Source organism: Streptomyces sp. NPDC053426 (assembly GCF_055585405.1).
The window spans coordinates 1-56,322 of record NZ_JBVJKE010000014.1; the positions used below are offsets into that span (position 1 = coordinate 1).

Here is a 56,322-nt window from a genome sequence, read left to right on the forward strand (position 1 = left end):
CAGCGGCAGCGGGTCGCTGCTGGTGACCAGCTCCCGCAGCGGGTGCCGGGCCAGCACCGCGTCCACCTCCGGCGTCAACGCCGCCGCCAGCCGGGTGGCACAGGGCAGGGAGTCGTCCCGCAGGGTCTCGGCCGCGGCGAGGACCACGGCCTGTCCGTCGTCCCGCGGAACCCCGGCGGCCGCGCGCTCGTGGAGGTCGGCGCCCTCCTCCAGCACCAGCCCGGTGTCGATGCCCGCCGGGACCTTGATGCCGGCGGTCCTGCGCCAGGTGGTGACCGGATCGCCCCACGCCTCGACGCGGTAGGTCCACCGGCCCGGGCCGTCCGCGACGACCTCCGCGCCCCACCGGTCACTGCCCGGCGCCAGCTCCCGCATCGGCGTGAACGGCCCCGGCCGCCCCTCGGGATCCTTCAGCACCACGTTGGCGGCCACCGCGTCGTGGCCCTCCCGGAAGAGCGTGGCCGTGACCTCGAACGTCTCGCCCACGACGGCCTTGGCCGGCCGCCTGCCGCAGTCCACGGACGGCCGGACGTCCCGTACCGGGACACGGCCGATGGTCCGGGTCGTCTTCATGGGTCTGTGCACCTCCGCAGTGCTCGACGCCCGGGCGGACGCCCGGGCGTGGGACCAAACAGCGGCGGGAAGGTCACTGCCTTCCCGCCGGGGAGCGCCGCCCGACGGCCGGCGGTCCCCGCCGGACCGCGGCCGCCGGACGGGGCGTGTCGTTCTGTTCCTGCAGATAGGTGACGAGGGTGGTGCGCAGATACCGTTCGGCGGCGTCCGCCGCCTCCCGCGCGCAGCGCTTGCCCATCAGCACACAGAGGGTGTAGCCGGCGTCCTCGAAGGTGGCCCGGACCGTGTGATCGGTCGGGGCCGCCAGCATCACGCGTTCCCAGGCCCGGTACCGACGCAACTGCCGGGCAACTTCGGCTTTGGCGGGTAGCAGCATGGCGCCGTTCACCTTTCCGGGGCTCGATTCGAGGTGCGTTGTCCCGACGGTCGGGCGGCGGCCGTGCGCGCAGCTGCACGGACCCGTAACGGCGATCGAGGTCTTCACACATGGTGCACGGGTGATGACGCAACGTCTTGTTGGCTTTTCAACCACCTGGGGTGGCGTGCCGCGGCCGCCTCCGCCCGGACGTCGCCCCAGGAGTCACGGATGTGCGCTCGTGTTGCACGAACGGACCAACCCCCTCACCCTGAAAAGTGACTCAGAAGCGATACCCGCTCACGTTCCGTGTTCGGGGGCTCGCCCCGCGGGGGCGAGGACGGACGAGAGCTTCGCGTGAGGAGCCAACGACCATGAAGACCGCAGTGCCCTGCTACTACCACCTCGACGTGGAAGTCAGCCCCGAGAGGGTGGGACAGGTCAGCCGCATACTGGCCGCTCACCTCCGGTTCTGGGACCTGGAGAATCTGATGGAGCCCGTCTGCGGCGGCGCCGAGATGCTGCTGCGGGCCATCGACGAGCACGCCACCGACAAGAACACGTCGATCGAGATGTGGTGGAACGGCCAGCACCTCATCACGGCCATCGGTGACAACAACCGCGCCCTGCGCCCCGACCAGGAACTGCGCGGCTGTCTCGAGCACATCGCGGCGAGCAGCGACGGCTGGGGCTGCTGCGCCACCGAGAACGGCAGCAAGGTCATCTGGTTCTCGCAGCGCGCCCGCGCCGGCGAACGCGTCCCCCTCGTGCCGACCGGGCCCGACCCGCGCGAGAGCGAGGGCCTGGACCTCCCCCGCGAGGTGAGCGTCGCCACGCTCACCGGCCGGGTACGAACGCCGGGCGGCCTCCTGGAGGAGGTCCGGTGACCCGGCGACAGAACCGGAAAGGGGCGCCCGCCTGGAGCGGGCGCCCCTACCCGCTGGGTGCGTCCTACGACGGCGAGGGCACCAACTTCGCGCTCTTCAGCGAGGTCGCCGAACGCGTCGACCTGGTCCTGGTCGACGACGACGGCCGGCACACCACCACACGGCTCACCGAGGTCGACGGCTTCGTCTGGCACGGCTACCTCCCCGGCGTCGGCCCCGGACAGCGCTACGGCTACCGGGTGCACGGACCCTGGGCCCCGGCGGCCGGCGACCGCTGCAACCCGGCGAAACTCCTCCTCGACCCCTACGCCACCGCGGTGGACGGCCAGATCGACAACCACCCCTCGCTGTACGAGCGCGCCCCGCAGGGCCCCGACCCCGCCGACAGCGCCGGACACACCATGCTCGGCGTGGTGACCGACCCGGCCTTCGACTGGGGCGACGACACCCGGCCCGGCCGCCCCTACTCCGACACCGTGATCTACGAGGCCCACGTCAAGGGCCTCACCCGCACCCATCCCGACGTCCCCGCAGAACTCCGGGGCACCTACGCCGGACTGGCGCACCCCGCGGTGGTCGAGCACCTCACCTCGCTCGGCGTCACCGCCGTCGAGCTGATGCCGGTCCACCAGTTCGTCCAGGACGGTGTGCTGCAGAGCCGCGGCCTGGTCAACTACTGGGGCTACAACACCATCGGCTTCTTCGCCCCGCACAACGCCTACGCCGCCCACGGCACCCGCGGCCGGCAGGTCACCGAGTTCAAGGAGATGGTGAAGACCCTGCACGCGGCCGGACTCGAAGTCCTCCTCGACGTGGTCTACAACCACACCGCCGAGGGCAACGAGAAGGGCCCCACGCTCTCCTTCCGGGGCATCGACAACTCCTCGTACTACCGCCTGGTGGACGGCGACTGGCGCCACTACTACGACACCACCGGCACCGGCAACAGCCTGCTGATGCGCCACCCCTACGTCCTCCAGCTGATCATGGACTCGCTCAGGTACTGGGTCACCGAGATGCACGTCGACGGCTTCCGCTTCGACCTCGCCGCCACCCTGGCCCGGCAGTTCCACGAGGTCGACCGGCTGTCGGCGTTCTTCGACCTCATCCAGCAGGACCCCGTGATCAGCCGCGTCAAACTGATCGCCGAACCCTGGGACGTGGGCGAGGGCGGCTACCAGGTGGGCAACTTCCCCCCGCTGTGGTCGGAGTGGAACGGCCTGTACCGGGACGCCGTACGGGACTTCTGGCGCGGGGAGGAACACACCCTCGGCGAGTTCGCCTCCCGGCTGACCGGCTCCTCCGACCTGTACGCGCACCACCGGCGCCGCCCCCGCGCCAGCGTCAACTTCGTCACCGCGCACGACGGCTTCACCCTGCGCGACCTCGTCTCGTACAACGACAAGCACAACCACGCCAACGGCGAGGGCGACCGGGACGGCGAGAGCGCCAACCGGTCCTGGAACTGCGGCGCCGAGGGCGCCACCCGCGACCCGGCCGTGCTCGAACTGCGCGCCCGCCAGCAGCGCAACTTCCTCGCCACCCTGCTGCTCTCCCAGGGCATCCCGATGCTCTCCCACGGCGACGAACTGGGCCGCACCCAGCGCGGCAACAACAACGCCTACTGCCAGGACAACGAGATCAGCTGGATCGACTGGCGGCTCACCGGCGAACAGCGCGACCTGCTGGACTTCACCCGCAGGCTCATCTCGCTGCGCCTCGCCCACCCCGTGCTGCGCCGCCGCCGCTTCTTCCGGGGCGAGACCGTGCGCCACGCCGACCAGCCGCTGCCCGACCTGGTGTGGCTGCTGCCCGACGCGCGGGAGATGACCGACGACGACTGGCGGCGCTCCGACGCCCACTCGGTCGGGGTGTTCCTCAACGGCGACGCCATCGCCGAACCCGGCCCGCGCGGCCGGCGCCTGGTCGACGACTCCTTCCTGCTGCTGCTCAACAGCCACTGGGAGCCCGTCGGATTCCGCCTGCCACCCGTCTCCTACGGCGAGCGCTGGACGGCCCTGGTCGACACCGCCGACCCGGAGGGCACCCCCGACGAGGCGGAGCACAAGGCCGGCACCACCCTCACCGTGGGCCCCCGCAGCCTGGTCCTGCTGTCCCGCCCGTCCCGCACGTCGGAGTGACCGGCGGGTTCTGCGGGGCTCAGCGCTCGCGGCGTGACGTCACCGTGAACTGGGCGCCCTCGTTGTCGCGGAGCACGGCCTCGTCGGCGCCCAGCGAGAGCACGCTGCCGCCGTGCCGCTCCGCGGCGCGGGCACAGGCGGCCACGTCCTTCACGGCGAAGTGCACCTGCCAGTGCGGCCGGACCGTCGGGTCGGGAGCGGACTCCGCCGCCCCCGACTCGATCCGCGCCACCACGTTCCCCTCGCTGCGCAGCACCACTTCCTCACCTTCGTAGCGCACCTCGACGCAGCCCGGTTCGTCGGACGCCCAGCCGAAGACCCCGCCGTAGAAGATCGCGGCGTCGAAGGCGTCGCGGGTGTGCAGCCGGACGAACGCGAGCTGCGCGCGGCGCCAGGTGGGCCAGTCGGTGAACAGTTCGCCCTCCCAGACCCCGAACGTCGCCCCGTCCCGGTCGGCCAGCAGCGCCGCGCGTCCGGGCGGCAGGGAGATCGGGCCGACCGCCGCGGTGCCGCCGCGCTCCTGCACCCGTGCCGCGGCCTCGTCGGCGCTGCGCACCGCGAAGTACGGCGTCCACGCCACCGCCATCTGCCACATGCCGGCGACGCCGGCGATCCCGGCCACCGGCCGGCCCTCGGACAGGGCGATGCGGAACCGGTCGCCGAGGCGCACCGGACGCCACTCCCAGCCCAGCACGGCCCCGTAGAACTCCTCGGTCGTCTTCATGTCGCGGCTGGTCAGGCTCACCCAGCAGGGCGCCCCGAACACGGAGTGCGTCGAGAAGACGTCCGTTGCGCCGGCGGGGGAGGGCATGTCGTGGTTCATAACAGTCGCGTCCTGATCTCGTCGGCCCGGCAGCCACCCGGATGGCACCAGTGTCCGCCGGGTACCCCTCCGGGCGCCTGCCGAGTACCCCGGCGGCGGCACCGAAACGGCGGCCCCGCCGCCCCGGACCACCCCGGTGGCGCAGGGCGGCCGCAGTGGCGACGATGGATGGATCGGACACTGGGTGAAGGCACTCAAGCACTATGCGAAGGCACCACGAGAGCGGCACACCGGACCCGGAGGTGACCATGCCCACGGACGGGGGCGCCGACCGCATCCTCCAGCTCGAGGAAGAGGTCCAGCAGCTGAAGGACGCGGTCGTCTCGCACGCGGTGGTGGACCAGGCGATCGGCATGATGGTCGCGCTCGGGCGGGTCTCGCCCGACCAGGGCTGGACCGTGCTGAAGGAGGTCTCCCAGCGCACGAACATCAAACTCCGCAACGTGGCCGACCTGATCCTCGTCTGGGGACGCACCGGGCTCCTGCCGGCGGAGGTGCGGACGGTGCTGGAGGAGGTCCTGGACCGGCTCGGCCCCACCCAGATCCCGGGCGCGCCGCCGGACGGCTGACGCACCCCGCGGGGCCCGCCCCGCTCAGCCGGCCTCGGCCTCGGCGAACAGCTCCTCGCGCAGATGGGCGAAGCAGCCGCTGAGCAGCCGGGAGACGTGCATCTGCGAGATGCCGAGCTGCTCGGCGATGTCGCTCTGCGTCATCCCCCGGAAGAACCGCAGATAGAGGATGAGCCGCTCGCGCTCCGGCAGCGCCTCCAGACAGGGCCGCACCGCCACCCGGTCGACGACCGTGTCGTAGGCCGGATCGGGGCCGCCGATCGCGTCGCCCAGGGCGTAGCCGTCGGTGCCCGGCAGCTCCGCCTCCAGCGACAGCGCGGAGAAGCACTCCAGGGCCTCCATCCCGGTGCGCACCTCGCTCTCGGTCAGCAGGGTGTGCGCGGCGATCTCGGCGACCGTGGGGGAGCGGCCCGGAGCGGTCTGCGCCAGCTCCTTCGCCGCGTGCCGCACACGGTTGCGCAGATCCTGGACCCGGCGCGGCACGTGCAGCGTCCACATGTGGTCGCGGAAGTGGCGCTTGATCTCGCCGGTGATCGTCGGCACGGCGTACGCCTCGAAGGCGTTGCCGCGCGCCGGGTCGTAGTGGTCCACCGCCTTCACCAGACCGAGGGCCGCCACCTGGTACAGGTCCTCCAGGGTCTCACCGCGGCCCCGGAAACGGACGGCGATGCGCTCGGCCATGGGCAGCCAGGCCGTGACCAGCGCGTCGCGCAGGATCCTGCGCTCGGGCCCTTCGGGCAGCCGGGCCAGGCGCGCGAAGTCCCCCGCCGTGTCGGGGGCGTCGTCGTGGGGGTGCTGCTTCCTGGGACTGACGGTACGCATCGCGCGCACCTCCCTGAGCGGGGTGCCGGATGGACAGACCCCGTGGGAAGCGGCGGCTCGGACCACGACAGGCCCGCGGCCGGCGAAGCGGTTCCCACGGACGTGCCTCCTGTCCGAAGCACTGAGAATTCCCTTCCCCGTGATCCGTCGTTCCAAAACGCCTTCCGGAATTCGGCGGAGAAAATCACAGGAAAGCGCACGGTGTGAAATCGAGTGAATTCACGGCGTGAAATTCCCCGCCGCGGAGCGGGTGGCTTCGGGCCGGCCCGTCCCCGCCGTCGCGGACCGCCCGGACGGCGCGCCGGTGATCACGGCGTCGGACGTGATGTGCGGCACGCCCCCGCCGGCCGCCGGCCGGCCGGCCGGGGGATTCCTCCAGCGCAGCGCTTGATCACCGATCAGATCGGGCGAACCGCCTGACCACAGCGCATTCCGCTCATTTGACAGTGCGCCGAGGCCACAGATAGGAAGCACCGGACAGAAGTCGAGAGGTGCACTGTGTACGAGCCGAACGTGGTCGGGGACTGGCAGGAGTACGACGAGCATGCCGGTCTGCGGGTCCGCGTCCACCGTCTGGAAACCGGCGAACCGCCGAGGGGACGGGACGACGCCGCCGAGGGGCTGACGTACTTCAGTGTCCGCGTGACCGTCGAGAATCGCGGCGACCGGCCTTTCTCCGTTCACGTCGAGGACGGCCAGATCGACGTACGGACCGGCCCCGACGGCGAGAGCGCGTTCATCGACTGGCGCAATTCGCAGTTCATCGAGGGATTCGACGTCTACCCGCTGCGCCGCGCCACCGCCGTCCTCTACGCGGCCGGTCCCGAGGCGGCCCTGAGCCAGGTCGACGTCCAGGTCCAGCTGCGCGTCGACGAGGAGTGGGCCGGGCGCCGGCTGTGGACGGGCGGCATCGGCGTGCAGGAGGGGCCCGCGGGGGCGCCCGCGGGCGCGTGCCGGGACAGCCTCGCCCAGCAGGTGAGCGTCTTCCTGCAGGAACAGGCGGAGGAAGGCACCGCCTGAGCGTCGCGTCAGTGCGGGATGCCGTCGATGATCTCGCGGGCTCCCTGACGCAGCAGCGCCACGGCGACCGAGGTGCCGAGCGTGGCCGGGTCGAGCCGTCCCGCCCACTCGTGCGCGTTCAGCCGGGTCTTGCCGTCCGGGGTGAAGACGCACGCCCGCAGGGACAGTTCGCCGCCGCGGTCCCCCCGTGCGTAGCCGGCGATCGGGCTGTTGCAGTGCCCCTGCAGCACGTGCAGGAACATGCGTTCGGCGGCGGCCTCGCGATGGGTGTCCGGGTGGCCGAGGGCGCCGACCGCGTCGATCAGACCGGTGTCGCCCTCACGGCACTGCAGCGCGAGGATGCCCGCGCCGATGGGCGGCATCATGGCCTCGGGGGAGAGCACCTCGCTGATCACGTCGGCGCGGCCGATGCGCTCCAGGCCGGAGACCGCGAGCAGCAGGGCGTCCACCTCCCCTGCGGCGAGCTTCGCCAGCCGCCGGTTGGCGTTGCCGCGCAGCGGCACGCACCGCAGCTGCGGGTGGGTGGCGGCCAGTTGGGCGACCCGGCGCACCGAGGAGGTGCCGATCCGGGTGCCGGGCGCGAGCTCGTCCAGGGAGAGGCCGTCCGGGTGCACGAGGGCGTCGCGGATGTCGTCCCGCTCCAGGAACGCGGCGAACACCGTGCCCGCCGGGAGCGGCCGGTCGGCGGGCACGTCCTTGACGCAGTGCACGGCGAGGTCCGCCTCACCGGCGAGCAGCGCGGCGTCCACCTCCTTGGTGAACGCGCCCTTGCCCTCCACCGCCGACAGGTCCCCGAGCCACTTGTCCCCGGTCGTCTTCACCGGTACGACCTCGGTGCGCACACCGGGACGGGCGGCGGCCAGCTCGGCCCGGACGCGCTCCACCTGGGCGAGCGCCATGGGCGAGTCGCGGGAGACGATACGGATCAGTTCGGGGGCGGACATGCCGACACCATAGACCCTCATGGACCCTCGGAGGGGCCGGCCCGTGCCGGGACGCCGAACGGCGCCCCGGCGTCAACGGGCCGTGTACGGTCAGGCGTTCGGGTCGAAGGGGATGCCGGAGGGCTTGGCCGCGGCGAGGTGGGAGGCGAAGCTGCCGTCCTTCAGGCCGAAGTGGGCGCTGCCGAAGTCGTACGAGCTGAGCTTGGAGCGCAGCCCCGCCGGGTAGCCGTTCCAGCCGACCAGTGCCGGGTACTGCCAGTCGCCCTTGTGGTTCTCCGGCGGCTCGTCGCCCGGCCCCGCGAGGCGGAAGCAGTGGGTGCCGATGCCGTCCTTGTGGTACACGATCTTCGGATGCGTGCCGTCGAAGCGGACCGCCGAGCGCGCGTGGACCGTGAAGGACCCGTGGTTGGACGTGGACACGTACTGCACGGTGTCGTTCTGCACCCAGACCACGACGTGTTCCCAGTCGTGCCGGTGCCCCCCGAGGCTGACGCCCGGCAGGGCCTGGTCCTTCTCGAAGTACAGGGCGTAGACGACGGCGCACCAGCCGTTGTTGCACGTGGAGCGGGAGTAGCCGTTGGTGTTCTCCAGGTCCGAGGCGTCACGGCAGTCGCCGTTGAGGGCGCCGGTCGGTTTGAGGCCGGTGTTGACGGAGCCGTCCTGGCCGATCGCCGCTGTCGGGTAGCAGCCGTCGGTGTCGTAGTCGTAGGCGGGCTGGTACGTCCGCTCCAGGACGTCCGCGTCGGCCGGCAGGGCGGGAGGGGGCGCGGCGAAGGCGGTGGCGGGGAAGGCGATGACGAGCGCGGCCGCGCCGGCGAGGCCGGTCAGCCATCTCCTGCGGTGCGTTCGGGACGTGCTCGACGGCACTGCGTCCTCCTCATGGTCCGGGCGCAGCCAACGGCTGTGGGGGAATGGGGAGTTCAGCATCCCGGCTGGACGTATACATGCCAAGAGGACGCAGGCGTACCGCTGGTGAAGCGCGGCCCAACACTCGCCGCGCCGGGTCCGGGATCACCCGGGACGCCGGCCGGGCCGGCGGCCGTGCGGGGGCGGGCGATTGATTGAGTTACGCAATGAGATGGTAAAGTGCGGTGCATGTCCACACCCGACGTCCCCGCCCCCGAGGAAGTGGCCGAGATCGAGCGCGCGCTCCACCGCCTCACCTACCTGAGTACGCGCGCACGTCAGCACGAGCGGCTGATGGCCCTGGCGGGTGTGCCGCTGGACCGGGCCGCCGTCGCGCTGCTGCGGCAGATGGCGGACGCCGAGCCGATGCGGCCGGGGGAGCTGGCCGCCCGGCTGGGTGTGGAGGCCTCGCACGTCACCCGCACGGTGCAGCAGTTGCAGAAGTCCGGCCACGTCACCCGCGTCCCGGACCCCGACGACCGCCGCGCCCAGCGCATCGAGCTCACCGGGGCCGGCCGGGAGGCCATCGCCCGGATCCGGGAGACGGGGGTCCGCGGCATGCAGGCGGCCCTGGCCGACTGGTCGCCCGGCGACCTGCGGCAGCTCGCCACCCTCTTCCACCGCATGGTCGACGACTTCCTCGCCCACGCCGCCGCCGAGGAGCCGGAACACGCCCGCAGCGCCTGACGGCGGTGCCGGGGCCGCGGGTCCCGAGGCCGGCACCTCACCGTACTTACCGTCGGGTAATATCCCGCGGCAGGTCATCAGAGGAGGAACCGTGTCCCGGTCCGAACGCTCGCCCCTGCTGCTCGCCGGCCTGCTGGCCGCCGCGGGCGCCGCCCACTTCGCCGCCCCGCGCCGGTTCGACCGCATCGTGCCGCGCTCCCTGCCCGGCTCGCCCCGGACCTGGACCCACGCCAGCGGCGCCGTCGAACTCGCGCTGGCCGCGGGCCTGGCGCTGCCCCGCACCCGCAAGGCCGCCGCGCTGACCGCGGCGGCCTTCTTCGTCGGCGTGTTCCCCGCCAACGTCAAGATGGCCGTCGACTGGCGGCACCGCCCCGCCCCGCAGAGGGCCGCGGCCCTCGGCCGGCTGCCCCTGCAGGTGCCGCTGGTGCTGTGGGCGCGCGGCGTCGCCAAGGGCGCGGAGGGCAGGTCGTGAGCGGACGGGTGGAGAAGGGCGACACGGCCCCGGACTTCGCCCTCCCGGACGAGACCGGCACCGTCCGCCGGCTCTCGGAGCTGCTCGCCGAGGGGCCGGTGGTGCTGTTCTTCTACCCGGCCGCGCTCAGCCCCGGCTGCACCGCGCAGGCCTGCCGCTTCCGCGACCTCGCGGCCGAGTTCGCCGCGGTGGGCGCACGGCCGGTGGGCATCAGCTCGGACCCCGTCCAACGGCAGGCGGAGTTCGCCGGACGGCACTCCCTCGGCATGCCCCTGCTGTCCGACACCGACGGCACGGTCCGCGAGCGGTTCGGCGTGAAGCGGGGCATCGCCCTGGCGCCGACGAAACGGGCCACCTTCGTCATCGGCCCCGACCGCACCGTCCTGGAGGTCGTGCGCAGCGAACTGCGGATGAACACCCACGCGGACCGGGCGCTCGCCGCGCTCCGCCCATAGGACGCACGGGCGGACCGCCGCGGTTGATACGGGCCCGCAACGGGATGATCCTGGACGAATGGATGAGGCCTCCGCCGCGATGGTCGTCGATGCCCGCGGCATCGTGACGGGGTGGAGCGAGGGCGCCCGGCGGCTGACCGGACACCCGGCCGAGGAGGCCGTGGGACGGGCCGTACGGGCGCTGCTCGCCGAGGACACGCCGCCCCGCGCCCCCTTGCGGTCGGGCCCGGTCACACTGCGTCACCGCGACGGCCACCCCGTACCGGCCCGGCTCACGGTCCGGCCCCTGCAGGGGGCGCGGGGCGCCCCGGCCGGACACCTGATCACCGCCGAACCGCCCGACGCGGCGGAGACCTCCCTGGCCGAGCGGGCCTTCCAGCAGGCGTCCCTGGCGATGTCCGTCTTCGACACCGAGCAGCGCTACCTGCGGCTCAACGACGTCGCCTGCCGGATGATGGGCAGGCCCGAGACGGACCTGGTCGGACTGCCGTACCTGGACAGTGTGGAGGACGCCGAGTACAGCCGCGGCTTCCACCGGCATCTGCGCGAGGTCACCGAGACGGGCGAACCCCTGCATTATCAGAGCTTCACCCGCGCGCCCTCCTGCGCCCGGTCGCACGCCTGGAACGTCGAGATGTGGCCGGTCCGCGACTCCTCCGGCGAAGTGGTCGGCGGCGCCCTCGCGGCGTTCGACAGCACCGAGCAGCACCGGGCCCGACGGCGGCTGGCGCTGCTGAACGAGGCCGCGACCGCCATCGGCACCACCCTGGACGTCGTCCGCACCGCCGAGGAACTCGTGGCCATCCTGGTGCCGGCGGTCGCCGACTTCGCCACCGTCGACCTGCACGACTGGGTCCTCGGCGCCGACGAACCCCCGGCCCGGCCGGACACCGGGGTCGTACTGCGCCGGGTGGCGCACGGCTCCGCCGCCGAGGGCGCCCCCGAGACGGCGGTGCGCCTCGGCCAGACGGACGTCTACCCGCCCTGCTCACCGCCCGCGCGGGCGCTGCGGGAGAGCAGGGCGGTGCTCGCCCGCGCCGGCGAGCCGGACTTCGATCAGTGGATGGCCGGGCGCGGCGTCCCCGCCCCGGCCGACCGCATCCACTCGCTGCTGGCCGTGCCGCTGCGCGCCCGCGGCACCACCCTCGGCGTCGCGGTGGCCGTCCGCAACGTCCACCCCGAGGGGTACGCCGACGACGACGCCACGCTCGCCGAGGAACTCGCCAGCCGCGCCGCCGTCTGCGTCGACAACGCCCGCCGCTTCGCCCGCGAACGCACCACCGCGCTGACCCTCCAGCACAGCCTGCTGCCGAAAGGGCTGCCCGGACAGGCCGCCGTCGAGGTCGCCCACCGCTATCTGCCCACCGCGTCGGCGGCCGGCATCGGCGGCGACTGGTTCGACGTCATCCCGCTGGCCGGCAGCCGGGTCGCCCTGGTCGTGGGTGACGTCGTCGGCCACGGCATCCCCTCCACGGCCACCATGGGCCGGCTGTGCACCGCGGTACGCACCCTCGCCGACGTGGACCTCCCGCCCGACGAACTCCTCACCCACCTCGACGACCTGGTCACCCATCTCGCCGCCGACGACCGCGAGGACGTCGCCGAGCTGGGCTCCACCTGTCTGTACGCCGTCTACGACCCCGTCACCCGCCGCCTGACCGTGGCCGCCGCCGGGCACCCCGCGCCCGCCCTCGTGCTGCCCGACGGGACGGCCCGGCTCATCCCTGTGAACGCCGGCCCCCCGCTGGGCGTCGGAGGGCTGCCGTTCGAGGCGACGGAGCTCCAGCTGCCCGAGGGCTCCGTCGTCGCGTTCTACACCGACGGCCTGATCGAGGGCCGCGACCGCGACATCGACCGCGCCACCGACGAGCTGCGCCGCGCCCTGGCGGTGCCCGCCGACTCGCTGGAGTCCCTGTGCGACGGCGTGCTGAAGGACGTACTGCCGCAGGAGCCCGGCGACGACGTGGTGCTGCTCCTGGCCCGCACCCGGGCCCTGGGCGCCGATCAGGTCGTCACGAGGGACGTGCCGCCGGACCCCGAGGAGGTGGCCGCCGCCCGGCAGTGGGCCGGTGAACGGCTGGCCGCGTGGGGGCTGGACGAGATCGCCTTCGTCACCGAGCTCGTCGTCAGCGAACTGGTCACCAACGCCATCCGGTACGGCGTGCCCCCCATCCAGCTGCGGCTGATCCGCGACCGCACCCTCATCTGCGAGGTCGCCGACGCCAGCTCCACCTCACCGCATCTGCGCCGCGCCCACGCCTATGACGAGGGCGGACGCGGACTGCTGCTGGTGGCCCAGCTCACCCAGCGCTGGGGCAGCCGCCAGACGGACGGCGGCAAGACGATCTGGGCGGAGCAGTCGCTGCCGCAGCCGTGATCCGCCGCGCGGTCCCCGCCGAACCCCGCGGCGACCCGGACGAAGGCCGGCCGGCGCGCGCCGACCGCGCTCGCCGCTGACCGGAGGCGCCGCGGCCCCCGGCACCCCCTCCGGCCCCGCCCGGACGAGGAGCCACGCCTCCCCGCGCCGCGGAAGCGGGCGGCGAGGGCGTTCTCGCCGTGCGGCCGGAACGTGGCGTGCCCGAGCGGCCCGTGCGTGCCGTGGTCCCGGACGAGGGCCGTGCCCCCGCCGCACCCGCCGCGCCGCCTCACGCCCTCGGACTCCTCGTGCCCCGGCGGACGGCCCCGCGTGGGCACGGCGAGCAGCTCGGTCCTTCCCCCGTGCGCACCCGCCGCCCGCGCGGGCGGCGGGTGCCCGGTCAGAACTCCTCGTGCGCCTCCGGGTCCCCGCCGATCCTCCGGTGGGCGCGGTCGGCGATCGTCCGCATCTGGGCGGCGTCCAGTTCGAAGCCGAAGACGTCGAGGTTCGCGCGCTGCCGCTCGGGGCCGGACGACTTGGGGACGGGGAGCGCGCCCAGCTGGACGTGCCAGCGCAGCACCGCCTGGGCCGGGGTGACCCCGTGCGCCTCGGCGACGGCGGCCACGGCCAGGTCGTCCAGGAGCGTCGAGCCACGGCCGAGCGGGCTCCAGCTCTCGGTCAGCACGCCCTTGTCGGCGTGGTACGCGCGCAGTTCCTCCTGCGGGAAGAAGGGGTGCAGCTCGATCTGGTTGACCGAGGGCAGCACCCCGGTCTCCTTCTCCAGCCGCTCGATGTGGGCGGGCGTGAAGTTGGAGACGCCGATGGACCGGACGAGCCCGTCCTCCCGCAGTTTGACCATGGCCTTCCAGGAGTCGACGTACTTGTCGACGCGGGGGAGCGGCCAGTGGATCAGGTACAGGTCGACGTACTCCAGGCCGAGCCGGGCGCGGGACTCCTCGAAGGAGGCGAGGGTCTCCTCGTAGCCGTGGTGCCGGCCCGGGAGCTTCGTCGTCACGACGACCTCCTCGCGCGGGACGCCGGCCCGGGCCACGGCGCGGCCGACACCGGTCTCGTTGCGGTAGTTGGCCGCCGTGTCGACGAGGCGGTAGCCCATCCGCAGGGCCTCGGTCACCGCCCGCTCCGCCTCGGCGTCGTCCATCGGCCAGGTGCCCAGGCCCAGGGCGGGGATCGTGGTTCCGTCGTTGAGAGTGTGGCTCGGGATGCTGCTCACCAGGGTGCCTTCCCGTTGACAGTGTCGTCCTCCCAGCGTCGGGGACGAGGGGGTCAATGATCAACCGGACGGGTAGGGAGACCGGTGGGGACGACCGACGGAGTGGGGAGCGCATGACGACGCACAGGGACGGCACGGGGGAGGGCACGGCGGTGGAGGTGCGTCCGGTGGCCGGGCACATCGGGGCCGAGATCACCGGTGTCGACCTCGCCGGTGACCTCGACGACGCCGTGACCGCCGCCATCAGGGCGGCGGTGCTGCGCTGGAAGGTGGTGTTCTTCCGCGGCCAGCGCCTCGACCACGCCGGGCATGTGGCGCTGGCCCGCCGGTTCGGCGAACCGGTCGTGCTGCCCCGGCGCGGCAAGGCATCGCCGGCGGACTTCCCCGAGATCGAGACCACCGCCGACCGGCTGGAGCTCGGCGGACGCTTCGGCATGGAGCACGACGAGTGGCTGAGGCGCCGCCGCCACACCCTGCTGCGCGGCTGGCACTGCGACCACGGCGCCCGCGTCGACCCGCCGGCCGCGACGATCCTGCGCGCCGAGACCGTCCCGCCCTACGGCGGCGACACCACCTGGTCGAACCTGGCCGCGGCGTACGCCGGACTCTCCGCCCCGGTGCGGGAGTTCGCCGACCGGCTGCGCGCCGAGCACCGGCTGGGGGTCGGCTATCAGCCCCGCCCCGGCGACGACGCCTATCTGCGCCATCTGCTGGAGAACCAGACCGCCTCCGAGCACCCGCTGGTGCGCGTCCACCCGGAGACCGGGGAGCGGGTGCTGTTCGTCAACGGCTACTACGTCGAGCAGATCACCGGCCTGTCCCGCCCCGAGAGCGCGGCCGTCCTCCAGATGCTCCTGGAGCAGGCCACCCGGCCCGAGTACACCGTGCGGCTGCGCTGGGAGCCGGGCAGCGTGGCCTTCTGGGACAACCGGGCCACCATCCACCTGGCCCCGGGGGACACCGCCCACCTCGACCACCCGCGGATCATGCACCGGGTGATGCTCGCCGGTGACGTACCCGTCGGCGTGGACGGCCGGCCCTCGCGAGCCCTCACCGGTACCGCCCCCGGCCGCTGGTAGCTCACCCGAGGGGGATGGTCACCTCGTCCTCGACCGGCGGGGCGATCTCCTGCGCGCGGTGGCCGGTGGCCGCGTGACAGCGCAGCCGGATCGCCTCCGGGCTCACGTCCAGCCGCAGGAAGCACTTGAAGAACGGCGGGCTGTAGGTGGCCGAACCCGGTGAGAACAGCGACGTGTAGGCCTTGCGCACGGGCAGCCGCAGCCGCTTGCCCCGGTCGGGCCGGCGGCCGGTGCCGAGCAGCCCGGCGACCAGCCGCATCCGGCGGGTGACCCGGACAGGCGCGCCGGGCGCACGGGTGGGGCCGATGCCGAGGCGCTCGGCGATCACGGCCATCGCCTCGGCGTCGGTGAGGGCGAAGAACCGGCGCAGCCGCAGCCGGCGCCCGTAGAGCCCGCTGTAGAAGGCGAGGGAGTCGCCGCGCAGCGGATAGCAGCGGAAGTCCCGCTCGGTGACACCGGCGACGTCCACCCGGGGGATGGTGTGGGTGGCGTGGGTGAACGCCCCGCCGCCGCCCGCCACCACGTACTGCAGGGTGCGGCCGTCGTCCAGCCGCACCGGGTAGCGCTGGTAGTTGTGGATGTCGCCGCCTATCGCGGCCACGTAGTGGTGGCCGGGGTCGCGGACGACGTCGTCGACGGTGCCGCCGCCCTCGATCGGGCACGGGTGGTGCTCGCCGTCCACGTACAGGGGCGAGCCCGTGACGAGGATCTTCGGGCGCGGTCCCCAGGAGACCTCCCGCAGCCACGCGCCCTGTTCGGCGTCGACCGTGCCCAGCAGTCCCGTGTCGATGCCGACGATCCGCACCGGTCCGGCGTCGATCGCCCAGTACGGCCCCGGCTGCACCGCCCGCTGGGTGGGCGCGGACCGCATCCCGCGCGCCTCGTCCAGGCGCCCGCCGTCCCCGGCGCGCGGCCGGTGCCACAGCAGGGAGCGCAGCCGGGCCCGGCTGAACGGGCGCGGCGCGGGTCCCGGAGGCGGCGGCGGGGCGTCGTCGCAGAAGACGCGCATGAAGCCGCCGAGGTCCTCGTACCAGTCGTGGTTGCCCGGTATCGCGTATATCGGGGCCTGGTAGTCCCGGTACGGGCGGAAGAACTTGGTGCCGTAGTCGTCGGCGCTGCCCACCGGGTAGATCACATCGCTGGCGAGCACGGCGAAGGCGGTGTCCCGGCCCTCCTGGAGCAGTCCGGGCACCACCGCGTACTGGGGCTCGTCGCCCTCACCCGTGTCGCCGATCACCAGGAACGAGAACCGGTCCGGATCGTCACGCCGGATCACCTTGTCGGCGGGGGCGCCGGCCGCCTCCCGCTGGGCCACCCAGCGGCTGCGGGTGTCTCCCGTGGGGTCGCCGAACCAGGAGGCCAGGACCCCGTTGCGGGCGGCCCACAGCATGCGCGGGTCGAGCCAGGAGATCTTCTCGACCTCGTTCGGCATCAGCCGCCGGTACGCACCGCGTTCAGCGGTGCCCCAGCCGGCGCCCTCGGCGGTAACACGTGAAGAGTCGGACACCGGTGCACCGTAACAACGGTGCGGTGGACGGACGGAGAGCGGGGGGCGGTGAACCATCGCCGTACGGCACCGAGTTGGGGGCGGTGGTCAGAAGGTGCGCGCCAACAGGCCGAGCAGCGCCGCCCAGTGACGCTCGTCCGCCTCCTCGTCGTACGCCGCCGTGTCGGACTGGGTGTAGCCGTGCGGCGCCCCGGCGTACACCTCGCAGCGGTGCCGGACACCGGCATCCGTCAGCGCCCGCTCCAGCCGCTCGATCTGCTCCTCGGGCAGCGAGTGGTCCTGGTCGGCGTGGCCGAAGTACACCTCGGCGGTGATCCGGCCGGCCACCAGGTGCGGACTGTCCGGCGCGTTCGTCGCCAGCCGGCCGCCGTGGAACCCGGCCGCGGCGGCCACCCGGTCCGGGTAGGTGCCGGCGGTGCGCAGGGACAGCGCCGCGCCCATGCAGTAACCGGTCACCGCCACCGGACCGCCGGCCACCGCCGGACAGCCGGCGAGCCACCGCAGATACGCGCCGGCGTCCCGCATCGCCCGCTCGGGCGTGAGCCGCCGCATCACCGGCATGAGGCGCCGCAGCAGCCGGCCCCGCGACGCGTCGTCGATGAACTCGGGCAGCTCGGCCACCGGCGCGGGCCCGCTCCGGTAGAACACATGGGGCACCAGGACGGTGTACCCGGCCCCCGCCAGCCGGTCGGCCATCGCCCGCAGCCGCGGACGCGGCCCGAAGGCGTCCGTGTAGAACAGGACCGCGGGCCGCGGCCCCCCGTCGGCGGGATGCGTCAGATACGCGTCCGCGGTGCCGTCCCCGGTGCGGATGCCGACGGACGTTCCCTGTACGGCGGTCATGACCGCGCTTCCTCCCGAAGGGTGTGGATCACGCCCGTCGCGGCACGCCGGCCGGGCGCGGCGGACGGCACGGCGCCCTCACTCGAACCGGGTGACGTCGCCGGCGCCCCGCCGTACGATCTCCGCCTCGCCGCCCGAGAAGTCGATCACCGTGGTCGGCTCGGTGCCGCAGTCGCCGGAGTCGAGCACCGCGTCCACCTGGTGGTCGAGCAGGTCCTTGATCTCCCAGCCCTGGGTCATCGGCTCGTCCTCGCCGGGCAGCAGCAGGGTGCTGGACAGCAGGGGCTCACCGAGCTCCGCCAGCAGGGCCTGGGTGACGACGTGGTCCGGGATGCGCACGCCGACCGTCTTCTTCTTGGGGTGCAGCAGCATCCGCGGCACCTCCTTCGTCGCGGGCAGGATGAACGTGTAGCTGCCCGGGGTCGACGCCTTCACCGCGCGGAACACGTCGTTGTCGATCCGTACGAACTGGCCGAGCTGCGCGAAGTCCCGGCACATCAGGGTGAAGTGGTGCCGGTCGTCCAGCTTGCGGATCGTACGGATCCGGTCGATGCCCGAGCGGCTGCCCAGACGGCAGCCGAGTGCGTAGCAGGAGTCCGTGGGGTACGCGACGAGGGCGTCGGAGCGGATGCTCTCGGCGACCTGCGCGATGGTGCGCGGCTGGGGATTGTCGGGGTGCACGTCGAAGTACTTCGCCATTCACCGAGCTTATGCCGCCCACGCGCCAGGACCCCGCACGCCGCCCTCACGGCCGGTGCGCCGACGCGCCGGGATGAGGCGCGTGCACGGGTGGGGTAACGTCCCTGACCTGGGCCGGGGACGACGAACGGACGAGGGGAAGGCCGAGGTGGCAGGCCGTAAAGACGGAATCCGGCGGACGCCGGAAGCGGCCGGGGAGGATCCGGCGTGGGCGCGGGAGCTGCTCGAACACCTGCGTCCGGCCGGGCGGGACGCCCGCAGGGTCGTCGCCTGGCTGGCCGCCACCGCGCACGCGGAGGTGTCCCTCCAGGACGCCGCCGGGGCGTTGCTCGCCGGGACCGGGCTGCCGCTGGACGAGTCCCTCGTCGCCGACCTCGGCTCAGGCCGGATCGCCTCCGCCGCCTGGGAGGGGGAGGGCCGCCATGTGCGCCTGGTGAGGATCGGGCACCCCTCGGGGACCTGTGTGCTGGCCGTCTCCCGCGAGGCCCCCTTCGACCGGCACACCTCCGACGTCGTCACGCACACCGCCCAGGTGATCGAACTCCTGCTGACCGCCCACGAGACCGACGCCGCCGGACACCGGCTGCGGCGGGCCACCGCCGATCTGCGCCTCGCGATCCTGCAGCTGCTGATGGTCGAGGACACCGTCGCCGCCCGCCGGGTCGCCGCCGGACTCTGGCCAGGCCTGCTCGACGCCGACACCGCCTGCGTCTACGTCGTCGAGTCCGCGCCCGCCCTGCGCGACCGGCTCGCCGCGGAGTGCCTGGACACCACGCGGGAGGAGGCGCTGGTCGTGCGCTGCCCGGCGATGGACGGGCACGTGATCGTCGTCAGCCCCCGCGAGGCCACCGCCGGCGAGCTGCGGTCCCTGGTCGAACGGCACCCGGACACCTTCCTCGGCGGCAGTGTGTGGCAGAGCCTCGCCCGTACCGCCACCGCGTACGGGCAGGCCGTCAGCGCCCTGGCGGTGGCGCGCTTCCGCGCCGACAAGACGGCCGTGTACGCCGAACGCACCCACCCGGAGCGGCTGATGGACCCCGCCGCGCTGCGCGGCTGGGCGGCCCGGGTGCTGCGCCCGCTCGACGCGCTGCCGCACCACACCCGCGCCGAACTCCTCGCCACCACCCGCCTCGGCCTGGAGTTCACCGCCGTCAACACCGCCAAGATCCTCGGCGTCAGCCGCAACACCGTACGGGCCCGCATGGAACGCGTCGAGACCATGCTCGGCGCGGACTTCGACGACATCACCGCCCGCGCCGTGGTGCACCTGGCGCTGCACACCCAGATCAACCTCCTGGACGGGCAGGCGGCCGGCGACCCCGCGGCGCACTCCCCGGGCCTCGCCGACCTGCTGGCCGGTCCCGCCGTCGGCGGCTGGGCGCGGGAGCTGCTGGGACGGCTGGAGGGGGACACCCGGAACGTGCGCCGCACCCTGCGCACCTGGATCGCCGCCGGCGGCAACGCCGAGCGGGCCGCGCAGAGTCTGGGCGTGCACGCCCAGACCGTGCGCGAGCACGTGCGCAGCGCCGAACCGGTCCTGGAACGCCAGCTGCTGGCCACCGGGACCGACCTGTACGAGGTCGTCCTGGCCCATCTGGCGGCGGGTGACCTGGAACAGCCGGTCCTCACGGACGGGTGAACCGGGCTTTTCGGACTCAGTTGTGCACGGATGAGCCCTCCGGCGGCCACAACGGGCACCGGTGCGGTACACAGGCCCGCCCCGCTGCGCATAGTTTCGGCAACACGGCGGAGGCACGACCGGAACGGGGGACCGGTCGCGCCCCCGCCCCTTCGTCGTTGTGTGCCTCCGGCGCGGACGGGTACCCGGCCGCCGCTGTGGAGGCCCGCCCCCGGCATCGCGTACCGAGGCGGACGGGCCCGTAACGAGCACCGCGACGAGGAGGCCCGGATGACCAGCGAGACGGAGACCGGCGGCGTCACCGGCACGCAGGACAAGGACTACAACCTGATCTGGTACGTCGAGGCGTGCCTGAGCAACGCACTGCGCCTGGAGAGCTACATCCAGGACGCCGAACGCGCCAAGGACACCGAGGTCGCCGACCTGTTCCGCAAGGCCCAGGCGGACAGCCGCAAGGGAGCGGAACTCGGCAAGGGGCTGCTGCGCGCACGCCTGAACGGCGGCTGAGCGCGCCGCTTCACCGGGCCCGGCCACCGCGCACGACCACGGCGGCCGGGCCCGCGCCGTCCCGGGGCACCGCTTCCCCGCCCGTTCCTCACCCGGCCTGGCGCAACCGGCCGCCTCCCGAGTCGCCGACCGTGGTGACGCGGGGCAGCATGGCCCTCGTACGGACGGCATCGGAGGGACGTCGAGCAGCGCAAGGAGCCCACGATCATGACGGACGTTTCGAGCCGGGGCCCCGCTCCGGGCGACGACCGCAAGGTACTCACCAACCGGCAGGGCCATCCGGTCTACGACAACCAGAACCAGCGCACCGTCGGCTCCCGCGGCCCGGCCACGCTGGAGAACTACCAGTTCCTGGAGAAGATCAGCCACTTCGACCGGGAACGCATCCCCGAGCGCGTGGTGCACGCCCGCGGCGTCACCGCGTACGGCTACTTCGAGGCGTACGGGAAGTGGGGCGACGAGCCGGTCTCCCGCTACACCCGCGCCAAGCTCTTCCAGGAGGAGGGCAAGCGCACCGACCTGGCCGTCCGCTTCTCCACCGTCATCGGCGGCCGGGACTCCTCCGAGGCCGCCCGCGACCCCCGCGGCTTCGCGGTGAAGTTCTACACCGAGGACGGCAACTGGGACCTCGTCGGCAACAACCTGGGCGTCTTCTTCATCCGGGACGCCATCAAGTTCCCGGACGTCATCCACGCCCTCAAGCCCGACCCGGTCACCTTCGAGCAGCAGCCGCGCCGCATCTTCGACTTCATGTCGCAGACGCCCGAGTCCATGCACATGCTGGTCAACCTGTTCAGCCCGCGCGGCATCCCGGCGGACTACCGCCACATGCAGGGCTTCGGCGTGAACACCTACAAGTGGGTCGACGCCGAGGGCAACACCAAGCTGGTCAAGTACCACTGGATGCCCAAGCAGGGCGTGCGCAGCATGACCGCCGAGGACGCGGCGAACGTCCAGGCCGAGGGACTCGGCCACGCCACCAAGGACCTCTACGAGGCGGTGGAGCGCGGCGAGTACCCGGAGTGGGAACTGCTGGTCCAGATGATGGACGACCACGACCACCCGGAACTGGACTTCGACCCGCTGGACGACACCAAGACCTGGCCCGAGCAGGACTTCCCGCCGAAGCCGGTGGGCCGCATGGTGCTGAACCGGATGCCGGGGAACTTCTTCGCCGAGAACGAGCAGATCTCCTTCGGCACCGGCGTGCTCGTCGACGGGCTGGACTTCTCCGACGACAAGATGCTCGTCGGCCGGACCTTCTCCTACAGCGACACCCAGCGCCACCGGGTCGGCCCGAACTACCTCCAGCTCCCGGTCAACCAGGCCAAGCACGCGGACGTGCGCACCAACCAGCGCGACGGGCAGATGACGTACTTCGTCGACGGCGCCGGCGAGAACCCGATCGTGAACTACGAGCCGTCGATCACCGGCGGTCTGCGCGAGGGCGAGTATCCGACGCACGACGACCAGGGCCCGGAGATCCGGGGCCGGCTCACCCGCAAGCGCATCGAGCGCACCAATGACTACCTCCAGGCGGGCCAGCGGTACTGCCTGATGGAGGAGTGGGAGCGCGACGACCTGGTGAAGAACTTCATCGACCTGATCTCCCAGTGCGACCGGCCGGTCCAGGAACGCATGGTGTGGCACTTCCTGCTGGTCGAGAACGACCTCGGCCGCAGGGTCGGCGAGGGCCTCGGCATCATGCCGGAGGACGTCGCCCATCTGGAGCCCCTGGCGAGCCAGGACCTCACCGACGAGGACCGCAAGCGGCTGGCCAGTCTCGGCGACAACCCGCCCCGTGACGTGGAGGGACTCACCATGACCCACTGCGTCCCCGACGAACGGCACGTGGTGACCCGTTAGGGACGGGCCGCAGACCGCGCCACCGCGAGCACCTGCACGGCGTAACCGCGCCCGAACAGCACGGCGTGCACCAGCAGCGGGAACAGCTGGTGCACGCCGACGCGCGTCCGCCACCCGTCGGCGAGCGGCGCCACCTCCCGGTAGCCGTCCAGCACCGCGTCCAGACGGGGGCAGCCGAACAGGGCGAGCATCGCGAGATCGGTCTCCCGGTGCCCGCCGTGGGCGGCCGGGTCGATCAGACGGACGTGCCCGTCGGAGCCCCAGAGCACATTGCCGTTCCACAGGTCACCGTGCAGCCGCGCGGGCGGCTCGGCGGGCCCGGCCGGTTCCGGCAGCCGCTCACAGACCCGCTCGACGACGCCCGCCTCACCGGCGGTGACGGTGCCGTCGTCGACCGCCCGGCGCAGATACGGCAGGACCCGGCGCCCTGCGTACCAGCCGGGCCAGTCGTCGCCGGTGACGTTGCGCATCGGGGCGAGCCCGATGAACGCCTCCGCCGGGCGGCGGCGCCCCGAAGGCCGGCGCGCCGGCGGCGTGCAGCGCGGCCGGCTCCCGGCCGAACCGCGGTGCCGCCTCCTGCCCGGGCGGGCCCTGCGCCACCCGGTCGACGACCAGCCGGCGTGCGTCGTGGCCGTGCACCACCCCGGCCTCGGCCAGCCGGCGCAGCCCCGCCGCCTCGGCGCGGACGGCCTCCGCTCCGTCGGCGCTCTTGACGACCATCACCCGGCCGTCGTCGAGGGAGACCTCGGCCAGTGAGCCGGACAGCGTACGCACACCGGTCACCGCCCGCCCCGTGAACCGGGTCGCCACGGCCCCGGGCCCGTCACCGTCCCCGAGGGCCGGACCGGGAGGGAAGCTCATGGACGGACTCCTCACGTACGGGTGCGCGGGCGAGCGGCCGTGCCCAGGGCGGGGGTTCCCCGCGCGCCCGCGTCCGCCGCCGGCCGGTCACGCGGGACGGTGAAATCCCGGCCGCCGCGGATCGAAGGAAACCGCGCCGGGGGACCACTCGGAGCATGACGAGTACATCGTTCCAGCGCACCCTCACCCTGCCCGCCACGCTGTGCGAACAGGCCGCGCACCATCTGGAGCAGGCCGCCCGGCGGACCGTGGACGGCGCCGGAATCCCGCTGAAGGCGTTCCGCGCGGCCGCCGACAGCGACTACACCCTCCCGGTGTCCGTGGTGGAACAGGCGGCGGGCTGCCTGCTGGTCCTGGCCACGGAGACCGCCCAGACCGTACGGCCCTCGGCCCTGCGCACCACCATCGGCGTCGCCCTGTGCCTGCGCGACGCCGTCCAGGCCGTCCACCGGCCCGCGCTCACCACCCGCTTCTGGTGAGGGCGCGCCGCATGGTCCCCGCCCGGCGGGGAACCCGGCGCACCCCCCACCACCCACACCTCCAGGAGAAGGCATGAGTCTGTTGCGCGTCCTCGGCCGGCCGATGCTGGCGTCGATGTTCGTCGCGGGCGGGCTGGATTCCGTCCGCAACCCCCAGAACGTCGCCCCGATCGCGGAGTCCGTCGTCCAGCCCGTCACCGACCGCGTCGCGGTGCTGCCGGACCGCACCGAGGACGCCGTGCGCCTCAGCGGTGCCGTCCAGGTCGTGGGCGGACTGCTGCTGGCCACCGGACGCCTGTCCCGCCCGGCGGCGCTCGCCGTCGCCGTCACGCTCGTGCCCACGACGCTGGCCGCCCACCGCTTCTGGGAGGAGGAGGACCCCGGTCAGCGCATGCAGCAGCGCATCCACTTCCTGAAGAACCTGTCGATGCTCGGCGGTCTGCTGATCGCCGCCGACGACACCGGCGCCGCCCCCTCGCTGCTCTGGCGGAGCCGGCACGCCGCCCACGACCTGCGCCGCGACGCCCACCTCGTACGCCGGTCCGTCCGGGCCGGGGCCGGCCCCGCCGCGGCGGCCGGCCGGGTCCGGGCCAAGCTGTCCTGCTGACGTGACGCACGAACCGCGTTAGCTCCCCGGAGCCGGGGGGACTCGTCGGCGGGTGGACCCGGCCGGGTGCCACCACGAACCGGAGGTGAGAAGGACATGGGACACGGAGGCGACGTCATCGACGAACTGGTGACCGATCACCGGGAAGTCGAGGAGCTCTTCGGCAAGATCGAGGCACTGCCGCCCGGCCACAAGGACCGCAAGACGTACGCCGACCAGGCCACCATCGAGCTGGTCCGGCACTCGGTCGCCGAGGAGGCGTACCTCTATCCGGCCGTGCGCGAGCACGTGGAGAACGGGGACGCGCTGGCCGACCGCGAGCTCCAGGACCACGCCACGGCCGAGCAGACCATGAAGGACCTGGAGGGCTGCGACGCCGGCGACCCCGAGTTCGACCGGCTCATCGGCGCGCTGATGAGCGAGATCCGCGAGCACATCGCCGACGAGGAGCAGAACCTGTTCCCGATGCTGCGCGCCTCCTGCTCCCCGGAGGCACTCGACCGGCTCGGCGACAAGGTCCGGCAGGCGAAGAAGACCGCCCCGACCCGGCCGCACCCGTCCGCCCCGGACAAGCCCCCGGCGAACAAGCTGCTGGCACCGGGCGCCGGCATGGTGGACCGGGTCCGGGACGCGCTGAGCGGACGCGGCAAGCTCGGCTGACACCGGAGGCGCACGCGAGGACGCGGAGGGAGGGGCCCGTCACACAGGTGACGGGCCCCTCCCTTTGCGTCCCCACCCCCTGTGATCAACCACACTCACGTCCCAAGTCCCCCGCGTGAAGACACATTTGACACCCGCGTCCCCCTGATCACCGGCTGCTCGGAACCGACTCGGCGGTCCCTTCTGTCACGATGGGCCGCGCCCTTCCGGGTGACGGGAGCCGCCGAGCAGCGCAGCCGGCGTTCCGCTTCCCGCGCCCCTTCCGCTGAGTCCTCCGACTCGTCCTCCCGAGTAGCGCGCCTGTGTCTTCCTCGCTCCCCCCTGCCCAGCCCGAGTCCCGCTCGCCCTGGCGCTCCCTGCGGCACCGCAGCATGCGCTGGTGGTCCGTCGCGAACTTCGTGTCCAACGCCGGTACGTGGATGCAGCTCACGGTGCAGAACCTGCTGGTCCTCCAGATCACCGGGTCCGCCGCCGCCACGGGCCTGTCCATGTCCGTGCAGGCCGCACCGGCCCTGCTCATGAGTGTCCTCGGCGGCGCGGCGGTCGACCGCTGGCCGCGGAAGCTGACGGCCGCCGTCAGCCAGGCCCTGCTGGCCGTCATCGCCTTCACCACGGCCACCCTGGTGGCACTGGACCGGCTCGACATGACGTCCCTGATGGTGCTGGCCGCCGTCACCGGCGTGATCGCCACCGTCGACAACCCGGCGTGCGCCCTGCTGGGCAACGACCTCGTCCCCGCCGAGGACGTGCCCTCCGCCATCGGCGTGGGCGCGCTGGTGTTCAACGCGGGCCGGCTCGCGGGCGCCGCGCTCGCCGGAGTGACGGTCGGGTTCCTCGGCACCGCCGCCGCCTACTTCGCCAACGGGTTCTCCTTCCTGTTCGTGACCGCGGTCATCCCCTTCCTGCGCCCGGCGGCGGGGGCGGTCCGGCACGTCGTCGAGAAGGGCGGGAAGGACGAGCGCCCGCAGAGCGCCATGACCGTCCGCGAGGGGATCGCCTTCTTCGCCCGCCGGCCGCGGCTGCTCGCGCTCGCCGGGGTGACCGGCATCAGCGCGGTCTTCGGCCGCAACTACGGGCTCACCCTCGCCGTCCTGGTCACCGGGCCGCTCGCGGGCGGCGCCGGGGCGTTCGGCACGGTGTCCACCGTCCTCGCGGTCGGCGGCATCCTCGGCGCGGTGCTCGGCGCGCGGCTGCGCCGGCCGTCCGTGCGGCTGGTCGGCGCCCTCGCGGCGACGGGCGCGCTGCTGCAGGTGGTGGCCGGGATGTCACCGTCGCTGGCCGTGCTGCTGGTGCTGGTGCTGCCCATGGCCGTCGTCGAGTCCGTCTCCGACACCGCCGGAACGGCCGTCCTGCAGACCGACCCGCCCGCCCATCTGCGCGGACGCGTCCTCGGCGTCTGGGGCAGCATCGGCACGGTGTGGAGCCTGGGCGGCCCGCCCGCCCTGGGCCTCCTCATGGAACTGGCCGGCCCCCGCGGCGCCCTGATCACCGGCGGCCTGATCATCGCCGGCTCGATAGCGGCAGGCCACCTCCTCCACACCCGCCGCGCCCAGGCCCCGGTCGCTCTCCGCCCCGAGGCCCTGCAAACAGCGGCGTGACCACCAGCCCCTCCGGGGGTGCCCCCTTTGGGGGGAGTTTGAGGAGCGGGGGTCCGGGGGCAGCGCCCCCGGGGACGGGACGGGAAGGGGCGGCGGGGGCGAAAACCTCCCCGCCCCACCCCCCGCTCACCCGTCCGACGCCCGAAGGGCCACCTCCGCCGCCCGCGCCGCCCGCCGGGCGAGCAACGTCGTGGACCGCCCGTCCAGATACGGCAGCACCACCGCCTGCCCGCCCCAGGCCCGCAACACCCCCGCCTCCGGCAACTCCTGCACGGAGTAGTCCCCGCCCTTCACCCACACATCGGGCCGCAACCGCTCCAGCACCACCTCGGGCGTGTCCTCCTCGAACACCACCACCGCGTCCACGCTCCCCAGCGCCGCCAGCACCCTCGCCCGGTCCGCCGCCGGCGTCAGCGGCCGCCCCGCCCCCTTCCGCCGGGTGACCGAAGCGTCGGAGTTCAGGCACACGATCAGACAGTCCCCGACCCGCCGCGCGCTCTCCAGCAGCCCGACGTGCCCCGCGTGCACCAGATCGAAGCAGCCCCCCGTGGCGACCACCGTCCCCCCGCGCGCCCGCACCCCCTCCGCCAGCTCGAACGCGTCGGCGGCGGCGGACCCGTGTGCGGGACCGGGCACGACCGGCGCGTGCCACAGGTCCGGATTCCCCGCCCCGCCCGCCGCGACGAACGCCGCCGCCTCGGCGACCGCCCGCTGCAGCGCCTCCTCCGGCAGCAGCCCGTCGGCCAGCGCCGCGACGGTCGTCGCCGCGAAGCAGTCACCCGCGCCGCACGGATCCCCGTCCGCCCGGAAGGGCGCCGGGATCAGCATCGGCGTACCCCCGCCCGGCCGGGTCAGCAGCACCCCGCGCTCGCCGAGCGTCACCGCGACGCCCGCCGCCCGCCAGCGCTCCGCCAGCTCCGCCCCGCGCTCGGCGAAGGCACCCAGCGACGCCCCCGGCACCCCCGGCGAACCGGCGCACAGCGCGACCGCCTCCGCCGCGTTGGGCGTGACCAGGCGCGCCCCCGGTACCGGCGGGTCGCCCTTGGGATGCGGGTCCCACACCAGCGGCGTGTGCCGGGCCGCGTCCTCCAGCTGCGGACGCACGGCCCCCGCGGTGTGCCGTCCGTAGTCCGCGACGAGGACGGCGTGCGCGCCCGCGAGCGCCTCGCGCACCGCGTCGTCCGGCTCGCCCGGGGTCCCGCCGCCCCGGTCGATGCGCACCACGGGCCGCCCGCCCGCCAGCACCCGCGTCTTCACCGGCAGCGTGCCGTGCAGCGGCAGCTCCAACAGCCGGATCCGTCCGCTGAGCTCCCGGCGCACGGCCTCGCTGGCCGGGTCGTCGCCGAGCGCGGTCACCAGCACCACGTCCCGGCCGCCGCGGGCCGCGAGCGCGGCGGCCAGCCCGGCCCCGCCGGGATGCCGGCGGTCACCGGTGACGTCGACGACCGGGGCGGGCGCGTCCGGGGCCAGCCGGGTCGCGACCCCCTCGATGTCCTCGTCGAGCAGGACGTCCCCCACCACCACCAGCGGCTTCGGACCGGTCATGACATCCTCCCGGGGACGGCCGCCGCACCGCGCGCGAGGGGCGCGGCCACGGCGGCGTCGAAACACTCGCAGAGCAGGTGTACGGCGACCAGATGCGTCTCCTGGACGGTCGCGGTGCTGCCCGCCGCCACGCACAGCGTTTCGTCCGCGGCCTCCGCCAGCGGGTTCGGGCCGGGCCCGGTGAGCGCCCAGACCCGCAGCCCGGCCCGCCGGGCCGTCACCGCCGCCGCGATCAGATTGGCGCTGCGCCCCGACGTGGACAGCAGCATCAGCACGTCGCCGGGCCGCCCGTGGGCGGTCACCTGGCGGGCGTAGACGTGGTCGAAGCCGTAGTCGTTGCCGATGGCGGTGACGCTGGAGGTCTCCGCGTGCAGGGCGAGCGCCGAGTAGGCGCGCCGCTCCCGCCGGTAGCGGCCGACCAGCTCGGCGGTCAGGTGCTGGGCCTGGGCGGCGCTGCCGCCGTTGCCGGCGGCCAGCAGCCGTCCGCCGTCGGTGAGCACGGCGGCGAGGCGTCCGCCCCAGTCGGCGATCCGGGGCAGGCCGCTTCGGCGGAAGCCGTCGAGGGCCTCCTGGAGCGACCGGCAGTGCGCGTGGGCGGCTTCGAGGGCGGAGTCTTCGGTCATGGCGTCCCGGGCGCGCCGCCTCGGGGGGACGGCGGCGGCACCCGCACCTCCTTCCAACGTCGGGCGTCGGCCCTTCAGCCGGTTCCGGTCGCGGCGGGCTCGGCGTCGAGGACCTCGCAGTACGCCGCCTCGGTGGCCGCGGCGACCCGCGCCCAGCCGTAGCGGCTGAGCACCCGGCGACGGCCGGCCACCCCGCACGCCTTCCGGGCCGCCGGATCGGCGAGCAGGCCGGCCACGGCCCCGGCCAGTGCCTCGGGGTCGCCGGGCGGCACCAGCCGGCCGGTGCCCGGATCGGCGACCGTGTCGAGCTGGCCGCCGACCGCGGTGGCCACCACCGGACGGCCGCAGGCCATGGCCTCCAGCGGGACGATCCCGAAGGGCTCGTAGTCGGCGGGGCACAGCACCACGTCGGCGGAGCGCAGCAGCGCCGGCACCCGACCGGCGTCCACCCCGCCGGTGAACCGGACCCGGTCGGCGACCCCGGCGTCCCGCGCGACGCCGCGCAGCCGCCGCACCTCCGGGTCGTCGCCGAGGAGTTCCGGCGGGGGCCCGCCGACCACCAGCAGCTCCGTGCCGGGCAGCCGGGCCAGCGCGGCCACCGACACCGCGGCGCCCTTGCGCGGCACCAGCCGCCCGAGCTGCACCAGCCGGTACCGGAACGGGCCGCGCGGCGCGACCGGGCCCACCGGCGTGAACCGGTCCGTGTCGACGCCGCACGGCACGACCCCGATCCGGTACGCCGGCACACCCATCCGGACCAGCTCGGCGACCTCGTCCCGGCAGGTGGCGACGATCCGGTCGCAGCCCAGCCCCACCTCGGTCTCGCGGCCGATCCGCTCCGGCGGACTGGTGTCGGCGGCCCGCTGGTGCCGGCGCTTCACCGTGCCCAGCGCGTGATAGGTGTGCAGCAGCGGCAGCCCCAGCTCCCGGGCCGCCCCCAGCGAGGCCAGTCCCGACATCCAGTAGTGCGAGTGCACGACGTCCGGGGTGCGAGCCCGCCACTCCCGGGCGAGTCGGCGCCCGAACTCGTCCATGTACGGCAGCAGCCGGTCCTTGGGGACGGGCTGAGCGGGGCCCGCCGGGACGTGGTGCACCTCGACGCCCTCACGCAGCGTCACCCGGTCGGGCAGACCGGGCGCGTCCCGGCGGGTGTGCACGGTGACGCGGTGGCCGCGGTCGGCGAGTGCCCCGGCCAGGGCGGCGACATGGACGTTCTGCCCGCCGGCGTCCACCCCGCCGAGGGTGGCGAGCGGGCTCGCGTGCTCCGAGACCAGGGCGATGGACAGCACGCCCGGGGCGAGCGGGCCGGAAGCGGGGGTCATGGGCGCACCTCCGTGATCGGTCGCGGCACAGCAGGCCGCGGCGGAATGTTCACCGGCACCCCGGCCCACCACCACGGCCGGACGCCGACTGCCCCGGCCGCGGCCTTCCACCGGACCGGACGGTCTCCCCCTCGTGGTCGTGCGGCCTGGGCGCGAAGGCCCGCCACGGCGGAGGCCGCGCGTCCCGTCGGCCCGGACGCGGTCCCGGGGGAGCCGGTGGTGCGGCCGCGGGGGGCCACGGACGGAGGGGGCGCGACCGGGGGCGGCCGGCGGGACGGGCGGGTCACGACAGGAGCCGTTCGCCGGCCGGCGGGGAGTGCGCGGGCGCGGGGGGACCGGCCCGGTGCGGGCGGGACCGCGCCGTGCGGTGCAGGACGTGGCCGCGCAGCCAGTGCCAGGTCGCGGCGGGCGGGACGAGCACGCTGGTGAGGGCCATCGTGACGATCTCGTCGCGGGTGCGCGGACCCGGCAGGATCCGGGCGAGGGCGAACTCGGCGGTCCCCGCCAGCCACCCGGTGGCACACGCCACCGCCGTACGCGGCCGGCCGGACAGCAGACAGCCCGCCGCCGTCAGGCCCGCCGCGGTCAGCGCCAGATGCGCGGGCAGCCGGCCCCGCGGTGCCTGTGCCCGCCGCCACCAGCCGCGCCCGTGCAGCCTGGTCATCAGCACGTCGTCGGCGTTGCCCGCCTGGAGCCGTACGGAGATCCAGCGCCCGGCCGGCCGGACCGGGTGGGCGGTGGTGCGGCGGCCCTCGGACAGGGTCCAGCCGGCGTCGAGCACCCGCAGCGCCAGGTCCGCGTCCTCCCGGAAGGCCCTGCGGAACCGTTCGTCGAACCCGCCGACGGCCTCCAGCGCCCGGCGCCGGTACGCCATGTCGGCGGTGATCCAGCGGGCCCGGGCCAGCCCGGCGGTGCCCCGCTCCCAGTCGGTGGGCGGCCGGTCCGGCGGCAGCGGCACCTCGATCCGGGCGGCGATCCCGGCGGTCGCGACGCTCGCCCCGGCGAGGTCGAGCGCCAGGTCGTCGGCCCAGGTGGGGCCGGGCACCACGTCGTCGTCGAGGAAGACGACCCACGGCGCGTCCCCGGCGGCCCGCCACCCGGTGTTGCGGGCGGCGGCCGGGCCCCGCGCCCCGCCGGGTACGACGAGGGTGCGCGAGCGCAGCGCCGGCGGGACGGCGGCGGTCAGCGGCGCGCCGGCCGGATCCGGGCGGTCGTCGACCACCACGACCCGCGCCGGGCCGGGCCCGTCCGCCTCGGCCAGTGCCCGCAGACACCGGCCGAGGCAGGGCCGGCCGAGCGTCGGCACCACCACTGCGTACTCCCCGCCCGGGGCGGCCGGCCCGGTCACCGGGAACCCTCGCCGTCAGCGCCGGAGCGGAACAGATCGCCGCGCCGGATCGCGTACGGGCCGATGGCCAGGAGGTCGACGGGGGAGGAGCCGAAGCACTCCAGGGCGTCGCGCGGATCGTCCACCATCGGCCGGCCCGCCGTGTTGAGACTGGTGTTGACGACCACGGGCAGCCCGGTCAGCCGCTCGAACTCGACCAGCATCCGCGCCACCAGGGGCTCGCGCGCCGCGTCGACCGTCTGGATGCGGGCGGTGCCGTCCACGTGCACCACGGCCGGGATGCGGTCCCGCCAGGCGGGGGCCACGTCGTGCACGAACAGCATGTACGGACTCGGCAGCGGCCCGTCGAAGATCTCGGCGGCCCGCTCCGCGAGCACCATCGGCGCCACCGGCCGGAACTGCTCGCGTCCCTTGACGTCGTTGAGCCGCTCCGGATTGCCCGCGTGCCCGGGGTGGGCCAGCAGCGAGCGGTGACCGAGCGCCCGGGGACCGTACTCGCTGCGCCCCTGGAACCAGGCGACGATGCCGTTGCCGGCCAGCGTCCGGGCCACGGTGGCGGCGATGTCCGCCGGCCGCTCGAAGGGGACGGCGGCCGTCTTCAGCCACGCCGCCAGCTCCGCGTCGGTCCAGTCCCGGCCGAGGTCGGCGCCGGTCATCGGCTCGGGCCCGTCACCGGCGCCGGCGGACAGCAGCAGGGCGCCGCCGAGCGCGGTCCCCGCGTCCCCGGCCGCGGGCTGCGCCCACACCCGGGAGAACGGCCCCTCGCGGGCGATACGGGAGTTGGCGACGCAGTTCAGGGCGACGCCCCCGGCGAGGGTGAGCACATCGTGGTGGGTACGGCCGTGCAGCCAGCGCGCCAGGTCCAGCAGGGTCTCCTCCAGCACGGCCTGCGCGCTCGCGGCGACATCGGCGTGGTCCTGGGTCCACGGCTCGTCCGCGCCGCGCGGCGCGCACAGTTCGTGCCAGGGCACACCGGTGGCGTGGAAGCCGCCGTCGCCGGTCGGATACACGTACCGGCGCAGTTCGGGCAGCATGCGCGGGGTGCCGTGGGAGGCGAGGGCCATCACCTTGAACTCGTCACAGGAGCGCAGGAAGCCCAGGTGCTCGGTGAGTTCCTCGTAGACCAGGCCGAGCGAGTGGGGGAGGTCCTGGGCGCGCAGGGGTTCGAGCCGGTCGCCCACCCGGCGGGCGGCGAGGTGCGAGGCGCGCTCGCCGCGGCCGTCCAGCACGAGCACGGAGCAGTCCCCGGCGTCCGGTGCGGCGAAGGCGCCGGAGGCGGCGTGCGCCATGTGGTGCGGTACGAAGCGGACGAGGCCGGGGTCGAGTCCGGGCAGCGCGGTCCGCAGGAAACCGGGGGCCTCCCGCGCGTAGGTGAGCCGCAGATGGTCCCACGGGTCGTCCAGGCCCATCGCGTCGGCGGGGCGGGCCAGCGCCGGGTCGAAGGAGTAGGCGACCGCGTCGAGGTCCTCCGGACGCAGCCCGGCCCGCTCCAGACACCAGGCGGCGGCCCGCTCGGGCAGCTCCCAGGCGGAGAACGGCAGCGGGCGCTTGCCGTGCTTGCGCCGGGAGAATCTCTCCTCCTCCGCGGCGGCGACGGTCCGCCCGTCGATCACCAGGGCGGCCGCGGGGTCGTGGAAGAGGGCGTTGATGCCGAGGATGCGCATGGCGGACGGGCCTTTCGCTCAGCGGCGGGTTTCGGCGCGGAACCAGTCGATCGTGCGGCGCAGCCCTTCCTCGGCGGCCACCTGGGGCTCCCAGCCGAGCTTGTCACGGGCCAGCGTGATGTCCGGGCAGCGCACGGCGGGGTCGTCCACCGGGCGTTCGACGTAGCGGACCTCCGAACGGGAACCCGCGAGCGCGACGACGAGACGGGCCAGGCCCAGCATGGTGATCTCGCCGGGGTTGCCGATGTTGACGGGGCCGCGCATGCCGTGGGCGGCCGCCGCGAGGACGCCGGACACCGTGTCGTCGACGTAGCACAGCGAGCGGGTCTGCAGTCCGTCACCGGTCACGGTGAGGGGTTCGCCGGCCAGGGCCTGCCGGACGAAGGTCGGTACGGCGCGGCCGTCGTGGCCGCGCATCCGCGGGCCGTAGGTGTTGAACAGCCGCACGATGCAGGTGTCCGTGCCGCGGGCCTCCGCGTGGGCGGTGGTCAGCGCCTCGCCGAAGCGCTTGGCCTCGTCGTAGACACTGCGCGGGCCGACCGGGTTGACGTGACCCCAGTACCGCTCGTCCTGCGGATTCTGCTGGGGGTCGCCGTAGACCTCCGAGGTGGAGGCGAGGACGAAGCGGGCCTCGGCGTCCTGGGCGAGCTTCAGGGCGTTGCGGGTGCCGAGACTGCCCGTCTCCATGGTGTGCAGCGGCAGCCGCAGATAGTCCGCCGGGGAGGCGGGGGAGGCGAAGTGCAGCACCAGGTCGGTCGGCCGGTCGACCGGCAGCTCCTGCGCCACGTTGGCCCGTACGAGCGTGAACCCGGGCCGTTCGAGCAGCGGGGCGATGTTCTCCGGGCGGCCGGTGCTGAGGTCGTCCACGCATGTGACGGCGGCGCCCGCGTCGAGCAGGGCGGTACACAGATGGGACCCGACGAATCCCGCCCCGCCGGTGACGACGACGTGCTCCCACTTCCGCGATATGACGGTACTCATACCGCCCACCCTGACCCCCGCCCCCACCCACGGCCCGCTCGCCTACTGCATTCCAGTGAATGACAGAACGTGACCCCTCACGAGCCGCGCCCTCCGCGGGCAGTGGCTGCCGCCGTTCCCGCGGGCAGTCGTGCCGCCGTTCCCACGGGCAGCCGCGTGCCCCGCACCCGCGCACAGGACCCCGCGGACACCGGGGCCCGGCAGGAAGCCACAAGGTCACGTCACCAGCGTGGCATCCGGATCGAGCCGCCCGAGAAGCCCCGACCGGTGGAGCCCCGCCACCGGAGCCACCAGATCCGGATGCCGCAGCAACGCCGCCGCCCGCCGATCCGCCTCATCGGGCGCCACCAGCCGACGGAACTCGGCGGCCCCGGCACCCCCCGCCAGCGCGCTCACCGCGAGACCGGCCAGCTCGGTGTCGGCCAGCAGACACACCGCCCAGCTCGCCACCACCTCGTCGACCCACGTACGCCAGGCGTCCCCCGCGACACCGTCGCCCCCGTCCGCCCCGGTCACCCAGTCGAGCCGACCCGAACCCCCCGGCCCCGCCAGCCCGACCAGGGCGACGTCCATCTCCGTCGGATACCGCAGCCGCGCCGCGACGGTCACCGCCTGCCGCGCCTGCGCCTCGCACAGCGCGACGGCCAGCGCCCCGCCGGGCGCGGGAAAGGAACACGTCAGCCACTGCGCCGTCGCCGCGATGACCGGTGAGAGATCTGCTTGCACTGCCGGGCCGCCCGAACTGCTGGGGTGAAAGGAGCGCACGGAACGCTAGCCGCCGCCCCACCCGCCCCGATATGACCCCGACCTCCTTCGGCACGTGGCCTGGGCCACATCCGAACGGGTGGCCCCGCCCCGCCCGGAGTGTCCCGCCGTCCTCCCGGGGCACCCGACGGCGATGGACGTACTCAGCCGCCCCCTGCTCGACCGCACCCTGCCGCTGCTGGCCGAGGGCTACGCCTGGCTGCCCAACCGGATGCGCGACACCCCGGGACCCGTGGTCCGCACCCGGATCCTGGGCCGGCCCGCCCTCGCCCTGCGCGGCCCCGAAGCGGTGCGGTTCTTCTACGACGAACAGAACGTGCACCGGCACCGCGCCATCCCCGAACCCGTGCTCGCCACCCTGTTCGGCCACGAGGCGGTGCACACCCTCGACGGCGTCGCCCACCGCACCCGCAAGTCCCTGTTCCTGCCGCTGCTCGCCCCCGGCCGGATCGCCGGCCTCGTCGACCACGTGACCGAGGCCTGGGACGAGGCCGTACCCGCCTGGGGCCGGCGCGGCTCCGTCGTACTGTTCGACGAGGCGGGCACGGTGCTCACCACCGGGGTCCACCGGTGGGCCGGCATACCGCCGGCCGACGCCGGAGCCGAGGCGACGGCCCGCGACATGATCGCCATGGTCGACGGCTTCGCCACCGCCGGACCGCGCCACCTGCGGGCCCGGCGCGCCCGCGCCCGGCAGGAGGACCGGCTGGGCCGGCTGGTGCGGGACGTACGGTCCGGCGCGGTCACCGCCCCCGAGGACTCGGTCCTCGACCTGGTGTGCCGGCACCGCGACGCGGACGGCGGGGAGCTCGACGAGAAGACGGCCGCGGTGGAACTGCTCAACGTCGTCCGCCCGACGACCGCCGTCGCCTGGTTCGTCGCCTTCACCGCGCACGCCCTGCACAAGTGGCCCGAGCACCGGGCGCCGCTCGCGGGCGGGGACGTCCCGTTCACCGCCGCGTTCGCCCACGAGGTGCGCCGCTTCTACCCGTTCGTGCCGTTCCTCGGCGGTCTGGCCGCCCGGGACCTGTACTGGCGGGGCGAGTGGGTCCCGGCCGGGGGACTGGTGGTGCTCGACGTGTACGGCCAGAACCACGACGAGTCGCTGTGGGGCGATCCGTACGCCTTCCGCCCGCGGCGCTTCCTCGAACGGCCCGTGGAGCGCGACGAACTGATCCCGCAGGGCGGCGGCGACCCGGCCGCCGGCCACCGCTGCCCCGGCGAGGGCATCACCGTCGGTGTGCTGGAGGCGCTCGCGGTGCGGCTCGCCCGAATGGAGTACACGGTGCCGGAGCAGAATCTCACGATCCCGCTGCACCGGGTCCCGACCCGCCCGCACAGCGGCGTACTCCTGTCCGGCGTACGCCCGCCCGCCGTCTCCTCGTGACGCGCCGTGCGTCCCCGGCCCGTTGAAGAAGCGACGAAAGCAAGTCCGGGAAAGTGGAGCGATTTGTCCGATCGGAGCGGTCGGGCGCTTCGGCCCTTCCGCAGGGCGCGATCCGTACTTCCACAGCGGGGCGACGCGCGGAAACGGCGCCGGCGCCGGCACGGGGCCGACGCCGACGCCGTACGGTCATGCCGTCACAGCCGCTGCCACAGCGCCGGAGTGCCGGCGGGCGCCCACGCGCCCTGCGCCTGGTGGGTCTGCAGGCACTGGTACGTCACACCGTCACGGGTCACCGTGGCGCCCACCTCGTAGACCCGGCCCGCGGTCCACGCCTCGGCGCCGCCCTCCTGCTGGTCCGGCGCCGTCTGCGCGGCGGCGGTGGTCAGGGTGAGCCCGAAGTCGCTGAGGATCGGGTTGACCGGCTGGTAGAACGTCGTACCGCCGCTGGTGCAGTCACCGGAACCGCCGGAGGTGACACCCTGCGCCTGCGCGCCCGCGACGTACGGCCCGCCGGAGTCGCCCGGCTCGGCGCACACCGTCGTCCGGGTCAGCCCGTCGACCCTTCCCTCGGGGTAGGTGACGCTGGTGTCGTGCTGCTCGATGGTCCCGCAGTGCCATCCGGTGGTCGAGCCGGAACGGCACACCGACGCCCCGACGAGCGCCTGCGCCGAACCGGTGACCTGCACCTCCTGGCCGTCCTGCGCCTTGACGTCGGGCGTGGGCGTCCACTGGTCGTTGGTCGCCACCCACGCCATGTCCTCGCCGGGGAAGACGGAGGCCTGGAAGACGCCCTGCGCGGTGCGGTCGTACCCGGTCGTGGTCGCGCCGGCCCTGCCGCAGTGACCGGCGGTGACGAAGCCCGGCTGCTCGCCCCGGGTCACGGAGAAGCCGACCGAGCAGCGCGCGGAGTCGTTGATGTAGAAGGCGTCGCCGCCGGTGATGTCCTGCAGCAGGCGCGGCCGTACCGTCGTCATCCGGATGCCGACGTCCGCCCCTTCGAGCCCCGCGGCCTCGACGAAGGCGTCGCCGGCCTCCTGACTCGTCGCCTGCACCATGATCCGGTTCTCCGGTACGTCGACGTACCAGACGGGCGTGTCGAGGGTGTTGACGCGCTCGGCCGCCGCGTCCAGCTTCGCCTTGGCCGCCTCCAGGCCGGCCAGCGTCCGCTGGACCACCTTGGCCGTGGCGCCCTCGGCCTCGATGGCCGGCACGTCCTCGGCGTCGGTGGTCGCGACCGTGAGCTGCTCGGCCGTCCTGCCGCGCACCCAGGCACCGGCGAACCGGTCGCCGAGCGCGTTGCGCAGCCGGCCCGCCCGGGAACCCGCCTCGGCCTCGTTGACCAGCCGCTCGGAGGCCTGGGCCTCGTCCAGCTTCAGGTCGCGCCGGAGGGCGGAGAGCAGATGGGGCGACGGCCGGTCGGCGCCCAGGGTCTGGGCGGCGCCGGGCGTCGGCCCCGCCACGGGCGTGGCATCGGCCGCCGCGGCGTAGGGGAGTCCGGCGAGGACGAGGGCGCCGAGCGCCGTGAACGCCGACCGGCGCGCGGCCCGGGCGTGTCTGAGGACCATTCGGTACGTCTCCTTCAAGGGTGGTGAAGCTGCGGAGGCGACTCAGACCTTGCCCGTGAGAACCGGCACAATGTCGGGACACGCCGGATTCACCGCGTCGGTGACCCGAACGGACCCGAGTGCAGTACCGGTGCGCGCCGGCGGCCACCCGGACGGGTCACACCGGCGTCAGACCCGGCGAGCCCGCCTCGGTGACGAAGGATGCGGCCGTGGAGACGCCGGCGCCCGGCGTCGTCACGACCGGCACGACACGGAAATCGGCCCGCGCGTTCTCCCGGCCCAGCTCGACGCGCACATAGCCGCGCCGGCCGTCGTAGAACCTCAGGTGCGGATTGGCCCGCAGGTAGGTGTCCCGGTTGGCCGGGTGCTCCGCGCCGTCGCGGCCGCTGGCGACGGAGGTGCAGGTCAGCTCCGTGCCCAGAGTGGCGGAGCCGGGGTCGTCGAAGTCGTCCTTGATGTCGAAGGCGTACGCGACGTGGACGTCACCGGTGAGGACCAGCCAGTTGTCGACACCGGCCGCCTTCGCGCCCGCGACCAGCCGGCCGCGGCTCGCGCGGTAGCCGTCCCAGGCGTCCATGGAGACCTTCGCCCCGTCGTTCAGGTCCAGCTTGCGCTGGGAGAAGCACACCTGCTGGGGCATCACGTTCCACAGCGCCGTCGACGCGCCCCACCCGTCGAGCAGCCAGCGCTCCTGGGCGTCCCCGGTGAGGGTGCGCGCCGGGTCGTCCGACTCGGGTCCGGGCACGTGCGGGGTGTCGTCGTAGGCCTGGTCGGAGCGGTACTGGCGGGTGTCGAGGACGTCGAACTGGGCGAGGGTGCCCCAGTGCAGCCGGCGGAACAGCCGGGCGTCGGGACCCTCGGGGAGCTGGTCGGCGCGCAGCGGCTGGTTCTCCCAGTAGGCGCGGTAGGCGGCGGCGCGGCGGGGCAGGAACAGCGCCGGGTCGCTGCCGTTCTCGTCGATCGCGCCCGCGTAGTTGTTCTCGGTCTCGTGGTCGTCCCAGGTGACGACGAACGGGTGGGCGGCGTGCACGGCCCGCAGGTCGGGGTCGCTCTTGTAGAGCGCGTAGCGCATCCGGTAGTCCGCCAGGGTCGTCGTCTCGCGGTCGAACACGGCCGGCAGCACGACGTCGGTGTAACCGCGGGCGCCGCCCGCGGAGTTCACGGCGTACTCGTACAGGTAGTCGCCGAGGTGGAACACCACGTCGACGTCCTCCTGCGCGAGGTGCCGGTGCACCGTGTAGTAGCCGTCGTGGTACGCCTGGCAGGCGACCGCCGCCAGTCTCAGGCCCGCGGCGTCGGCGCCGGCCGGGGGAGCGGTACGGGTGCGGCCGGTGGGGCTGATCCAGGTGCCCGTACGGAACCGGTAGTAGTAGTGGCCGCCCGGTTCCAGGCCCTTCACGTCGACGCGCACGCTGTGCGCGTACTCGGGATGCGCGAGGGCGGTGCCCCGCCGCACGACCAGGACGAAGGCCTCGTCGAGCGCCACTTCCCAGGAGACCTCCACCCGCTGCCGCCCGAGCCCTCCGTCCGGTTCGAAGGGGGCCGGGGCCAGCCGGGTCCAGATGAGCACCGAGTCGGGCAGCGGGTCCCCGGAGGCGACGCCGAGCGTGAACGGGTCCTCGGTGACGCGGGCCGCGTCGAGCCGGGGCGCGGCGAAGGCGCCGCGCGCGGGGAGGTCGGTGGTGAAGGCGAGGGCGGCGGCCGCGGCGGTGAGGGTGAGGAAGCGACGGCGGGCCGGATGCCGTGCGGCGGCGCGCAGTTCGGCGTCGTGCGGGGTGAGGGCGAGCGCGGACGACGGTCCGGTACGGCCCGACAGCGCCATCTGGTGTCCTCTCGTACGGGGCCGGGCGGGGAGGGACGCGAGGCGCAGGCCGGCGGCGACGCGGGCAGGCGAGCGCGACCGTGCCCGGGTGCGTGCGCGTGCGGGGCGACGCGGATCACGGGACACGGAGCCCGTATGTTAAGCAGACAAAATGCGCACAGTGTGCGCGCCTTGCGGGGTGTTCACACGAGAGGCCCCGTACGGACCCGGCCCCGGGGCAGAGAGAAGCGCCGCCGGTGCGACCGGCGGCGCTGGGACGGTGGGCGGGCTCAGACGGTGGCCGCCCCCGTGCCGCTGCCGGCGCCCACGCGGTCGCGGACCGGCAGGTGGTAGACGTGGAAGGCGCGGCCGATGACCGGCTGGGCGACGTTGCGCACCTTCACGCCCCCCGTCGTCATGCCGTGCTCACTGCCGGCGTGCGCGTGCCCGTGCACGGCGAGATCGGCGCCGGCCGTGTCGATCGCCTCGGCCAGCAGATAGCTGCCCAGGAACGGATAGATCTCCAGCGGCTCCCCGGCCAGGGTCTCCGGCACGGGGGAGTAGTGGGTGAGGGCGATCCGGACGTCGCAGCCCTCCTGGTCCAGCTTCTCCAGCGAGACCCGCAGGCCGTCGGCGCACCGGCGGGAGAGGCGCACGAACTCCTTCATCACCGGCTCGCCGAACTCCCCGGCGCTCGCCCCGACGAACCCGCCGCCGAACCCCTTGGTGCCGGCCACCCCGACGCGCGCGTCACCGGCCCGCACGACCGCCGACTCCCCCTCCAGGACATGGGCGCCGGCGTCCCGCAGGACGGCCGTGACCTCGTCCTGCCGGTCGTCGTGGTGGTCGTGGTTGCCGAGCACGGCGACCACGGGGACCCCCAGGCCCCGGATCTCGTCGGCCACCACGCCGGCCTCCTCGACGGTGCCGTGCCGGGTGAGGTCCCCGGCCAGCAGCAGGAGGTCGGCGCACTCGGGCAGGGTGTCGAACGCGGGGCGGAGCGCGCCCCGGGTCTCGGGGCCCATGTGGATGTCCCCGACGGCGGCGATCCGGATCATGACAGTTCCTCCGCGTGGTCGGGCGACGAGGTCTCGGTGATCACGACGTCGCAGTGCACCTCGAGCCCGGCGAGCTCCTCCCGTACGGCGCTCAGGACGTCCTCGCGGCACCGGGCGGAGGGGACGGTCCCGGTGACCAGCACGGTGGTCCCGCCGCGGACCTCGATCCGCACACCGAGTTCGCCGAGCTCGCCGGAGGCGAGACGGTCCTGGAGGTGGGCGACGCGGTACTCCGGGCTCGCCGCCGCCGGTGTGCCGCCTGCGGATCCGGCGTCTTGGGTGTTCATGAGCGTTCCTTCCGCGGACGTTCAGATGACGTTCAGGCGTTCCAGGAGGAAGAAGAAGGCGGCCGGCATGGGATCGTCCCCGCAGTCGCGCCGCACCTGCTCCCAGTCGACCTTCTCGCGCAGGGCGCGGGCGATGGGCAGGACGGCCCCGAAGTCGCAGTGGTGCTCCGAGAAGGCGGCCAGCAGGCCGGTCAGCAGATCGGTGGGCGCCAGGACCGGCATGCGCACCGACTCCACCGGGAGTTCCCGCGCCCGCCGGAGCATCTCGGTGGAGACGGGCCGGTGCGCCAGCTCGAAGATGATGTCCACGTCCTGGCCGAAGCAGGTGGCCTTGATCAGCCAGTCCTCGGGCGGGGTGTACACCGTCAGCCCGGCCTCGCGGAGCGTGGCGGCCACCGCCTCGGCGTCCTCGGGCCGGACGCAGAAGTCGACGTCGTGCTGGAGGTTCCCGCTGCCGCCGTGGGCGTGGACGGCGACGCTGCCGGCCAGGGCGAACAGGTGCCCGCCCCGTTTGAGCACCGCGCCGACCTGCTTGGCCGCCTCCAGGATCGCCTGATTGCGGTCGCGGGGCAGTTCGGGGTCGTCCTCCAGGTCCCGCGCACCGCTCCGCACGGTGTGCGCCGGCGCCGGTCCCGGGGCGTCCGTGGCCAGACGGAGCTCCCGGGTCCCCGGGGGCCGGGCGAGCGTGGCGTCCTCGCCGTTCTCCGTCATGACCACTCCCTTCGCCGGCCGGACGGTCCGTACGGCCGCTGTGTGCCTGCACCTAGTACCCGGCGTTCCCGTTCCGACACGGGCGCGGGGAAAGGCGGCGCCCTCGCCGCCGAGGGCGTACAAGAAAGGCGCTTCGGTCGGTCACGGCTGAATATGGTGCAAAAGGCAGGGAAGGTGATGAGTGCCCGTGAGGGACTCGCCCGTGGAGGCCGACATGGAGCAGGACACGTCCCGTCCGTCCGATCTTCCGCAGCCCCTGCGGGCCGTCGCCTCGGGCCTGCGGCATCTGCCGGGCGCGGAACAGGTGGGAAGGGTGACCGGCGGCGCCCTGGACGCGATCGGCGCGGTCTCCCCGCGCGGACGCCGGATGGCCGTCTACGCCGGAGCCGGGGTGCTCGGCGTGGCCGGCGTCGTCGAGTGGCCGGTGGCGCTGACCGGCGCGGCCGTCGCCTGGCTCACCCAGCCGCGCCCCGCGCAGCGGCCCGACGGCGGCGCGGAGGGCCTCGCACCGCAGTCCGCCGGCGAGCCGGACGCGGAGCCGCCGGCCGACGCGGACGGCCGACACCGAACACCGGCCGACCGCCCGCCCACGGGCCCCGGCGACCGGCTCACCCCCTCCCGCGAGCGCACCGGCCGGACGGAACACCCCGTGCACGACCAGCCCGCCAAGGTGGGCGACACCGCCACCGCCTCGGCCCTCAAACAGGTCGCCGACGCCACCCGGCACCACGGCGGACACCCCGGTCCCGGCCCGGACCCGGGCGGCCGGGCGGAGCACCCCGTGGGCGACGAGCCCGCCGGGGCGGGGGACACCGCCCCGGCGCTCGAACAGAACGCCGACGCCACCCGGCACCACGGCGGACACCCCGAGCCGGACCGGGGCAGCGCACCCGGGCAGTCGCGCGACGCCCGTCACACCGGCTGAGCCACGATCAACGGGACCCCGCAGATGCTCACACGCTTCGACGTCGCCCCCCTCGCCGGGGCCGTGGCGGGAGTCGCCGCAGGCGCCGCCCGCGGCACCGCACAGGGCGTGACGTCCGTCCACGACACGACGCGCCGCCTCGGCCACGTCGCCCGCAACGCCCTCGGCGGCGGCCGGCACTGGCGGGCCGGACACCGCGTCCACCTGGCCCTGCGGCACCCGGACGGCGCCGCCGCCCCGCTCGCCCGCAAGGTCGCCGCCGAACTGCTCGACCACCCCGACGTGCTGACGGCGTACTGGGACGAAGGACTGTCCCGGCTCGTGGTGACCGCCGTGACGGACACGGCCGGCGACCGCGTGACCGAGCGTGCCGTCGCGCTCGCCGCCCGCCTCGGACTGACCGAGGACGCCGGCCCCGAGGACGAGGACGACACGGCCCACCCCGGCGACCCCCGCGAGGTGCGGGTCGCCGCCACCGCGCTGCTGCTGGACGCCGCCGGCGCGGCCGGCGCCCTGGCAGGCCGGTCACTGGGCCTGCCCCGCAGCCCCAAGGCGGTCACCGCCGCCGTCACCCTGCTGCGCGAGAACCCCCGCTTCCGCGCCCTGCTGCGGCAGCGGTTCGGCCGCGGCGGCATGGAACTCCTCCTCGCCGCCGCCAACGCCGCCGCGCACGGCGCCGGACAGTCCCCGGCGTCCCTGGTGCTCGACGGACTGCTGCGCACCGGCCAGCTGACCGAGGCGGCCGCCCGGGCCGCCGCCTTCGAGGCCCTGCACGACGACGTCTGCCTCGAACGGCGCACCAGCATCCCCTGCCCCGACGGCACCCGCCCGCCCCTGCGGGTGACGCCCGCCCAGGCGTACGCGGCCCACGCCGGCACCGGCAGCGTCGCGGGCGCCGCCGCCACCCTCCTCATCACCCACGACACCCGGGAGGCGGCCGAAGCCGTCCTCGCCGGCTCCCCCAAGGCGGCGCGCTACGGCCCCGCCGCCTTCGACGCGGTCCTCGGCACCCACCTCGCCCGGTCCGGCGTCCTGGTCCGCAGCGCCGAACGGCTGCGGCAACTGGAGATCGCCGACTCCCTCGTCCTGCACGCCGACGCCCTGCGCGGCCGGACGCGGCCCGCCGACGGAGGGCCCGCACTGTTCGAGGACCCCGTCGACCCCTACGCCGAGGCCGTCCTCGACGCGGCCCGCCGGGCCGGACTGCACATCGTGGTCACCGGCGGCTCCGACCTGAAGGACATCACCCGCCTCGCCGACGAGGCCGCCCCCGCCGACCTGCCGTTCGGCGACGTCGTACGGGCGCTGCAGAACGACGGGCACATCGTGGTGAGCGTCGCCCGCGTGGCCGCGCACGGCGACGACGACGTGGCGGACGGACTGCCCGCCGGCGACGTGGCGATCGCCCTCACGGACGCGCGCTCGGCACTCGCCTGGGGCGCCGACGCGCTCGCCCCGAACGGACTGGCCGACGTCTGGCGCCTGCTGGCGGCCGTCCCGGCGGCCCGCCGGGTCGGCCGCCGCTCGCAGACCCTGGCCCGGGCCGGCGCCGCCCTGTCCGGGCTGATGGTGGCCCGCGGCGGCACACCCGGCGGCCGGCTGTGGCAGCGGCTCACCCGGCACGCCCCGGTGAACATCGCGGCGGCGGGCGCCCTGCTCACCGGCTGGACGGAAGGCCTGCGCGTGGCCCGCGCCACGCCGCCCGAACCCCGCCTGCACGTGCCCTGGCACGCCCTGGAACCGCACGAGGCGCACGAGCTGCTGCGCGGCACCCGCACCGACGCCGAACCCACCGGACCCACCGGAATCGCCCTGCTCGCCGAACGCTCCCGGCAGCGGGCCGCGCGGCTCGCCCGCACGCCCGCGGCCGCCCCCGCCCGCTGGACCTGGCAGGCGGCCGGCGCCGTCCGCCGCGAGCTCGACGACCCGCTCACCCCCGTCCTGGCCACCGGGGCGGTCGCCTCCGCGCTGCTCGGCTCGCTCGTCGACGCGCTGCTCGTCGTCGGCGCCATGGACATCAACGCGGTCGCGGGCGGCCTCCAGCGGCTGCGCGCCGAACGGGCGCTCGCCCGGCTCGCCGTCCACCAGCGGCCCAAGGCCCGCCGGCAGGACACCTCCCGGCGCACGGTCACCGTCGACGCCGCCCGGCTGCGGCCGGGGGACCGGATCAGCCTCGGCGCCGGCGACGTCGTACCGGCGGACGCGCGGCTGCTGGAGGCGGACGGGCTGGAGGTCGACGAGTCGTCGCTCACCGGCGAGTCGCTGCCCGTGGCCAAGGACCTGGACCCGACCCCGGGCGCGCCGGTCGCCCGGCGGACCTGCATGGTCTTCGAGGGCACCACCGTCGTCGCCGGCCGCGCCGACGCGCTCGTCGTGGACACCGGTGACCGCACCGAGGCGGGTCGCGCCGTCGCCCTGGCCGCCCGCGTTCCGCCGCCCGCCGGGGTCCAGGCCCGCCTGCAGGAACTGACCCGCAAGGCCCTCCCGGTGACCCTCACCGGCGGTGCGCTGGTCACCGGGCTGTCCCTGCTGCGCGGCAGCCCGGTACGGCGTGCCGTCAGCGGCGGTGTCGCCGTGGCCGTCGCCGCCGTCCCCGAAGGGCTGCCGCTGGTCGCGACCGTCGCCCAGATGGCCGCCGCCCGCCGGCTCTCCCGGCGCGGCGTGCTGGTCCGCACCCCGCGCACCCTGGAGGCGCTCGGCCGGGTCGACACCGTCTGCTTCGACAAGACCGGCACCCTCACCGAGAACCGGCTCCGCCTGGTCCGGGTGGCCACCGCCGACGGCACCGTCCTCGCCCCGGACGCCGAGGACGCCGTACCGGTCGTACGGCTCGCCGCGCGCGCCTGCCCGCAGGAGGAGACCGGCGAGGGGCGCCGGGTCGCCCACGCCACCGACGAGGCCGTCCTCGACGTCGCCCCGCCCGACGCCGGCTGGACCGCCGACGGCGAGCTGGCCTTCGAGGCCAGCCGCGGCTACGCGGCGGCCGTCGGCCGGGACGGCGACACCGCACTCCTCGTCGTCAAGGGCGCCCCCGAGACGGTCCTCCCCGCCTGTCGGGACCTCCCCGAGCGGGCGGCCGGCACCGCCCACACCCTGGCGGGCCAGGGACTGCGCGTCCTCGCCGTCGCCCGGCGTCCCCGCCGGGGGGCCGACGCGGACGCCGAGCTCGACGCGGACCTCGCCGACCTGGAGTTCGCCGGGCTGATCGCCCTCGCCGACGTACCGCGCGACACCTCGCGGGAGCTGCTCACCGAACTGCGCCGGGCCGGCATCCTGCCCGTCATGCTCACCGGCGACCACCCGGAGACCGCCCGCGCCATCGCCCTGCAACTGGGCTGGCCCGAGGAGACGGAGGTGGTCACCGGGGACGACCTGGTCGCCATGGGCCGCTCCGACCGGGTACGCGCGCTGCACGGCGCCGGAGTCGTCGCCCGCGTCGCCCCCGAGCAGAAACTCCACGTCGTGGAGGCCCTGCAACAGGCCGGCCGGGTGGTGGCGATGGCGGGCGACGGCGCCAACGACGCCGCGGCCATCCGCGCCGCCGACGTGGGCGTCGGCATCGAGGCCCGCGGCTCCGCCGCCGCCCGCAACGCCGCCGACCTGGTACTCACCACCGGTGACCTGTCCGTCCTGGTGGACGCCGTCGGCGAGGGCCGCGCGCTGTGGCGCAGCGTCGCCGACGCGGTCAGCATCCTCATCGGCGGCAACGCGGGCGAGGTCGGCTTCAGCGTGCTGGGCACCCTGCTCGCCGGTTCCTCACCGCTGTCGACCCGTCAGCTCCTCCTGGTCAACCTGCTCACCGACATGTTCCCCGCCATGGCGGTGGCGGTGACACCGAGCGACGACCCGTCGACGGCGGCGCACGCCGCGAGCGGCCCGATGGGCCTCGACGTCCTCGGCGCGCCCCTGCTGCGCTCCATCCGGCGCCGCGGCGTCACCACCTGCCTCGGCGCGGTCACCGCCTATCTGATCGGCCGCCTCACCCCCGGCACCGAACGCCGCTCCACCACGATGGCCCTGTGCGGAGTGGTCGGCGCCCAGCTGGTGCAGACCCTCTCCGGGCGCCGCCACAGCCCCTTGGTGTGGGTGACGGCCCTGGGCTCCGCCGCCGTGCTCGCCGCCCTCGTCCAGACCCCGGGCGTCAGCCACTTCTTCGGCTGCGCCCCGCTCGGCCCGGTCGCCTGGGCGGGCGTCGCCCTGGCCATCACCCTCTCGGCCCTCGCCCCACGCCTGGAACGCCTCGAAGCGGTACGCCACCTGTACGCCCTCACCTCCCGCCTGGCCCTCCGCCTGGGCGACTCCGTGAGGCAGACCCGCCACCTGCTGGGCAGCGGCATCGCCCGCCCGGTGGCCTGACCCTCGGGGGCGCGGGGCTGTGCCGATGTGCGGCTCCGCCGCGTGGGCGCGAAGGGGGTCCGGGGCGAAGCCCCCAGGGACGGGAAGGGGCGGCGGGGGCGAGAAAAGGCTCGGACACCCGCGCGACGCGGGGCGTGAAACCACGGAACCGCCCCGACGGCGCGACAGGGAACCGCCCGCCCCGAGCGAATCCGACGCCCCGCGCCCAGACTGGAAGTGCGGGGCGCCCCGGCCCCCACCCGGAACCCCGCCGACGCGGGCAAGCACGCCCGACGCCGAAACCCACCGCAGACCGAGAAGGGCGAGGACAGACATGAAGGGCTACGTCTTCCACGGCCCCGGGCAGTCCGCCTGGGAGGAGGTCCCCGACCCGGCCGTCAAGGAACCCGGCGACGCCATCGTCCGCGTCGACGCCGTCACCATCTGCGGCACGGACCTGCACATCCTCAAGGGCGACGTGCCCGAGGTCCGCCCGGGAACCGTCCTCGGCCACGAGGCGGTCGGCGAGATCGTCGAGACCGGCGGCGACGTCCGCACCGTACGCCCCGGGGACCGCGTCCTGGTCTCCTGCATCTCCGCCTGCGGGCGCTGCGGCTACTGCCGCGAGAGCATGTACGGCCAGTGCCGGGGCGGCGGAGGCTGGGTCCTCGGCCACCTGATCGACGGCACCCAGGCCGAATACGTGCGCGTCCCCTACGCCGACCTGTCGGTGTACCCGCTGCCCGGTGCCGTCGACAACGAGGACGCCGTGCTGCTGGCCGACATCTTCCCCACCGCCTACGAGGTGGGCGTGCTCAACGGGCGGGTCCGTCCCGGTGACACGGTCGTCGTGGTCGGCGCCGGGCCCGTCGGGCTCGCCGCGATCGCCACCGCCCGGCTGTTCGGTCCCGAACGCGTCGTCGCCGTGGACGTGGCCGCCTCCCGGCTCCAGGCCGCGAAGGAGTTCGGCGCCGACGCCGTGGCCGACGCGGGCGAGGGCCCCGAGCAGCTCGTCGCGGACCTCACCGGCGAGCTCGGCGCGGACGTGGTCGTCGAGGCGGTGGGCGCCCCCGAGACCTTCGAGCTGTGCACCCGTATGGTGCGGCCCGGCGGGCACGTCGCCAACGTCGGTGTGCACGGCGCGCCCGCCACGCTGCACCTAGAGGACCTGTGGATCAAGAACGTCACCATCACCACCGGACTCGTCGACACCCACTCCACCCCCACCCTGCTGCGGATGGCGGCCGCCGGCCGGCTGCCCACCCGCCGGCTGGTCACCCACACGTTCCCGCTCGACCACATGCAGGAGGCCTACGACGTCTTCGGCAACGCCGCCGAGACCGGGGCGCTCAAGGTCGTCCTCGGCGTTCCGCAGCACGAGGTGGTGCCCGTGCACCCGACGGTCTGACGGGCGCGCCGGAGGACCGGGCCGTTCGGCCCGTGCGGGAGAGGGGCGACCGGGTCCACCCTGGAGTGAGGCGCCGTTCGTTACCCGCGCGAGGAGGTGACCTCCGATGGCGAGGACGCAGGGTGCGAGGCCACGGAGGGTGCGGCTGTGGCGGTGGCGGAGGAACCCGCTGCGCCGCCGCAGCGATCTGGCCGAGGCCTGGCTGGTGCTCGCCGCGGTCGTCCTCGCCCTGCTGCTCGGGACGCTCTCCGGTCTGACGGCGGCCGGGGCCGTGGACGGGTCGCTCGCCGAGCGCCGGGAGCGGACCACCCCCGTCCCCGCCGTACTGGCCGAGGACGCCGCCGGGCCGTCCGCGTCGGTGACGCAGGACGGGGACGGGGACGGCGGCGTATGGGCCAAGGTGCGGTGGACCGCCCCCGACGGCACCGGCCGCACGGGCCGGGCCGAGGTCGACCCGGGGAGCCCGGCGGGCACCGAGGTCACCGTGTGGACGGACCCCGCGGGCCGGCTGGTCTCCGCACCGCCCGACGGCGCGGATGCGCAGTTCCAGATCGTCATGGCCGGTATCACGGTCGCCGTCGCCGCCGGGGGACTGGTCCTGCTCGTCGGCCGGCTCGCCCGCGCCCGGCTGCAACTGCGGCGCCTGGCCGAATGGGAGACCGAGTGGAGCCAGGTCGAACCGGCCTGGCGCAAGCGCATGACGGGCTGAGCCGCGACGGCGACCGCTCGGCGGGCGGGCGGCGCACACCGTCCTGTCCGGCATCCCGCGCCGGCCCGCGCGAAGGCGCGGACGGGGCCGGGCACACCCGCCCGGCCCCGTCACCACGACGCTCAGACCTCGCCGCGCCAGGCCCCCGTCTCCAGTCCACGCCGCTCGATGAACTCCTTGAACCGCTTCAGATCACCGCCGACCTGCCGCTTGACGAAGCCGAGTTTGTCACCCACGCTCTCGGCCACCCCCTGCGGATCGAAGTCCATCTGCAGCATCACCTTGGTGGTGGTGTCCCGCACCCGGTGGAAGGTGACGACACCGGCCTGCCGCGCCTCACCGTCGACCGTGGTCCAGGCGACCCGCTCGTCCGGGATCTGCTCGGTGATCTCGGCGTCGAACTCCCGTTCCACGCCCCCGACCTTGGTCACCCAGTGGGTCAGCGTGTCGCTGCGCTGTTCGATGCGTTCGACCCCGTCCATGAACTCCGGGAAGCTCTCGAACTGGGTCCACTGGTTGTAGGCGGTGCGGACGGGGACGTCGACCTCGATCGATTCCTCTACCTGCGACATGCGTCGGCTACCTCGCTCTCCGATGGGAAGTGGGATGCGAGTACCTGATTTCACGCCGGGCAGTCATGGCGATCCGCCGAACCGGCCGCCCGAGGGGTCACGCCTCCTCGCGGCGGCAGTGCAGGAAGAGCTGTGGTTCCGGCCGGGCGTCGGGATGGGTCGGGGTGAACATCACGCTCTCCCGCGACTCCACCGCCAGGCCCGCCTCACGCACGAGGGTGATGACGTCCTCGGCCGCGAAACTGGTGACGCGCACGTCCTGTCCCATGAAGACGCCGTCGAACCCCTCGACGTCCAGCGGCACGGTGGCCAGCGCGAACAGGCCGCCCGGCCGCAGCGCCCGCGCCAGCCGGCGCACCAGCTCCGACTGCTCCGCCCGCGACATCTGCAGCAGCGCGAAGTACACGCAGACCGCGTCGAACGAACCGTCCTCGAGCGGCATCCGGCGGATGTCGGCACACCGGAACTCGGCCCCGGGCACCTGCCGGGAGGCGATCCCCACCATCACCGGGGACACGTCGACGCCCAGCACCCGATGCCCCGCCCCGGCGAGCACCGCGGCCGTGGGACGGCCCGTCCCGCTGCCCACGTCCAGCACCCTGCTGCCGGGCGCCAGCCCTTCGAGCAGCCGGTCCAGCGACGCCCGGTGCGCCGGCGAGGAGGCGAACGCCTTCTCGTACTCGCCGCCCAGCGCGTCGAACACCGCCGCCGCCGGTGACCCGTGATCCTCGTCGACCAAGACGCACCCCGTCCGTCGCGTACCGATGCGGGGCATCGTGCCACTCCTGCCCCGCCGCCACAACGCGACACCGGCCGTGGCGGCTTGCGGGCACGCGGACCGGCACGGCAGGGTCGGGGGGTGCCGACTCTGCTGATCGTCCACCACACGCCCTCGCCCAACTGCCAGGCGATGTTCGAGGCCGTCCTCTCCGGTGCCGGCGCCGACGGGATCGAGGGGGTCGGGGTGGTGCGGCGGGCGGCACTGTCCGCCACCGCCGCCGACGTCCTGGACGCCGACGGCTACCTCCTCGGCACCCCGGCCAACCTCGGCTACATGTCGGGGGCGCTCAAGCACTTCTTCGACCAGGTCTACTACCCGTGCCTGGACACCACCCGGGGCCGCCCCTTCGGGTACTACGTCCACGGCGGGAACGACGTCACGGGCGCGGTGCGGGGCATCGAGTCGATCACGACGGGCCTCGGCTGGCGTCGCGCCGCCGACGGCGTGACGGTCACCGGTGAGCCCGGCAAGGCCGACGTCGAGCGGTGCTGGGAACTGGGCGCCACGCTCGCCGCCGGCCTGATGGACTGAGCCCCGCCTCGGGCGGCGTCAGGTCTCGTCCATCCGTCGTCGGTCCTCCTCGTCCCAGGCGCGCGTGTCGCGCGGCTGCGTGTACGGTTCCGCCTCCGGCGGATGACCCCCGGCGATGGCCCGCTGCCGGGCGATCTCCGCGTCGAACTCCAGCCCCAGCAGAATGGCGAGGTTGGTGATCCACAGCCAGATCAGGAACACGATGACACCGGCCATCGTGCCGTACGTCTTGTTGTACGACCCGAAGTTGGCGACGTAGAGGGCGAACCCGGCGGAGGCGATCAGCCAGATCACCAGCGCCAGGAAACTGCCCGGGGTGATCCACCGGAACCCCTTGACCTTGGCGTTCGGGGCCGCCCAGTACAGCAGCGCGATCATGATGGTGACCAGGACGACCAGCACCGGCCACTTGGCGATCGACCACACGGTCAGCGCGGTGTCGCCCAGACCGAGCAGGTCGCCCGCCTGACGGGCCAGCCCGCCGGTGAACACCACGATCAGCGCGCTGATCACGGCCATCACCATCAGCGCGACCGTCACCCCGAGCCGTACCGGCAGCACCTTCCACACCGGACGCCCCTCGGGGATGTCGTAGACCGCGTTCGCCGCGCGCATGAACGCCGCCACGTAGCCCGACGCCGACCAGACGGCCAGCACCAGACCGACGACCGCCACGATCGAGCCGACGCCCGCGGTGCCCTGCAACTGCTGTACCGCCTGGGTGATGATGTCGCGGGCCGCGCCGGGGGCGGTGAGTTCCTGGAGGTTCTCCAGCACCTTGTCCGTGGTGGACTCGCCGGTGAGGCTCAGGATCGAGACCAGGGCCAGCAGCGCCGGGAACAGCGACAGCACGCCGTAGTACGTCAGGGCGGCGGCCCGGTCGGTGAGTTCGTCGTCCTTGAACTCGCGCAGACTGCCTTTGAACGCCGAGCCCCACGCCCCCTTCGGCAGCTTGCCCGGTGTGTCCGGTGCCGCCCGCTCCACCTCGTCGCTGGGCCCGGGCTCGTCCGCCGCCGCGTGGGCCCCGTGGCCCGGACGGGGCTCGTCCGCGGCCGCGCCGGTCCGGTGATCCGGACGAGGCTCGTCCGTCGCGCTCTCGTGGGTCTGCCGGTCGTTCCGCCCCGGGATATGCAGCTTCATGCCCCCCGGGTAACCAGGGGCCGGAGGGCTAAGCCAGGGACCCGTGCCCCGACCTGGCCGGAAAGAGGTTGTGGGAGCGCTCCCAAGACGTGCAGGATGCCAGGCATGACCGAGTCCCCCAGGATCCGCCCGTACCGCCGCGAGGACCGGCAGGCCCTCGACGACATCTGCATCCGCACCGCGCACAACGGCCAGGACAGCCGCCCCCACTACACCGACCCCACCGTCTTCCCCGACACCTTCGCCGCGCCGTACGTCCACCTGGAGCCGGAGCTGGCGTTCGTGCTGGACGACGGCCGGGGCCGGGCGGTCGGCTACATCGTCGGCGCCGCCGACACCGTCCGCTTCGCCAGGACCTTCCGGGCCGCGTGGCTGCCCCTGGTCGGCGACCGCCACCCCGAGCCGTCCGGGCCGCCGGCCACTCCGGACGAGACGATCGCCTGGCTGCTGCACCACCCCGAGCGGATGATCGTCCCGGAGCTGGCCGACTGGCCGGCCCATCTGCACATCGACCTGCTGCCCGACTGGCAGGGGCGCGGCTACGGCCGGCAGCTGATGCGGACCTTCCTGGGGGCCCTGCGGGACGGGGGAGTGCCGTCCGTCCACCTCGTCATGGCGACGGCCAACAAGCCCGCCCGGGCCTTCTACGACCGCATGGGCTTCGAGGAGATCGACGCGCCGATGGACGACTCGGTCGTCTGCCTCGGCCGTACCACGCACGACCTCGACGGGCTCTGAGGGACCGGCGCCCGTCTCCGTCGAACGCATCGAACGCGCCACCGCTCGCGCGGAAGTGGCGTGAATGCGCGTTGCCGCTCCGCTCCGGCGGGCGCAGCCTGTGCGTTGGGAGCGCTCCCATGATCGCCGTGGGAGCGCATGCCCGCGTCCCCGCGATCAACCCCCACAGCGGAAAGAGGGAATCCATGACTTGGCATGGTCATGATGCATTAGCGCTCCGGTCCCGCCTGTCACTCGCCCTGACCGTGGCCGTCGCCGCGCTGCTCTGTCTGATCCCCTGGAGCGGTACCGCCGTCGCCCACGGCTCGGTGATCGACCCCGCGTCCCGCAACTACGGCTGCTGGCAGCGCTGGGGGAGCGACTTCCAGAACCCGGCGATGGCCCAGGAAGACCCCATGTGCTGGCAGGCGTGGCAGGACGACCCCAACGCCATGTGGAACTGGAACGGCCTCTACCGCAACGGCTCCGCCGGAAACTTCCAGGCCGTGGTCCCCGACGGCCAGCTCTGCAGCGGCGGGCGCACCGAGGGCGGGCGCTACGACTCCCTCGACGCGGTGGGAGCCTGGAAGACGACGAACGTGAGCGACGACTTCACCGTCAAGCTGCACGACCAGGCCAGCCACGGCGCGGACTACATCCTCGTCTACGTCACCCGGCAGGGCTTCGACCCCACCACCGAGCAGCTGGGCTGGGACGACCTCCGGCAGGTGGCCCGCACCGGCTCGTACGCGCCCGGCCAGAACTACTCGATCCCGGTGAGCACCTCCGGCCTCAGCGGCCGCCACGTCGTCTACACGATCTGGCAGGCCTCGCACATGGACCAGACGTACTTCCTGTGCAGTGACGTGAACTTCGGCTGATTCACCGGCACTTCACCGCTCCCGTCCCCGGGTCCCCGCCGGACCGCGTGAGTTTGGCGGGGATCGGGTGCGCGCGGGGCCGGGGCCTTCCGGGGTTCCGCGAAGAAACCGTGAGTCCTTTGAACACGCTGCGGCCCGCCTGCGTATGGGGCGTGGGAATCCCCTGCCCACCCCCCGCAACAGAAGCGTAGGAGTACTGCCTTGGCACGCAACACACGCAGACGCCCCAAACAGCGCGCGACTCTCGCCGCGTTCGCCCTGATCCTGGGCGGCGGCGGGATGATGGCGGCCAACGTCTACGCTTCCGCGACGGAGGAGGGCGGGCAGGGCGACGGCCGGGCGCAGGTCTTCTCGGGCGCCACGATCGACTGCCCGGACGTGGCCACCGAACTGACGTCGGTGCCGGAGGAGGCGCGGGCGGAGGTGGACAAGGAACTCGCCGGCCTGGACGCGCAGATCGCGGAAGCGTACAAGCGGATCGGGGAGTCGGCCGAGGCCCTCCGCCAGGACCCGGGCTTCGCGGAGAACGCGATCGCCAAGCCGCTCGAGGAGAAGCGTTCCGCGGCCCTGGCCCGCATCGGGACCGCCATCGACCGGGTCGGCGACCGGCCCGAGGGCCTCGAGGAACTCGCCGACTGCGCCGTGCGCGAGTCCGGCAACGCCGCACAGCCGGACGCCGGGCAGGAGGGCGCCGGCGACGGGGGCGAGCAGGCGGGCGACGGAGGCGACGGCCAGGACCAGCAGGATCAGAACCAGCAGGATCAGGACCAGCAGGGCCAGGACCAGGGCGGAAACGGCGGTCAGGCCGGCAACGGGCCCGTCGCCGGCGACTACGTCGACATCGAGAGCGTCCAGCCCGATGTCACCGGGCCGAAGCAGACGGAGAACGCCTCCCGCGGCACCTTCACCAGCGAGTGCGGTGTCAACGAGAACGGCCTGTTCAACTCGGACAACGTGATCGCCGCCCCGGGGGTCGGCAACGGCGCCCACCACTTCCACGACTACATCGGCAACCAGGCCACCAACGCCTTCTCCAGCGACGAGGACCTGGCGCAGGCGGACACGAGCTGCGCCGACCAGGGCGACAAGTCGTCGTACTACTGGCCCGTGCTGCGGCTGCAGAACGGGACCCGGGAGCAGGACGCCGAGTCCCCGGGCGGCGGCATCGAGGGCAACGTCGGTGAGATCGTCACGCCCAAGGAGGTCACGCTGACCTTCGTGGGCAACCCGCAGGGCGAGGTCACCGCCATGCCCCGGCTGCTGCGCATCATCACCGGCGACGCCAAGTCGTTCGTCAACGGCCCCGCCAACGCCAACGCCTCCTGGAGTTGCACCGGTTTCGAGGACCGTCAGCTCACGGACAAGTACCCGCTGTGCCCGCAGGGCAGTGACGTGGTGCGCAGCTTCGACTTCCAGAGCTGCTGGGACGGCCGCAACATCGACAGCGCCAACCACCGTACGCACATGGCGTTCGCGGACGAGGCGGGCAACTGCCCGTCCGGCTTCAAGCCCGTGCCGCAGCTGGTGCAGCGCATCGTCTACGACGTCGACGCGCCGAGCCTCGACGACGGCGGCAGGACGACGCCGCTGTTCGCGGTGGACTCCTTCCCGGAGCAGCTGCACAAGCCGATCACGGACCACGGCGACTTCATCAACGTCTTCGACGAGGACCTGATGAACGAGGTCGTCGCCTGCATCAACGAGGGCCGCACCTGCGGCGCCGGTGAAGGCGGCAACGGCGGTGGTGACGGCGGACAGGGTGAGGAGCCCCAGCAGCCGGAGGAGCCCACGGCCACGCCCGGCGACCCGGGCCAGGACGGTGACGGCAACCAGGACGACGGCGGCGACAAGCCCGCCGACGACGGAAACCAGAACGACGACGGAAACCAGAACGACGGCGGACAGGAGCAGCCGTCGGAGACCCCGGCCGCCGAGGAGCCCGAGCAGCCCGGTGTCAAGGCGTCCACCCCGGCCGAGGACACCGGCGCCGGGAACCAGGACGGTGACGACAAGGGTGGCAGGGACGAGGGCGGCAAGGACGACGGCGGCCAGGCGGACCAGGCCGCCGAGGTGCCCGGCAGCCTCCCCGAACTCGGCACCGAGAACCAGTCCCGGGCACAGGGCGAGAGCGGCAGCCTCGCCGAGACCGGCACCCAGCTCTGGCCGGCCGCGCTGGGCGGAGTGCTGGTGATCTTCGGATTCTTCGTCCTGCGGAGCGTGCGCCGCGGAGCCTGACCCTCCGCGGCACCCCGAACGCCGGAGAGGCTGATCTTCAGCCTCTCCGGCGTTCGTAGGTCCTCAGTCCCTCCGGCGTTCGAGGAACGGGGTCCGGGGCGGAGTCCCAGGTCGGGACGGGAAGGGGCGGCGGGGGCGGAAAACGCTCACGGGACGTCGACGACGAGAGCCCGCGCCGGCCCCCAGGACGACCCCGGCGCCGACCAGGGCACTGCCCACCGCCTGCGCCGCACCGTAGGACCCGGTACCGACGAGCGGCGCGGTGCACGCGGCCGCCACCGGGATCAGCCCGGAGAACAGGGTGGCCCGCTCGGCACCGATCCGCTGCATGCCCATGTACCAGCACACGAAGCCGATGACGGTGACCACCACCGCCTGCCACAGCAGCGCCGTCGCCTCGACCCCGTCCGGGCGGCGCAGCCACGCGGCCCCGTCGAGCAGCAGC

At 74.2% G+C, this 56,322-nt stretch carries 51 protein-coding genes and 1 pseudogene (1 of these 52 only partly in view); 25 read left to right on the forward strand and 27 right to left on the reverse strand.

Annotated features, from left to right (window positions below):
* Together ACZ62B_RS26595 and ACZ62B_RS26600 are read right to left on the reverse strand one after the other, a co-directional pair.
* Positions 1-573, reverse strand: a 573-nt coding sequence (locus ACZ62B_RS26595; protein ID WP_468723501.1) for a maltotransferase domain-containing protein, incomplete at its 3' end; no start/stop codon positions are given.
* A gap of 73 nt (positions 574-646) precedes the next feature.
* On the reverse strand, positions 647-949 hold the full coding sequence (locus ACZ62B_RS26600; protein ID WP_073935949.1) for a DUF5133 domain-containing protein: 303 nt from the start codon (positions 947-949) through the stop codon (positions 647-649).
* 353 nt (positions 950-1,302) lie between these two features.
* Here ACZ62B_RS26600 and ACZ62B_RS26605 point away from each other — a divergent pair, with 353 nt between their 5' ends.
* Both ACZ62B_RS26605 and glgX read left to right on the forward strand, forming a co-directional pair.
* Positions 1,303-1,815: a pep a2 gene (locus tag ACZ62B_RS26605; RefSeq protein WP_344560079.1), complete on the forward strand. Its 513-nt coding sequence runs from the start codon at positions 1,303-1,305 to the stop codon at positions 1,813-1,815.
* Positions 1,812-3,956 carry a glycogen debranching protein GlgX gene (gene glgX / locus ACZ62B_RS26610; RefSeq protein ID WP_344560080.1) on the forward strand — a complete coding sequence of 715 codons (2,145 nt, stop codon included), beginning with the start codon at positions 1,812-1,814 and terminating at the stop codon, positions 3,954-3,956. Before ACZ62B_RS26605 ends, glgX begins: the two co-directional genes overlap by 4 nt.
* Positions 3,957-3,975: 19 nt before the next feature.
* Here the strand turns inward: glgX and ACZ62B_RS26615 are convergent, their stop codons facing one another.
* Positions 3,976-4,779 carry a VOC family protein gene (locus tag ACZ62B_RS26615; protein ID WP_344560081.1) on the reverse strand — a complete coding sequence of 268 codons (804 nt, stop codon included), beginning with the start codon at positions 4,777-4,779 and terminating at the stop codon, positions 3,976-3,978.
* Between the two features lie 248 nt (positions 4,780-5,027).
* On the opposite strand from ACZ62B_RS26615, the gene ACZ62B_RS26620 reads away from it, so the two are divergent.
* Positions 5,028-5,348, forward strand: a complete 321-nt coding sequence (locus ACZ62B_RS26620; RefSeq protein WP_201263100.1) for an ANTAR domain-containing protein — start codon at positions 5,028-5,030, stop codon at positions 5,346-5,348.
* 24 nt (positions 5,349-5,372) lie between these two features.
* Here the strand turns inward: ACZ62B_RS26620 and ACZ62B_RS26625 are convergent, their stop codons facing one another.
* Positions 5,373-6,170, reverse strand: a complete 798-nt coding sequence (locus ACZ62B_RS26625; protein ID WP_344560082.1) for an RNA polymerase sigma factor SigF — start codon at positions 6,168-6,170, stop codon at positions 5,373-5,375.
* Positions 6,171-6,668: 498 nt separating this feature from the next.
* Here ACZ62B_RS26625 and ACZ62B_RS26630 point away from each other — a divergent pair, with 498 nt between their 5' ends.
* Positions 6,669-7,190, forward strand: a complete 522-nt coding sequence (locus ACZ62B_RS26630) for a hypothetical protein (protein ID WP_344560083.1) — start codon at positions 6,669-6,671, stop codon at positions 7,188-7,190.
* An 8-nt stretch (positions 7,191-7,198) separates the two neighbouring features.
* Here the strand turns inward: ACZ62B_RS26630 and hemC are convergent, their stop codons facing one another.
* Together hemC and ACZ62B_RS26640 are read right to left on the reverse strand one after the other, a co-directional pair.
* On the reverse strand, positions 7,199-8,134 hold the full coding sequence (gene hemC / locus ACZ62B_RS26635; RefSeq protein WP_469692309.1) for a hydroxymethylbilane synthase: 936 nt from the start codon (positions 8,132-8,134) through the stop codon (positions 7,199-7,201).
* Positions 8,135-8,224: 90 nt separating this feature from the next.
* Positions 8,225-9,001, reverse strand: coding sequence for an NPP1 family protein (locus ACZ62B_RS26640; protein ID WP_344560085.1), 777 nt, complete (start codon positions 8,999-9,001; stop codon positions 8,225-8,227).
* A 228-nt stretch (positions 9,002-9,229) separates the two neighbouring features.
* On the opposite strand from ACZ62B_RS26640, the gene ACZ62B_RS26645 reads away from it, so the two are divergent.
* The 4 genes from ACZ62B_RS26645 (at position 9,230) to ACZ62B_RS26660 (ending at position 13,031) form a co-directional block, all read left to right on the forward strand.
* Entirely contained in the window at positions 9,230-9,727 is a 498-nt protein-coding gene (locus ACZ62B_RS26645; protein ID WP_344560086.1) for a MarR family winged helix-turn-helix transcriptional regulator, read from the forward strand.
* 91 nt (positions 9,728-9,818) lie between these two features.
* The gene (locus ACZ62B_RS26650) at positions 9,819-10,199 is read left to right on the forward strand and encodes a DoxX family protein (protein ID WP_344560087.1); all 381 of its coding nucleotides are present in this window, start codon (positions 9,819-9,821) and stop codon (positions 10,197-10,199) included.
* Complete coding sequence (locus tag ACZ62B_RS26655; protein WP_344560088.1) at positions 10,196-10,654, forward strand: peroxiredoxin; 459 nt, start codon at positions 10,196-10,198, stop codon at positions 10,652-10,654. Before ACZ62B_RS26650 ends, ACZ62B_RS26655 begins: the two co-directional genes overlap by 4 nt.
* A gap of 58 nt (positions 10,655-10,712) precedes the next feature.
* Positions 10,713-13,031, forward strand: a complete 2,319-nt coding sequence (locus ACZ62B_RS26660) for a SpoIIE family protein phosphatase (protein ID WP_468888885.1) — start codon at positions 10,713-10,715, stop codon at positions 13,029-13,031.
* Positions 13,032-13,410: 379 nt separating this feature from the next.
* Here ACZ62B_RS26660 and ACZ62B_RS26665 read toward each other — a convergent pair whose 3' ends face one another.
* Positions 13,411-14,241: an aldo/keto reductase gene (locus ACZ62B_RS26665; protein WP_468884552.1), complete on the reverse strand. Its 831-nt coding sequence runs from the start codon at positions 14,239-14,241 to the stop codon at positions 13,411-13,413.
* 113 nt (positions 14,242-14,354) lie between these two features.
* On the opposite strand from ACZ62B_RS26665, the gene ACZ62B_RS26670 reads away from it, so the two are divergent.
* Complete coding sequence (locus ACZ62B_RS26670) at positions 14,355-15,320, forward strand: TauD/TfdA dioxygenase family protein (RefSeq protein WP_468884550.1); 966 nt, start codon at positions 14,355-14,357, stop codon at positions 15,318-15,320.
* A gap of 1 nt (position 15,321) precedes the next feature.
* On the opposite strand, the gene ACZ62B_RS26675 is transcribed toward ACZ62B_RS26670, so the two are convergent.
* The 3 genes from ACZ62B_RS26675 to ACZ62B_RS26685 all read right to left on the reverse strand — a co-directional run bounded on the left by ACZ62B_RS26675 (position 15,322) and on the right by ACZ62B_RS26685 (position 18,369).
* Complete coding sequence (locus tag ACZ62B_RS26675) at positions 15,322-16,827, reverse strand: metallophosphoesterase family protein (RefSeq protein WP_469692313.1); 1,506 nt, start codon at positions 16,825-16,827, stop codon at positions 15,322-15,324.
* A gap of 87 nt (positions 16,828-16,914) precedes the next feature.
* The gene (locus ACZ62B_RS26680) at positions 16,915-17,670 is read right to left on the reverse strand and encodes a dienelactone hydrolase family protein (RefSeq protein WP_468884544.1); all 756 of its coding nucleotides are present in this window, start codon (positions 17,668-17,670) and stop codon (positions 16,915-16,917) included.
* A gap of 78 nt (positions 17,671-17,748) precedes the next feature.
* Positions 17,749-18,369 (reverse strand): L-threonylcarbamoyladenylate synthase, encoded by a 621-nt coding sequence (locus tag ACZ62B_RS26685; RefSeq protein WP_073935933.1) that lies wholly within the window; start codon positions 18,367-18,369, stop codon positions 17,749-17,751.
* 148 nt (positions 18,370-18,517) lie between these two features.
* Here ACZ62B_RS26685 and ACZ62B_RS26690 point away from each other — a divergent pair, with 148 nt between their 5' ends.
* The 3 genes from ACZ62B_RS26690 to ACZ62B_RS26700 all read left to right on the forward strand — a co-directional run bounded on the left by ACZ62B_RS26690 (position 18,518) and on the right by ACZ62B_RS26700 (position 22,381).
* A complete protein-coding gene (locus ACZ62B_RS26690) occupies positions 18,518-20,008 on the forward strand; it encodes a helix-turn-helix domain-containing protein (protein ID WP_344560095.1) in 1,491 nt (496 codons plus the stop codon).
* Positions 20,009-20,278: 270 nt separating this feature from the next.
* Positions 20,279-20,515, forward strand: coding sequence for a hypothetical protein (locus ACZ62B_RS26695; protein WP_030869562.1), 237 nt, complete (start codon positions 20,279-20,281; stop codon positions 20,513-20,515).
* Positions 20,516-20,722: 207 nt separating this feature from the next.
* Positions 20,723-22,381: a catalase gene (locus tag ACZ62B_RS26700; protein WP_344560096.1), complete on the forward strand. Its 1,659-nt coding sequence runs from the start codon at positions 20,723-20,725 to the stop codon at positions 22,379-22,381.
* On the opposite strand, the pseudogene ACZ62B_RS26705 reads toward ACZ62B_RS26700, so the two are convergent.
* Positions 22,378-23,242 (reverse strand): annotated as a pseudogene (locus ACZ62B_RS26705) (fructosamine kinase family protein). The gene ACZ62B_RS26700 and the pseudogene ACZ62B_RS26705 sit on opposite strands and share 4 nt — an antisense overlap.
* 155 nt (positions 23,243-23,397) lie before the next feature.
* Here ACZ62B_RS26705 and ACZ62B_RS26710 point away from each other — a divergent pair.
* The 4 genes from ACZ62B_RS26710 (at position 23,398) to ACZ62B_RS26725 (ending at position 26,586) form a co-directional block, all read left to right on the forward strand.
* Positions 23,398-23,721, forward strand: coding sequence for a hypothetical protein (locus ACZ62B_RS26710; RefSeq protein WP_073935928.1), 324 nt, complete (start codon positions 23,398-23,400; stop codon positions 23,719-23,721).
* A 73-nt stretch (positions 23,722-23,794) separates the two neighbouring features.
* Complete coding sequence (locus tag ACZ62B_RS26715; RefSeq protein ID WP_344560097.1) at positions 23,795-24,328, forward strand: DoxX family protein; 534 nt, start codon at positions 23,795-23,797, stop codon at positions 24,326-24,328.
* A gap of 96 nt (positions 24,329-24,424) precedes the next feature.
* Complete coding sequence (locus ACZ62B_RS26720; RefSeq protein WP_468884538.1) at positions 24,425-24,988, forward strand: hemerythrin domain-containing protein; 564 nt, start codon at positions 24,425-24,427, stop codon at positions 24,986-24,988.
* Between the two features lie 371 nt (positions 24,989-25,359).
* Complete coding sequence (locus ACZ62B_RS26725; protein WP_468723645.1) at positions 25,360-26,586, forward strand: MFS transporter; 1,227 nt, start codon at positions 25,360-25,362, stop codon at positions 26,584-26,586.
* 126 nt (positions 26,587-26,712) lie between these two features.
* On the opposite strand, the gene ACZ62B_RS26730 is transcribed toward ACZ62B_RS26725, so the two are convergent.
* The 7 genes from ACZ62B_RS26730 to ACZ62B_RS26760 all read right to left on the reverse strand — a co-directional run bounded on the left by ACZ62B_RS26730 (position 26,713) and on the right by ACZ62B_RS26760 (position 34,795).
* Positions 26,713-28,131, reverse strand: coding sequence for a PfkB family carbohydrate kinase (locus ACZ62B_RS26730; RefSeq protein ID WP_344560100.1), 1,419 nt, complete (start codon positions 28,129-28,131; stop codon positions 26,713-26,715).
* Positions 28,128-28,754 (reverse strand): D-sedoheptulose-7-phosphate isomerase, encoded by a 627-nt coding sequence (locus ACZ62B_RS26735; protein WP_344560101.1) that lies wholly within the window; start codon positions 28,752-28,754, stop codon positions 28,128-28,130. Before ACZ62B_RS26735 ends, ACZ62B_RS26730 begins: the two co-directional genes overlap by 4 nt.
* A 74-nt stretch (positions 28,755-28,828) precedes the next feature.
* Positions 28,829-30,076 (reverse strand): glycosyltransferase, encoded by a 1,248-nt coding sequence (locus tag ACZ62B_RS26740; protein ID WP_344560102.1) that lies wholly within the window; start codon positions 30,074-30,076, stop codon positions 28,829-28,831.
* A 283-nt stretch (positions 30,077-30,359) separates the two neighbouring features.
* Entirely contained in the window at positions 30,360-31,424 is a 1,065-nt protein-coding gene (locus ACZ62B_RS26745; protein WP_469692316.1) for a glycosyltransferase family 2 protein, read from the reverse strand.
* Positions 31,421-33,088 carry a carbamoyltransferase family protein gene (locus tag ACZ62B_RS26750; protein WP_344560104.1) on the reverse strand — a complete coding sequence of 556 codons (1,668 nt, stop codon included), beginning with the start codon at positions 33,086-33,088 and terminating at the stop codon, positions 31,421-31,423. Before ACZ62B_RS26750 ends, ACZ62B_RS26745 begins: the two co-directional genes overlap by 4 nt.
* Positions 33,089-33,106: 18 nt before the next feature.
* Positions 33,107-34,069 carry an NAD-dependent epimerase/dehydratase family protein gene (locus ACZ62B_RS26755; RefSeq protein ID WP_344560105.1) on the reverse strand — a complete coding sequence of 321 codons (963 nt, stop codon included), beginning with the start codon at positions 34,067-34,069 and terminating at the stop codon, positions 33,107-33,109.
* A gap of 216 nt (positions 34,070-34,285) precedes the next feature.
* Positions 34,286-34,795 carry a hypothetical protein gene (locus ACZ62B_RS26760; RefSeq protein ID WP_344560106.1) on the reverse strand — a complete coding sequence of 170 codons (510 nt, stop codon included), beginning with the start codon at positions 34,793-34,795 and terminating at the stop codon, positions 34,286-34,288.
* Positions 34,796-34,967: 172 nt separating this feature from the next.
* Between ACZ62B_RS26760 and ACZ62B_RS26765 the strand changes: the two genes are divergently transcribed.
* Positions 34,968-36,221 (forward strand): cytochrome P450, encoded by a 1,254-nt coding sequence (locus ACZ62B_RS26765; protein WP_344560107.1) that lies wholly within the window; start codon positions 34,968-34,970, stop codon positions 36,219-36,221.
* Positions 36,222-36,415: 194 nt separating this feature from the next.
* Here the strand turns inward: ACZ62B_RS26765 and ACZ62B_RS26770 are convergent, their stop codons facing one another.
* From ACZ62B_RS26770 to ACZ62B_RS26790, 5 genes are all read right to left on the reverse strand, one after another.
* Positions 36,416-37,786: a trypsin-like serine protease gene (locus ACZ62B_RS26770; protein ID WP_344560108.1), complete on the reverse strand. Its 1,371-nt coding sequence runs from the start codon at positions 37,784-37,786 to the stop codon at positions 36,416-36,418.
* 157 nt (positions 37,787-37,943) lie between these two features.
* Positions 37,944-39,608 (reverse strand): alkaline phosphatase D family protein, encoded by a 1,665-nt coding sequence (locus ACZ62B_RS26775; RefSeq protein ID WP_344560109.1) that lies wholly within the window; start codon positions 39,606-39,608, stop codon positions 37,944-37,946.
* 269 nt (positions 39,609-39,877) lie between these two features.
* A complete protein-coding gene (locus tag ACZ62B_RS26780; protein ID WP_344560110.1) occupies positions 39,878-40,645 on the reverse strand; it encodes a metallophosphoesterase family protein in 768 nt (255 codons plus the stop codon).
* Positions 40,642-40,932 (reverse strand): BON domain-containing protein, encoded by a 291-nt coding sequence (locus tag ACZ62B_RS26785; protein WP_344560111.1) that lies wholly within the window; start codon positions 40,930-40,932, stop codon positions 40,642-40,644. Before ACZ62B_RS26785 ends, ACZ62B_RS26780 begins: the two co-directional genes overlap by 4 nt.
* Before the next feature lie 21 nt (positions 40,933-40,953).
* The gene (locus tag ACZ62B_RS26790; protein WP_469692320.1) at positions 40,954-41,643 is read right to left on the reverse strand and encodes a nucleotidyltransferase family protein; all 690 of its coding nucleotides are present in this window, start codon (positions 41,641-41,643) and stop codon (positions 40,954-40,956) included.
* A gap of 187 nt (positions 41,644-41,830) precedes the next feature.
* Here ACZ62B_RS26790 and ACZ62B_RS26795 point away from each other — a divergent pair, with 187 nt between their 5' ends.
* From ACZ62B_RS26795 to ACZ62B_RS26810, 4 genes are all read left to right on the forward strand, one after another.
* A complete protein-coding gene (locus ACZ62B_RS26795; protein ID WP_469692321.1) occupies positions 41,831-42,568 on the forward strand; it encodes a hypothetical protein in 738 nt (245 codons plus the stop codon).
* Positions 42,569-42,592: 24 nt separating this feature from the next.
* Complete coding sequence (locus ACZ62B_RS26800; RefSeq protein WP_469692323.1) at positions 42,593-46,924, forward strand: HAD-IC family P-type ATPase; 4,332 nt, start codon at positions 42,593-42,595, stop codon at positions 46,922-46,924.
* Between the two features lie 313 nt (positions 46,925-47,237).
* Positions 47,238-48,311, forward strand: a complete 1,074-nt coding sequence (locus ACZ62B_RS26805; protein WP_344560113.1) for a zinc-dependent alcohol dehydrogenase family protein — start codon at positions 47,238-47,240, stop codon at positions 48,309-48,311.
* A gap of 106 nt (positions 48,312-48,417) precedes the next feature.
* Positions 48,418-49,020 (forward strand): Rv1733c family protein, encoded by a 603-nt coding sequence (locus ACZ62B_RS26810; protein WP_344560114.1) that lies wholly within the window; start codon positions 48,418-48,420, stop codon positions 49,018-49,020.
* A 122-nt stretch (positions 49,021-49,142) separates the two neighbouring features.
* Here the strand turns inward: ACZ62B_RS26810 and ACZ62B_RS26815 are convergent, their stop codons facing one another.
* A complete protein-coding gene (locus ACZ62B_RS26815; RefSeq protein WP_344560115.1) occupies positions 49,143-49,592 on the reverse strand; it encodes an SRPBCC family protein in 450 nt (149 codons plus the stop codon).
* A gap of 97 nt (positions 49,593-49,689) precedes the next feature.
* Positions 49,690-50,367, reverse strand: coding sequence for a class I SAM-dependent methyltransferase (locus ACZ62B_RS26820; protein ID WP_425578058.1), 678 nt, complete (start codon positions 50,365-50,367; stop codon positions 49,690-49,692).
* A gap of 84 nt (positions 50,368-50,451) precedes the next feature.
* Here ACZ62B_RS26820 and ACZ62B_RS26825 point away from each other — a divergent pair, with 84 nt between their 5' ends.
* A complete protein-coding gene (locus ACZ62B_RS26825; protein WP_344560117.1) occupies positions 50,452-50,904 on the forward strand; it encodes a flavodoxin family protein in 453 nt (150 codons plus the stop codon).
* 18 nt (positions 50,905-50,922) lie between these two features.
* Here the strand turns inward: ACZ62B_RS26825 and ACZ62B_RS26830 are convergent, their stop codons facing one another.
* Positions 50,923-52,044: a YihY/virulence factor BrkB family protein gene (locus ACZ62B_RS26830; RefSeq protein WP_468723543.1), complete on the reverse strand. Its 1,122-nt coding sequence runs from the start codon at positions 52,042-52,044 to the stop codon at positions 50,923-50,925.
* Positions 52,045-52,149: 105 nt separating this feature from the next.
* Here ACZ62B_RS26830 and ACZ62B_RS26835 point away from each other — a divergent pair, with 105 nt between their 5' ends.
* From ACZ62B_RS26835 to ACZ62B_RS26845, 3 genes are all read left to right on the forward strand, one after another.
* On the forward strand, positions 52,150-52,782 hold the full coding sequence (locus ACZ62B_RS26835; protein ID WP_344560119.1) for a GNAT family N-acetyltransferase: 633 nt from the start codon (positions 52,150-52,152) through the stop codon (positions 52,780-52,782).
* A gap of 185 nt (positions 52,783-52,967) precedes the next feature.
* Entirely contained in the window at positions 52,968-53,642 is a 675-nt protein-coding gene (locus tag ACZ62B_RS26840) for a lytic polysaccharide monooxygenase auxiliary activity family 9 protein (protein ID WP_468723546.1), read from the forward strand.
* Between the two features lie 279 nt (positions 53,643-53,921).
* The gene (locus ACZ62B_RS26845) at positions 53,922-55,877 is read left to right on the forward strand and encodes a DUF1996 domain-containing protein (RefSeq protein ID WP_469692430.1); all 1,956 of its coding nucleotides are present in this window, start codon (positions 53,922-53,924) and stop codon (positions 55,875-55,877) included.
* 63 nt (positions 55,878-55,940) lie between these two features.
* On the opposite strand, the gene ACZ62B_RS26850 is transcribed toward ACZ62B_RS26845, so the two are convergent.
* Positions 55,941-56,322: the final stretch of a DMT family transporter gene (locus tag ACZ62B_RS26850; RefSeq protein WP_468723548.1), read on the reverse strand. Its footprint extends 587 nt past the window's final position; only the last 382 of its 969 coding nucleotides appear in the window; its start codon lies off the right edge, out of view; the stop codon is at positions 55,941-55,943.

Coding starts and splice junctions, on each gene's coding strand:
- ACZ62B_RS26740 (WP_344560102.1), bottom strand. CDS start 30,076: ATGACCCCCGCTTCCGGCCCGCTCGCCCCGGGCGTGCTGTCCATCGCC.
- ACZ62B_RS26615 (WP_344560081.1), bottom strand. CDS start 4,779: ATGAACCACGACATGCCCTCCCCCGCCGGCGCAACGGACGTCTTCTCG.
- ACZ62B_RS26780 (WP_344560110.1), bottom strand. CDS start 40,645: ATGATCCGGATCGCCGCCGTCGGGGACATCCACATGGGCCCCGAGACC.
- ACZ62B_RS26815 (WP_344560115.1), bottom strand. CDS start 49,592: ATGTCGCAGGTAGAGGAATCGATCGAGGTCGACGTCCCCGTCCGCACC.
- ACZ62B_RS26625 (WP_344560082.1), bottom strand. CDS start 6,170: ATGCGTACCGTCAGTCCCAGGAAGCAGCACCCCCACGACGACGCCCCC.
- ACZ62B_RS26845 (WP_469692430.1), top strand. CDS start 53,922: ATGATGGCGGCCAACGTCTACGCTTCCGCGACGGAGGAGGGCGGGCAG.
- ACZ62B_RS26835 (WP_344560119.1), top strand. CDS start 52,150: ATGACCGAGTCCCCCAGGATCCGCCCGTACCGCCGCGAGGACCGGCAG.
- ACZ62B_RS26600 (WP_073935949.1), bottom strand. CDS start 949: ATGCTGCTACCCGCCAAAGCCGAAGTTGCCCGGCAGTTGCGTCGGTAC.
- ACZ62B_RS26700 (WP_344560096.1), top strand. CDS start 20,723: ATGACGGACGTTTCGAGCCGGGGCCCCGCTCCGGGCGACGACCGCAAG.
- ACZ62B_RS26730 (WP_344560100.1), bottom strand. CDS start 28,131: ATGACCGGTCCGAAGCCGCTGGTGGTGGTGGGGGACGTCCTGCTCGAC.
- ACZ62B_RS26670 (WP_468884550.1), top strand. CDS start 14,355: ATGACGACGCACAGGGACGGCACGGGGGAGGGCACGGCGGTGGAGGTG.
- ACZ62B_RS26660 (WP_468888885.1), top strand. CDS start 10,713: ATGGATGAGGCCTCCGCCGCGATGGTCGTCGATGCCCGCGGCATCGTG.
- ACZ62B_RS26680 (WP_468884544.1), bottom strand. CDS start 17,670: ATGACCGCCGTACAGGGAACGTCCGTCGGCATCCGCACCGGGGACGGC.
- ACZ62B_RS26735 (WP_344560101.1), bottom strand. CDS start 28,754: ATGACCGAAGACTCCGCCCTCGAAGCCGCCCACGCGCACTGCCGGTCG.
- ACZ62B_RS26820 (WP_425578058.1), bottom strand. CDS start 50,367: ATGCCCCGCATCGGTACGCGACGGACGGGGTGCGTCTTGGTCGACGAG.
- ACZ62B_RS26840 (WP_468723546.1), top strand. CDS start 52,968: ATGACTTGGCATGGTCATGATGCATTAGCGCTCCGGTCCCGCCTGTCA.
- ACZ62B_RS26645 (WP_344560086.1), top strand. CDS start 9,230: ATGTCCACACCCGACGTCCCCGCCCCCGAGGAAGTGGCCGAGATCGAG.
- ACZ62B_RS26715 (WP_344560097.1), top strand. CDS start 23,795: ATGAGTCTGTTGCGCGTCCTCGGCCGGCCGATGCTGGCGTCGATGTTC.
- ACZ62B_RS26785 (WP_344560111.1), bottom strand. CDS start 40,932: ATGAACACCCAAGACGCCGGATCCGCAGGCGGCACACCGGCGGCGGCG.
- ACZ62B_RS26770 (WP_344560108.1), bottom strand. CDS start 37,786: ATGGTCCTCAGACACGCCCGGGCCGCGCGCCGGTCGGCGTTCACGGCG.
- ACZ62B_RS26755 (WP_344560105.1), bottom strand. CDS start 34,069: ATGAGTACCGTCATATCGCGGAAGTGGGAGCACGTCGTCGTCACCGGC.
- ACZ62B_RS26605 (WP_344560079.1), top strand. CDS start 1,303: ATGAAGACCGCAGTGCCCTGCTACTACCACCTCGACGTGGAAGTCAGC.
- ACZ62B_RS26765 (WP_344560107.1), top strand. CDS start 34,968: ATGGACGTACTCAGCCGCCCCCTGCTCGACCGCACCCTGCCGCTGCTG.
- ACZ62B_RS26695 (WP_030869562.1), top strand. CDS start 20,279: ATGACCAGCGAGACGGAGACCGGCGGCGTCACCGGCACGCAGGACAAG.
- ACZ62B_RS26685 (WP_073935933.1), bottom strand. CDS start 18,369: ATGGCGAAGTACTTCGACGTGCACCCCGACAATCCCCAGCCGCGCACC.
- ACZ62B_RS26620 (WP_201263100.1), top strand. CDS start 5,028: ATGCCCACGGACGGGGGCGCCGACCGCATCCTCCAGCTCGAGGAAGAG.
- ACZ62B_RS26790 (WP_469692320.1), bottom strand. CDS start 41,643: ATGACGGAGAACGGCGAGGACGCCACGCTCGCCCGGCCCCCGGGGACC.
- ACZ62B_RS26830 (WP_468723543.1), bottom strand. CDS start 52,044: ATGAAGCTGCATATCCCGGGGCGGAACGACCGGCAGACCCACGAGAGC.
- ACZ62B_RS26720 (WP_468884538.1), top strand. CDS start 24,425: ATGGGACACGGAGGCGACGTCATCGACGAACTGGTGACCGATCACCGG.
- ACZ62B_RS26810 (WP_344560114.1), top strand. CDS start 48,418: ATGGCGAGGACGCAGGGTGCGAGGCCACGGAGGGTGCGGCTGTGGCGG.
- hemC (WP_469692309.1), bottom strand. CDS start 8,134: ATGTCCGCCCCCGAACTGATCCGTATCGTCTCCCGCGACTCGCCCATG.
- ACZ62B_RS26805 (WP_344560113.1), top strand. CDS start 47,238: ATGAAGGGCTACGTCTTCCACGGCCCCGGGCAGTCCGCCTGGGAGGAG.
- ACZ62B_RS26750 (WP_344560104.1), bottom strand. CDS start 33,088: ATGCGCATCCTCGGCATCAACGCCCTCTTCCACGACCCCGCGGCCGCC.
- ACZ62B_RS26800 (WP_469692323.1), top strand. CDS start 42,593: ATGCTCACACGCTTCGACGTCGCCCCCCTCGCCGGGGCCGTGGCGGGA.
- ACZ62B_RS26710 (WP_073935928.1), top strand. CDS start 23,398: ATGACGAGTACATCGTTCCAGCGCACCCTCACCCTGCCCGCCACGCTG.
- ACZ62B_RS26775 (WP_344560109.1), bottom strand. CDS start 39,608: ATGGCGCTGTCGGGCCGTACCGGACCGTCGTCCGCGCTCGCCCTCACC.
- ACZ62B_RS26725 (WP_468723645.1), top strand. CDS start 25,360: ATGCGCTGGTGGTCCGTCGCGAACTTCGTGTCCAACGCCGGTACGTGG.